The sequence below is a fragment of the Cellulomonas hominis genome (assembly GCF_014201095.1).
Classification (GTDB): domain Bacteria; phylum Actinomycetota; class Actinomycetes; order Actinomycetales; family Cellulomonadaceae; genus Cellulomonas; species Cellulomonas hominis.
The window spans coordinates 852,648-910,318 of sequence record NZ_JACHDN010000001.1 but is presented as its reverse complement, the minus strand read 5'-3'; the positions used below and the strand labels follow the sequence as shown (position 1 = coordinate 910,318).

The 57,671-nt window shown below is 73.9% G+C and carries 46 protein-coding genes (2 of these 46 cut by a window edge); 31 read left to right on the top strand and 15 right to left on the bottom strand.

Annotated elements, in window-relative coordinates; all coding sequences use genetic code 11:
- Nucleotides 1-1,340 carry the 3' end of a DEAD/DEAH box helicase gene (locus HNR08_RS04225; RefSeq protein ID WP_146838661.1) on the top strand. It extends 3,964 nt beyond the left edge of the window, so 1,340 of the gene's 5,304 nt are visible here — the last part of the coding sequence; its start codon lies off the left edge, out of view; the stop codon is at nucleotides 1,338-1,340.
- A 157-nt stretch (nucleotides 1,341-1,497) separates the two neighbouring features.
- Here HNR08_RS04225 and HNR08_RS04220 read toward each other — a convergent pair whose 3' ends face one another.
- On the bottom strand, nucleotides 1,498-1,962 hold the full coding sequence (locus HNR08_RS04220) for a very short patch repair endonuclease (protein WP_276509371.1): 465 nt from the start codon (nucleotides 1,960-1,962) through the stop codon (nucleotides 1,498-1,500).
- Between the two features lie 45 nt (nucleotides 1,963-2,007).
- Nucleotides 2,008-3,537 carry a DNA cytosine methyltransferase gene (locus HNR08_RS04215; RefSeq protein ID WP_146838665.1) on the bottom strand — a complete coding sequence of 510 codons (1,530 nt, stop codon included), beginning with the start codon at nucleotides 3,535-3,537 and terminating at the stop codon, nucleotides 2,008-2,010.
- Nucleotides 3,538-3,787: 250 nt separating this feature from the next.
- Between HNR08_RS04215 and HNR08_RS04210 the strand changes: the two genes are divergently transcribed.
- The 14 genes from HNR08_RS04210 (at nucleotide 3,788) to HNR08_RS04145 (ending at nucleotide 18,216) form a co-directional block, all read left to right on the top strand.
- A complete protein-coding gene (locus HNR08_RS04210) occupies nucleotides 3,788-6,025 on the top strand; it encodes a DUF262 domain-containing protein (RefSeq protein WP_146838667.1) in 2,238 nt (745 codons plus the stop codon).
- Complete coding sequence (locus HNR08_RS04205) at nucleotides 6,022-8,763, top strand: Z1 domain-containing protein (protein ID WP_146838669.1); 2,742 nt, start codon at nucleotides 6,022-6,024, stop codon at nucleotides 8,761-8,763. The genes HNR08_RS04210 and HNR08_RS04205 overlap by 4 nt, the downstream gene beginning before the upstream one ends.
- Nucleotides 8,756-9,820 (top strand): PD-(D/E)XK motif protein, encoded by a 1,065-nt coding sequence (locus HNR08_RS04200; protein WP_146838671.1) that lies wholly within the window; start codon nucleotides 8,756-8,758, stop codon nucleotides 9,818-9,820. Before HNR08_RS04205 ends, HNR08_RS04200 begins: the two co-directional genes overlap by 8 nt.
- Nucleotides 9,821-10,272: 452 nt before the next feature.
- On the top strand, nucleotides 10,273-11,097 hold the full coding sequence (locus HNR08_RS04195; RefSeq protein ID WP_146838673.1) for a hypothetical protein: 825 nt from the start codon (nucleotides 10,273-10,275) through the stop codon (nucleotides 11,095-11,097).
- A gap of 71 nt (nucleotides 11,098-11,168) precedes the next feature.
- On the top strand, nucleotides 11,169-11,885 hold the full coding sequence (locus HNR08_RS04190; protein ID WP_146838675.1) for a GTPase family protein: 717 nt from the start codon (nucleotides 11,169-11,171) through the stop codon (nucleotides 11,883-11,885).
- Nucleotides 11,886-11,949: 64 nt separating this feature from the next.
- Entirely contained in the window at nucleotides 11,950-12,945 is a 996-nt protein-coding gene (locus HNR08_RS04185; RefSeq protein WP_183834795.1) for an IS481 family transposase, read from the top strand.
- 74 nt (nucleotides 12,946-13,019) lie between these two features.
- Nucleotides 13,020-13,364 carry a hypothetical protein gene (locus HNR08_RS04180; protein ID WP_146835380.1) on the top strand — a complete coding sequence of 115 codons (345 nt, stop codon included), beginning with the start codon at nucleotides 13,020-13,022 and terminating at the stop codon, nucleotides 13,362-13,364.
- 485 nt (nucleotides 13,365-13,849) lie between these two features.
- On the top strand, nucleotides 13,850-14,125 hold the full coding sequence (locus tag HNR08_RS21240; RefSeq protein WP_146835383.1) for a hypothetical protein: 276 nt from the start codon (nucleotides 13,850-13,852) through the stop codon (nucleotides 14,123-14,125).
- Nucleotides 14,126-14,219: 94 nt separating this feature from the next.
- The gene (locus HNR08_RS04170; protein WP_146835386.1) at nucleotides 14,220-14,597 is read left to right on the top strand and encodes a hypothetical protein; all 378 of its coding nucleotides are present in this window, start codon (nucleotides 14,220-14,222) and stop codon (nucleotides 14,595-14,597) included.
- Nucleotides 14,594-16,027: a WXG100 family type VII secretion target gene (locus tag HNR08_RS04165; RefSeq protein WP_146835388.1), complete on the top strand. Its 1,434-nt coding sequence runs from the start codon at nucleotides 14,594-14,596 to the stop codon at nucleotides 16,025-16,027. The genes HNR08_RS04170 and HNR08_RS04165 overlap by 4 nt, the downstream gene beginning before the upstream one ends.
- Complete coding sequence (locus HNR08_RS04160; protein ID WP_146835391.1) at nucleotides 16,024-16,599, top strand: hypothetical protein; 576 nt, start codon at nucleotides 16,024-16,026, stop codon at nucleotides 16,597-16,599. Before HNR08_RS04165 ends, HNR08_RS04160 begins: the two co-directional genes overlap by 4 nt.
- Nucleotides 16,596-16,994, top strand: a complete 399-nt coding sequence (locus HNR08_RS04155) for an SseB family protein (RefSeq protein WP_146835394.1) — start codon at nucleotides 16,596-16,598, stop codon at nucleotides 16,992-16,994. Before HNR08_RS04160 ends, HNR08_RS04155 begins: the two co-directional genes overlap by 4 nt.
- Nucleotides 16,991-17,392, top strand: a complete 402-nt coding sequence (locus tag HNR08_RS04150; protein ID WP_146835397.1) for a hypothetical protein — start codon at nucleotides 16,991-16,993, stop codon at nucleotides 17,390-17,392. Before HNR08_RS04155 ends, HNR08_RS04150 begins: the two co-directional genes overlap by 4 nt.
- A 98-nt stretch (nucleotides 17,393-17,490) precedes the next feature.
- Entirely contained in the window at nucleotides 17,491-18,216 is a 726-nt protein-coding gene (locus HNR08_RS04145; protein WP_146835399.1) for a hypothetical protein, read from the top strand.
- A gap of 7 nt (nucleotides 18,217-18,223) precedes the next feature.
- Here HNR08_RS04145 and HNR08_RS04140 read toward each other — a convergent pair whose 3' ends face one another.
- The 3 genes from HNR08_RS04140 to HNR08_RS04130 are packed head-to-tail and all read right to left on the bottom strand — an operon-like array spanning nucleotide 18,224 to nucleotide 22,695.
- Nucleotides 18,224-20,245 (bottom strand): alpha-glucuronidase, encoded by a 2,022-nt coding sequence (locus tag HNR08_RS04140; protein ID WP_146835402.1) that lies wholly within the window; start codon nucleotides 20,243-20,245, stop codon nucleotides 18,224-18,226.
- A 13-nt stretch (nucleotides 20,246-20,258) separates the two neighbouring features.
- Complete coding sequence (locus tag HNR08_RS04135; RefSeq protein WP_146835405.1) at nucleotides 20,259-21,671, bottom strand: serine hydrolase domain-containing protein; 1,413 nt, start codon at nucleotides 21,669-21,671, stop codon at nucleotides 20,259-20,261.
- Nucleotides 21,672-21,675: 4 nt separating this feature from the next.
- A complete protein-coding gene (locus HNR08_RS04130) occupies nucleotides 21,676-22,695 on the bottom strand; it encodes a LacI family DNA-binding transcriptional regulator (RefSeq protein WP_146835408.1) in 1,020 nt (339 codons plus the stop codon).
- A 196-nt stretch (nucleotides 22,696-22,891) separates the two neighbouring features.
- On the opposite strand from HNR08_RS04130, the gene HNR08_RS04125 reads away from it, so the two are divergent.
- The 7 genes from HNR08_RS04125 (at nucleotide 22,892) to HNR08_RS04095 (ending at nucleotide 33,195) form a co-directional block, all read left to right on the top strand.
- Nucleotides 22,892-25,243 (top strand): beta-xylosidase/alpha-l-arabinosidase, encoded by a 2,352-nt coding sequence (locus HNR08_RS04125; protein WP_146835411.1) that lies wholly within the window; start codon nucleotides 22,892-22,894, stop codon nucleotides 25,241-25,243.
- Complete coding sequence (locus tag HNR08_RS04120) at nucleotides 25,240-26,253, top strand: ABC transporter permease (protein WP_146835414.1); 1,014 nt, start codon at nucleotides 25,240-25,242, stop codon at nucleotides 26,251-26,253. Before HNR08_RS04125 ends, HNR08_RS04120 begins: the two co-directional genes overlap by 4 nt.
- The gene (locus HNR08_RS04115) at nucleotides 26,247-27,158 is read left to right on the top strand and encodes a carbohydrate ABC transporter permease (RefSeq protein ID WP_246802990.1); all 912 of its coding nucleotides are present in this window, start codon (nucleotides 26,247-26,249) and stop codon (nucleotides 27,156-27,158) included. The genes HNR08_RS04120 and HNR08_RS04115 overlap by 7 nt, the downstream gene beginning before the upstream one ends.
- A 61-nt stretch (nucleotides 27,159-27,219) precedes the next feature.
- Entirely contained in the window at nucleotides 27,220-28,869 is a 1,650-nt protein-coding gene (locus HNR08_RS04110; RefSeq protein ID WP_246802991.1) for an ABC transporter substrate-binding protein, read from the top strand.
- 89 nt (nucleotides 28,870-28,958) lie between these two features.
- Nucleotides 28,959-30,476 carry a GH39 family glycosyl hydrolase gene (locus HNR08_RS04105; protein WP_146835417.1) on the top strand — a complete coding sequence of 506 codons (1,518 nt, stop codon included), beginning with the start codon at nucleotides 28,959-28,961 and terminating at the stop codon, nucleotides 30,474-30,476.
- On the top strand, nucleotides 30,473-31,150 hold the full coding sequence (locus HNR08_RS04100) for a hypothetical protein (RefSeq protein WP_146835420.1): 678 nt from the start codon (nucleotides 30,473-30,475) through the stop codon (nucleotides 31,148-31,150). Before HNR08_RS04105 ends, HNR08_RS04100 begins: the two co-directional genes overlap by 4 nt.
- Nucleotides 31,147-33,195: a beta-galactosidase gene (locus tag HNR08_RS04095; RefSeq protein WP_146835423.1), complete on the top strand. Its 2,049-nt coding sequence runs from the start codon at nucleotides 31,147-31,149 to the stop codon at nucleotides 33,193-33,195. The genes HNR08_RS04100 and HNR08_RS04095 overlap by 4 nt, the downstream gene beginning before the upstream one ends.
- Before the next feature lie 36 nt (nucleotides 33,196-33,231).
- On the opposite strand, the gene HNR08_RS04090 is transcribed toward HNR08_RS04095, so the two are convergent.
- From HNR08_RS04090 to HNR08_RS04065, 6 genes are all read right to left on the bottom strand, one after another.
- Nucleotides 33,232-34,653 (bottom strand): mannitol dehydrogenase family protein, encoded by a 1,422-nt coding sequence (locus HNR08_RS04090; RefSeq protein WP_222596005.1) that lies wholly within the window; start codon nucleotides 34,651-34,653, stop codon nucleotides 33,232-33,234.
- Complete coding sequence (gene uxaC / locus HNR08_RS04085; RefSeq protein ID WP_146835426.1) at nucleotides 34,650-36,098, bottom strand: glucuronate isomerase; 1,449 nt, start codon at nucleotides 36,096-36,098, stop codon at nucleotides 34,650-34,652. The genes HNR08_RS04090 and uxaC overlap by 4 nt, the downstream gene beginning before the upstream one ends.
- A gap of 106 nt (nucleotides 36,099-36,204) precedes the next feature.
- Nucleotides 36,205-37,245: a LacI family DNA-binding transcriptional regulator gene (locus HNR08_RS04080; RefSeq protein ID WP_146835429.1), complete on the bottom strand. Its 1,041-nt coding sequence runs from the start codon at nucleotides 37,243-37,245 to the stop codon at nucleotides 36,205-36,207.
- Nucleotides 37,246-37,267: 22 nt separating this feature from the next.
- A complete protein-coding gene (gene uxuA, locus HNR08_RS04075) occupies nucleotides 37,268-38,449 on the bottom strand; it encodes a mannonate dehydratase (protein ID WP_146835432.1) in 1,182 nt (393 codons plus the stop codon).
- Between the two features lie 123 nt (nucleotides 38,450-38,572).
- A complete protein-coding gene (locus HNR08_RS04070) occupies nucleotides 38,573-38,887 on the bottom strand; it encodes a hypothetical protein (protein WP_146835436.1) in 315 nt (104 codons plus the stop codon).
- A 64-nt stretch (nucleotides 38,888-38,951) separates the two neighbouring features.
- A complete protein-coding gene (locus HNR08_RS04065) occupies nucleotides 38,952-41,183 on the bottom strand; it encodes a DEAD/DEAH box helicase (protein WP_146835439.1) in 2,232 nt (743 codons plus the stop codon).
- A gap of 116 nt (nucleotides 41,184-41,299) precedes the next feature.
- Between HNR08_RS04065 and HNR08_RS04060 the strand changes: the two genes are divergently transcribed.
- Both HNR08_RS04060 and HNR08_RS04055 read left to right on the top strand, forming a co-directional pair.
- Nucleotides 41,300-41,782 (top strand): acetyltransferase, encoded by a 483-nt coding sequence (locus tag HNR08_RS04060; protein ID WP_246802992.1) that lies wholly within the window; start codon nucleotides 41,300-41,302, stop codon nucleotides 41,780-41,782.
- A 116-nt stretch (nucleotides 41,783-41,898) separates the two neighbouring features.
- Nucleotides 41,899-42,495, top strand: coding sequence for a CueP family metal-binding protein (locus HNR08_RS04055; RefSeq protein WP_146835445.1), 597 nt, complete (start codon nucleotides 41,899-41,901; stop codon nucleotides 42,493-42,495).
- Nucleotides 42,496-42,512: 17 nt separating this feature from the next.
- Here HNR08_RS04055 and HNR08_RS04050 read toward each other — a convergent pair whose 3' ends face one another.
- Nucleotides 42,513-42,839 (bottom strand): hypothetical protein, encoded by a 327-nt coding sequence (locus tag HNR08_RS04050; protein ID WP_146835449.1) that lies wholly within the window; start codon nucleotides 42,837-42,839, stop codon nucleotides 42,513-42,515.
- The gene (locus HNR08_RS04045; protein WP_146835452.1) at nucleotides 42,836-43,852 is read right to left on the bottom strand and encodes a LacI family DNA-binding transcriptional regulator; all 1,017 of its coding nucleotides are present in this window, start codon (nucleotides 43,850-43,852) and stop codon (nucleotides 42,836-42,838) included. The genes HNR08_RS04050 and HNR08_RS04045 overlap by 4 nt, the downstream gene beginning before the upstream one ends.
- A gap of 124 nt (nucleotides 43,853-43,976) precedes the next feature.
- Between HNR08_RS04045 and HNR08_RS04040 the strand changes: the two genes are divergently transcribed.
- From HNR08_RS04040 to HNR08_RS04020, 5 genes are all read left to right on the top strand, one after another.
- The gene (locus HNR08_RS04040) at nucleotides 43,977-45,389 is read left to right on the top strand and encodes an ABC transporter substrate-binding protein (protein WP_146835455.1); all 1,413 of its coding nucleotides are present in this window, start codon (nucleotides 43,977-43,979) and stop codon (nucleotides 45,387-45,389) included.
- The gene (locus tag HNR08_RS21485; RefSeq protein WP_221286307.1) at nucleotides 45,386-46,294 is read left to right on the top strand and encodes a carbohydrate ABC transporter permease; all 909 of its coding nucleotides are present in this window, start codon (nucleotides 45,386-45,388) and stop codon (nucleotides 46,292-46,294) included. The genes HNR08_RS04040 and HNR08_RS21485 overlap by 4 nt, the downstream gene beginning before the upstream one ends.
- Nucleotide 46,295: 1 nt before the next feature.
- Complete coding sequence (locus HNR08_RS04030) at nucleotides 46,296-47,219, top strand: carbohydrate ABC transporter permease (protein ID WP_146835458.1); 924 nt, start codon at nucleotides 46,296-46,298, stop codon at nucleotides 47,217-47,219.
- Nucleotides 47,220-47,247: 28 nt separating this feature from the next.
- Nucleotides 47,248-49,296, top strand: a complete 2,049-nt coding sequence (locus HNR08_RS04025; protein ID WP_146835461.1) for a glycoside hydrolase family 2 protein — start codon at nucleotides 47,248-47,250, stop codon at nucleotides 49,294-49,296.
- 144 nt (nucleotides 49,297-49,440) lie between these two features.
- Complete coding sequence (locus tag HNR08_RS04020; RefSeq protein ID WP_183834793.1) at nucleotides 49,441-50,412, top strand: pirin family protein; 972 nt, start codon at nucleotides 49,441-49,443, stop codon at nucleotides 50,410-50,412.
- A gap of 21 nt (nucleotides 50,413-50,433) precedes the next feature.
- Here the strand turns inward: HNR08_RS04020 and HNR08_RS04015 are convergent, their stop codons facing one another.
- Nucleotides 50,434-51,033 carry an NADPH-dependent FMN reductase gene (locus HNR08_RS04015; RefSeq protein ID WP_146835467.1) on the bottom strand — a complete coding sequence of 200 codons (600 nt, stop codon included), beginning with the start codon at nucleotides 51,031-51,033 and terminating at the stop codon, nucleotides 50,434-50,436.
- A gap of 235 nt (nucleotides 51,034-51,268) precedes the next feature.
- Here HNR08_RS04015 and HNR08_RS22595 point away from each other — a divergent pair, with 235 nt between their 5' ends.
- Complete coding sequence (locus tag HNR08_RS22595; protein ID WP_146835470.1) at nucleotides 51,269-53,782, top strand: helix-turn-helix transcriptional regulator; 2,514 nt, start codon at nucleotides 51,269-51,271, stop codon at nucleotides 53,780-53,782.
- On the opposite strand, the gene HNR08_RS04005 is transcribed toward HNR08_RS22595, so the two are convergent.
- Entirely contained in the window at nucleotides 53,745-54,182 is a 438-nt protein-coding gene (locus HNR08_RS04005; RefSeq protein WP_146835473.1) for an OsmC family protein, read from the bottom strand. The two genes, HNR08_RS22595 and HNR08_RS04005, sit on opposite strands and share 38 nt — an antisense overlap.
- A gap of 673 nt (nucleotides 54,183-54,855) precedes the next feature.
- Here HNR08_RS04005 and HNR08_RS04000 point away from each other — a divergent pair.
- Nucleotides 54,856-57,671 carry the 5' portion of a hypothetical protein gene (locus tag HNR08_RS04000; protein WP_146835476.1) on the top strand. The gene runs 1,912 nt beyond the window's last position, so the window shows 2,816 of its 4,728 coding nt (coding positions 1-2,816); the start codon lies at nucleotides 54,856-54,858; the stop codon falls past the right edge of the window.

Below are 57,671 nucleotides of genomic sequence, written 5' to 3'. Positions count from 1 at the left end.
AGGCGGTCTCGTTGTTCGCGCCTGGAGCCGAGGTGGTCAGCGACGGGTGGGTGTACACCGTCAACGGGTTCGCGTCCGTGTACCGCGATGGGCGCGGAAACGTCCGCACGACGGATCCGATCCGTAGCTCTTTCGCGCTCGAACGCTGCGCGGTCTGCGGTTCCTCCACGATCAAGGCCGGAAGCGCGGCCGAGGGGCTTCCGGCCGGCGGCCCGCTCACGTGCCCTGTGTGTGCTGGCGACATCGAGCCGATGACGGTGTACCAGCCCGCAGGGTTCCGGACCCACCCCAAGGCCAAGGACGGCGAGCTCAGCGACACGCAGGTCGCGACCGCGTCCCGCCCGGTGCTGGAGTGGACCGATCTCGGGGGCCTGCAGCCAAATCGCTCCGGCGCCATGGACATCTGGCGACTGGAGGACGCGAACCTGGTCACGGTCAACGACAACCGGCGGGCGCAGTTCGACCTGTACCGGCACAGTGACCACTCGGTGATCGTGCCCGCCGTCGAGACCGACAACATCTCGATGCCCAAAGTGGGGAAGGGCGGAATCGGCGACGTGCGCACGACCGACGCCGCGCTGCTGCTGATCCGGTCCGAGAGCCTCCCGGGTGAGGTGATCGCGACCGACGTCGCCATCTGCCCGTCGGGGCCTGCGGCGATGCTGTCCTTCGCCGAGGCGCTACGTCGCGGCGCTCAGGCCGAGCTCGACATCGACCCCGACGAGCTCACCGTGGGGCTGCAATCGCGCCGTCACGTGGATGGGACACGGACCTCCGCGGTCTATGTCGCAGACACCCTCGAGAACGGCGCTGGGTACGCTCTCGAGCTCGCGGGCCCGCGGATGGATGACGTGGTCCGGCAGATCGCGGACGGAGAGACCGGGCAGGGCTGGAACGCACCGGGCCACAGCGAGTGTGATTCCTCCTGCCCCGACTGCCTCCGCTCCTGGGACAACCGGCACCTGCACCCCGCGCTGGACTGGCGTCTCGCGCTCGACGTCGCCGACCTCGCGATGGGCCGGGATCTCCGGCTCGCCCGCTGGTTCGATCTCGTCCCCGGTGCCGTCAGTGCCTTCGACGCCGGCTTCCGGAGCATGTTCGAGCAGCCGTACGCGGTCGAGATCGTGGACGACCTCCACGTGCTCGTCCACGGGAACCGCGCGGTCGTCATCGGACACCCGCTCTGGAGTCGGAATGTCGAGCATGAGACGGAACTGCAACGTTCGGTTGCCGATGGGCTGAAGGGGCGCGGCATGACCGTGACGTGGTCGGACGTGCGCACGCTGCGCAATCGGGGGGTCTTCGTCGCGAAGGCTTTGACGATCGGGTACATCGACTGATCACCACACAGCGGTACAGGTTGTCTCTCCTGCGGATCTCACCCGCTGGGGACCCGTTCGGCGTGGTTCGGGCTGGAATGCTCAAGATCTGGCAGTGCTGACACTGAGCAGAGCGCGGGGATCGAGGCTGTGGCAGCCGTCGACTGGGTTCACGGACTCAGCCCGACGTGCCTGCACCTCGGCCGCGTGATCCGGTCTCGTGCAGCGCATCCCGAACCCGTGCGGAGGCGCTCGAGATGTCCTCGTGCTCCCAGACGCGGACCACGCGCCACCCCAGAGCGCCGAGATGACGGTCGGTGTCGGCGTCCCTCGCGCGGTTCGCCGCGATCTTCTGCGCCCACCAGGCGCTGTTGCTCCGAGGATCGGTTCCGTGCAAGGGGCAGCCGTGCCAGAAGCAGCCGTCGAGGAACACCGCGACCCGTCGACGCGTGAACGCGATGTCGATCGTGCGTCTCCGCAGACCCGGTACCGGATACGTCACGCGGTACCGCAACCCCTCGGCGTGCAGCGCGCGACGAAGGCTGAGCTCGCGCTCGTTGTCCCGTCGGCGCAGCCGGCTCATGCGCCGGGAGACCTCGGCGCCGCTCGAGCCCGGGTGCGCCGGGACGTTGAAGGTCGGCACGACGTCGATCCTCCGCCAGCTCGGCGCCCGGGCGCGAGCTCGCGGTCAGACCGCGGTCGGATCCAGCTCGCGCGGGCGGCCCAAGACGTCGAGAGGGTTGAGCGGCGCGGCGGCGACAGCCTTGATCAGGCGGGCGGCGCGTTCACGCTGCTGGTCGTCGTCGAGATGTGATCGGCCAGCGTCTTCGAGCAGGAGCCGGTCGCGCTCGATGTGCTGACGGAAGACGTGAGCGACAGCTCCGACGGCGACCCCGTTCCCGAGCTGCTTGTACGTGGTCGCGTCGCTCTGCCCGGGGAACACGAAGCTGTCGGGCAGACCCTGCAGGCGGGCGGTCTCCCGCGGCGTGATCCGCCGGGCCAACCGGCCGATGATCGACGTCTGGGTGATCGCCACGAGCGCGGGGAGGTACGTCTCCTTCTTCGCGCGAATACCCGACGGGCGGAGCTGCATCACGGTGCTCCACAGGCTCGGCGCGTCCTGCGCCTGCCACTCGAGCTTGCGCCGCGACGCCGGGAAAACGTCGTCCCGGAAGACCCCCCAGCGGTACGCCCACTCCAGGAGCGGCGCGTGGTGGCGCGCGAACAGGGCGTGGTTGTTGCGGAGGTGGCTCTGCTTCCAATCCGGCAGCGTGCGGTCGACGTGCGGCATCGTCACGGTCGCGGGGACGAAGCCGTCCCTCACCGACTCGAGCGGCTTGAGCGTGTCGGCGTGCGCGAGCGACGGGAAGTGCAGCGTCGCGACCTCGCGGAAGTCTCGCCACGACTCGGCCCACACCGGGAAGCCGGGCAGCGTCTCGTCGCGCGATCGCAGGATCTGCACGAACTCGTCCCAGGCGTCGATCCAGTGGGTCTCGAAGCTCGTCAGGCCGTAGCCCACCGGCGGGTCGTCCTCGAGCACGTCGCGCAGATGCCACCCGTCGGTTCCCGACTTGGGGTCGAAGCGAGGGCTGTCCTCACCGTCATCAAGGGGGAAGCGGTCCTTCATCGAGGCGACCGGCTCCGGGCCGGGTGCGTCCGACGGGATCCGGGACAGCACGTCGGACCGGGTGGCGGTGATGAAGACTCGCTCCCGCACCTGCGGGGTCCCGCCGAGACGCGCCGGGAGGAGGTGGGGGGAGAAGATCGCCGGCGTCCGGCTCACGTGGTATCCGAGCTGCCGGAGCGTCGTGATGATGACGTCCCACTCGTGCGCGTGGCGCGGTCCGATGAGGTTCCGCACGTTCTCCAGCAGGACGACGAGCGGCCGCTTCGCCTCGATGATCGTCGCGATGTTGTAGAAGAGTGTGCCGCGCGCCTCGTCCATGCCGCGCTGCGCGCCCGACTTGCTGAAGGGCTGGCACGGGAAACCTGCGCAGAGCACCTCGTGGTCGGGGATCTCGGCCGGGTCGTCCAGCGTGATGTCGCCGGCGACGTTGAACCCCGAGGCTGGGTGGTCCCAGTTCGCCTCGTACACGCGACGGGCGCGGGGGTCCATCTCGACCGCGTAGACGCACGTCCCACCGAAGGTCTTCATCGCTGCGTGGAAGCCGCCGATGCCCGCGAACAGGTCGACGAAGCGGAACTCAGGCTCTCCCATGGCGAGAAGGGTACGAGCTCGCACCGACATGCGGGTCCACGACGCGTCGACGGGTGGTCGACGTCCACGTGGGACGAGACCGGCCACCCGACGTACGAGGGCAGGGTGCTGACCTCTGCTGCAATCGGGGTAATTCGGGCCGCATCAGGAAGTCGCCGCCGCACGGGCTGCTCGGCGAGCCATCATGTACTCGTCATCCACCGACCCACGCGCGTCGTCGAGCGCGCGCCGTGCGAGCAAGGACACCGACGTGGCTCAGTACCAGAGCGCGACCTCGAAGGCCGAGGCCACTGCGCGCGCCTACCTCCTCGCCGGCCAGGAGGTCGAGCCGCTCGGACCGGGCAGCAAGGAGAAGAAGTCAGCGCTCGTCGCCCTGGGCTCCGCGGTGCATCTGGACCTGGCCGACGTCCCGGGGAAGGTGGAGTGCGGGCGGCTCGTCGCGGAGGCGGTCGGCGTGCTCTGGGACGAGACCTGCTTCTCGCGCGGCGACACCGTGACGCTCACCGGGCTGAACCGGCTGATCGACGCCGTGGCGCGCCGCCTGCTCGACACCCCCGGTGGACTCGACGCGCGCGCCTTCCACGAGCTGACTGTCGCGGCGACCGCAGCCGCCGACTCCATGCGGACCAAGGAGAAGCCAGTCATGTCGGAGAGTCTCAGCGAGGTCGAGCAGAACATCGCGGAGCGCCTCGTCGAGCTCAGCCTCCCCGGGCCTGCCGTGCCTGAGGGCGTCGACGTGCCCGCCGCGCGTGCTCACGTCGAGGAGATCGGGTTCGCCGACGGCAGCTGGCGGGTCCACGTCGCCAACGTGCAGGGATGGCTGCACCTCCCCGACCAGCTGGAGAGCAGCCACGGCGGCGCGTTCGATGCGTCGCTGGCCGAGGGTCTCGGGATCGACTACGGGAACCTCGGACGGCACGACACCACGCTGCTGGAGCGTCTCTCCGAGCGGCTCGAGCGAGCCATCACGCTCCGCGAGCAGTTCTACGAGCAGATGGAGGGTGCCCAGGAAGGCTCCGCGACGCTCACGAGCGCGACCCAGGCCTGGGTCGCTGCCTGGGAAGAGGTGGACGAGGAGGAGGAGGCCGAGGTCGGCGGCCCGATCGACGCGGCGGCGGACACATGGCCCATCGCCCAGTTCGTCCAGCGCGCCGTGACAGGCAAGCTCGACCTCAGCCCGTCGTACCAGCGCGCGGACGTCTGGCCGACGAGCGATGCCCAGCTGCTCATCGAGTCGGTGGTGCGCGGAATCCCCCTGCCGTCGGTAATCGTGCTGCAGCTGCAGGACGAGGAGCGCCGGATCAGCTACGAGGTGGTCGACGGGAAGCAGCGGCTGACGTCGATCCTCCGGTTCATCGGTCAGCACCCGCGGGCGCTCGAGATCGTCAGGGCGAAGGCCGTCGAGTGGGAGGTTCCGGATCTCCTCGAGACGTTCCGGACCGACTACCCAGCCTTCAAGAGGCTCTGGAAGAAGCACGAGCAGACCAGCCTCAACGCGGCGCTCGAGCGGCAGAGCTACTTCCCGTTCCCGCTGCGCGCCGGCGAGAACGTCAAGTCGCTGAGCGGCGACCTCGCGAAGCTGCGCGGCAAGTACTACTGCCAGATCCGGGAGGAGTACATCGACATCGTCGGCGAGCGGTGGGACCTCGCTTACGTGTTCGAGCAGCAGGCCGACTACCGCATCCCGGTGATCGTCTACAAGAAGGTCACGACGGAGCAGGTGCACGAGGTCTTCAGCCTGTACAACAAGCAGGGCAAGCACCTCAACGCCGAGGAGATCCGGAACGCCCTGTTCCACAACGTCGCGCTCATGAAGGCCCTGCTCGTCACCGCCGGTGACGCCGACGACGTCGAGGCCGTGGCTCCCTTCCTGCTGGAAGACTGGGACGACCTGTCGTCGACGAAGGGAGCCCTCGAGGGCTACGACTTCGGTCGAGCCGGCTACAAGCGGACGAAGCTCCTGTCGTGGGTGGCCGCGGTTCTTTTCGGCGCGAAGGGGACGGTCGGCACGAGGTCGACCGCCAGCACGATCAACGCCCTGCTCAAGCGCGTCCACGACACCAAGAGCGACCGGCTGCGCGACGTCGACGTTGTGCGGTCGGCGATGCTGCTGCTGGACCACGGCATCGACGCGCACGCCAGCACCGCCCCGGAGGCCTGGGCCGACAAGTTCCGGAACAGCACCGGCAAGGACGCATGGCAGGAGCTCCAGCTCGTCGCGAGCCTCATCGCGCTGAGCGCAGCACGAGCCGTTCTGGGCGACGAGCTCGAGGACAAGCTCGACGAGGTCGTCACCGAGCTGCAGAACGCCTCGGCGACCTGGATCCGGCCGTCGAAGACGCAGACCAGCGAGCAGTGGAAGTACATGGCGAAGGTGGTCGACGAGTTCCTCGGCGTGCTGGACGTGGACGTGGCCGAGGCTGACGACCGGCTGCGGGACGAGTTCGGGCACTCGGGTCTGGCCGAGCTCGTGAGCCGTCGCGCATGACGGAGCCGTTCGGCGGCGAGCGCCTGGTCCTGGCCGACGACGACACCAGTCCGGCGACGTGGTGGAGCGTCTACGTCGACGCCCTCGCCTCGTCGGGCATCGGGGCGGTCAGCCGCGCCGTGATCGAGGCGGACGCCGAGCACATCCTGCGGCACGGCATCCTGGGCGCGGGTGAGGCGGGCTCCGCCGCCTGGCCCGCCAGCAGGGTGCGTACGGGCGTCGTGATGGGCGCCGTGCAGTCCGGCAAGACGGCGTCGATGATGGCTGTCGTCGCCAGGGCGCTCGACGCGGGCGTCGACGCCATCGTGATCCTGGGCGGGACCCGGACGGCGCTCTGGGCCCAGACCTTCGAGCGGGTCGTCGAGCAGTTCGGCGCTATGCCGGAGCCGCACCTCCGGCGGCTGCTCGTCCCGCGGGAAGGCGCTCTTGGTGACGGCGACGCAGGAGTGGACGCGCGCTCGGCGTACCGCGTGACGAAGCAGCTCGCCCAGCGCGCGATCACGCGGCGCCGACCGATGGTCGCGGTCGTGATGAAGAACGTCGCGCACATCGCCGCGATGGCGGAGACCTTGCAGGAGGCCGTGTACCCCGCGGTCGAGGCGGAAGGCCGGCCGTTCCACCTGCTCGTCCTCGACGACGAGGCCGACGACTCGTCCGTGGTCGGGGGCCTGGACCCGGACGTGGTCCGGCAGGTGCCTCGGCGGATCCTCGACCTGTGGGAGTCCCGGCGTCGTCCGGGCGAGACCACGAATGCCCAGGTCTACGCGTCGTACGTGGCCTACACCGCGACACCGCAGGCCAACTTCCTCCAGGACCCCGGCAACCCGCTCTCGCCCCGGGACTTCGTGGCGAGCCTGCGAGCGCCGGGCGCGGAGGGAGATCCGGACATCCGGTCGTCGTCGTACCGCGTCCCCGAGGGCGCACCTGGCTGGTACACCGGCGGCGACGTGTACTACCGGCTCCTGGACGAGGTGCCGCTCTGCGTGCCGACTGACACCAGCACCGATGACTCATTGATCGACACGGTGCGCGGGTATCTCGTCGCGTCGGCGCTGCGTCTTCTCCGCGCTCCGGGCAGGCTGGGGCCGTCCGCGGCCCGTGCGGTCCGGCATGCGACTCGAGCGGAGGCGGCGGAAGCGGCGGTGAAGCCGATGTCGATGCTCGTGCACCCCTCGTCGGCGAAGGACCGGCACTTCGACGTCGCCGAACGCATCCTCGCGTGGTCGGACGGCTCCGAGGTCGAGCGCCAGCGTGCTGACGGCGCCCGCGCGCTGGGGCGCTCCGGCGTGGCGGAGGATCTGGAGACCAACAGGCCGGCCTGGATCCGTTGGCTCGAGGACTACCAGCGGTCCGCCGAGATCGCCCGCGAGGCTCTCGAGCTGCCTGCGGCTCCGACGGTGCCTCCCACCGACCAGTGGCCCGAGGTCGAGCGGCTGGTGCTGGACGAGATCGTGCCCGGGACCTCGGTCGCGGTGATCAACAGCGACGAGAACGCCGACGACCGCCCGCGGTTCGGGCCCGTGCTGGATGCGGACGGCATGTGGCGCTCCGCCCCCAATCTCTCGACCATCTTCGTCTCGGGCAACGTGATGTCTCGCGGGCTGACGCTCGAGGGGCTGACGACCACCTACTTCAGCCGGCGCAGCGACGAGCCCCTGGCCGACACCCAGATGCAGATGCAGCGCTGGTTCGGCTACCGCGGGAGCTACATCGACCTGTGCCGCGTGCTGCTCGGGGCCGACCAGCTCGACCTGTTCCGGCAGTACCACGAGAACGACGAGGCCCTCCGGCGCGACGTGCTCGCTGCGATGGGCGCCGGAGGCGGGCTGCCTTCCGTCACCGTCCTCCAGGGCAAGGCGTTCAAAGCCACCGGGAAGATCAGCAACCTCCGGTCCGTCCCCGTCTGGCCCGGGCCGAAGCCGTTCGTCCGACACGTGAACCCTGCTGGCGAGGACAAGCAGAACCAGGAGCTGATCGCAGGCCTCTTCTCGGAGGCGGTGCTGAAGGTGCCCAGCGCGACGGGTGATCGTGGGCTTCTGCTGGAGCGGCGGCTCGACCTCTACGAGACGGCCGACCTCCTCGACAGCCTCGTCTACGCGCACCACGGACCGGGGCAGACGGGCGCCGAGGCCGACCGGTGGCGATCGGTCGAGAACCACGCACGGCTCGACGAGCACGATCCGGCGTTCCCGCTCTTCAGAGCTCCCGCGGTCAAGGACGGTGTCGATCTCGGGCTCTCCTCTCCGTACGCGATCGCCGCGTACCTCCGGTTGTGGGCAGCGGCTCTCGACCGCGCCGTGCCCGGCATGGTGACCACCGACGAGTCGCCGCTCCTGTGGCGGCTGCTCGACCTCGACGTGAAGCGGGAGCAGCAGCCCACGTTCTCCGTCGGTGTGCGGTTCGGCGGCGGAGACCCGGTCGAGGGCGGGCCGCTGGCGGGGCTCCCGGCGGTGGTGCGGCCGATGCGCCGGGACGTAGACGGGACGACGCTCGCCAGCACCTGGGGCTCCCGCAACGTGACCGCCGACGGCATCCGCGGCGACGAGCACTTCGACTTCGTCGCTCGCGGTGAGGCGGTCCGCACCTCGCTCGACGGCTCGCGGCCGGCGGGCAGCGACGGCCTCGTCCTCTTCCACGTCGTCGAGATGGGGTCGACCGCGTCGGTCGCGGTCGGCGTCGTGCTGCCTCTCGGCGGCCCCGACCACGTCGAAGCGCAGCGGGGAGGCCTCGGTGTCTGACAGCACGTCTCCGTCCTACGAATGGCTGCGCGAGAAGATCGCCGGTATGCCCGCCGCGACGACGGGCGAGGCCAGGGACCTGGTCTGGGCGGACGGTGCGAGGACGCTCGGCGTCTCACGCGACGAGCACGGCCGGGTCGAGATCTTCCTCGTCGGCGACCCGCTGGTCCCGCGCGACAAGCTGGTGGCCGAGAACCTGGTCCACAACGTCTGGTCGACACGGAGCCGGAGCCAGCTTGCCGCCAGTCGTCTCGTGCTGCCGTCGACGCAGCACCTGGACGGGTTCGCGGCCTTCGTGTGCGCGGAGCTCGTCGAGAACGGGCTGGAGCGCGACCGCGACCGTGCGTTCGCCGCGTCGGAGCCCGTCATCGCGATGGCGCTGCGGCGCGCGGGCATCAGCGACCAGGCGCTCGTCGGCCTCGCGGGCGAGCTGTCGGTGCTCGCAGCGCTGACTGCCACCGCGGCGGATCCCGCCGCGATCGTGAAGTGCTGGGCCGGCAGCGTGCCCTCGTCGCGAGACTTCCAGCTGGGACCGGTGGGTGTCGAGGTCAAGACCACCACCGGGAGCCAGTCCGAGCATCACATCCAGGGCTTCCACCAGCTCGAGCTCGGCGCGTCTGTGGGCGGCGTACCCGAGACGCACCTCTTCCTGCTGAGCGTCGGCATCCGCTGGCAGGCAGTCGGGTCCCCGGGGCGCTCCATCCCCGACCTCGTGGATGCCGTCCTCGCCCGGCTGCCCGACTCCGACGCTGCCACGGCGTTCGTGGCCAAGGTGAAGCAGTACGGGGGAGACGCCTCGGTCGGCTACGACCACGCGGAGCACGCGCAGAGCGCCCGTTTCCGGCGGCCCTTCCAGGTGGTGTTCGAGCGCCTCTACGACCTCGCGGACGACCGGATCAAGCTGCTGCGATCTGAGCAGCTCGACGAGGCGAGGCACGTGGAGGCGGACTCGGTCTCGTTCCGGGTCCGCCTGCCGGCACGTGTGCAGGGCGACATCAATCCGACCGTGGGCATGCAGAAGATCGCGGCTCGACTCGTCGCCCTCGCCGACGTGTGACTTAGCAGCATCCGGGGCCCGGAGCGGCAGCGAACGCGCCGTCGTCCGGTCCGCGGCTGCGGTGGGCCGATCGAGTGAATGTCACGACGTGGTGCTCTCGGGCGGTCCATGGGACGTTCAGATCCCGGGGTGAATCGCCGATCCATCGGTCGACCATGTCGTGTTCGCGGGGGTGCGCACTTACGAGTCGCGCCCGTCGTAGCAGCGCACGGCGGCTCTCGACGATGAAGACGGCGTGCTCTGATGACGACGGTTCTGGTTCACCCCTCTCGCGGCCACAAGGACGGGCGCGAGAACCTCAAGCGCACTCTCGACGTGAAGATCCCGTTCAGGGAAGAGCCGTACGCCAGCGCGCTGACCACCCGGCACGCGCTGAGCTCGAAGCGCGCCACCCGGACGGGCTGGCCCACTTCTGGGGCACTTACCAGCACAACACGGCGAAGATCAACCGCGTGCACGAAGGTGACGTCGTCCTCTTCACCGGCCAGAACGAGGTCTGGGCCATCGGCGTCGTCGGCTACCGCTTCGAGAACGCGAGCCTTGCCGCCGCGATGTGGACGACGCACCCGGACAAGGGCACCTACCGGCACATCTACGCCGTGACCCAGTTCGAGCGGCTCAGCGTCCCGTACGCGGTCGTCAACCGGGCGCTCGGGTTGAAGGAGACGAACCACTTCCAGTCGATGGCGGTGTACGACGCGGAGCGTGCTCAGGCGGTGATCGACGTGCTGCACCTAGATCTGCCGGCACCGCACGGCAAGGACTACGCCGCGAAGGATCTGGCGCTCGCGCTCGCCCTCGAGGGCGACAAGAAGTCCACGAGCCCTTTCTTGGCGATCGAGCAGGTATACACAACGTCGACGAGCTACCAGGTGTCCCCCGGCGAGCGGGTGGTCCTCCGGGGGGAGGGGACATTGGTGCAGGCCTACGCCGCGACACTTCCCGGCAACGTCGCCGTCGGTCGACAGCCCACCCCCGCGGGGATGCCTGATCTGTGTCTCGACTTCGGCAGCCACACGGAGCTCATCGAGGCCAAGAGCTCCGCGGATCGAACTTATGTCCGCCAGGCGCTCGCGCAGCTCCTTCACTACGGCCCCGAGTTGGAACCGACGCCGGCTATTGCGGGCGCGCTCTTCCCGGAGCGGCCGACGCAGCCCGACATCGCGTACCTGCACCGGTACGGCATCGACTGCATCTACCGTGCCGGCACCGATCGGTACGTGCGACTCCCCGCTTCCAAGAAGGCACGAGCTCGACTTGTAGATCTGTGGAGCTAGGTCGGGCGTTTTCGCGCGTCGCTGTCCGACTCGGCCTCTAGTGTGCGTCACATCGGCAACAGGAGGTCTAGATGGTTGACGTCGCGGGCGATCACGACGACGCCGAGGTCGCAGAGGGATTCGCAGATCCCGCGGCGGACCTCGGGCAGGTGAACATCGCGGTGTTCGGGCCGACGGGTGCCGGGAAGTCGTCGCTCGTCAACGCGGTGTTCGGAGACGAGACAGCTCCGACCGGCGTCGGTGAGCCCGTCACCCAGTCCTTCACGGGATACGTGAACCCGACCGGGACGCTCTGCATCTGGGACGGGCGGGGGTACGAGACCGGCGAACGCAAGCCCCTTCGAGACCTTCGCAAGGAGCTCTCGCGCAAGGGCCGCGCGCGGATGGACGTCGCCTGGTTCGTGATCCGTGACCACCGGTTGGACGATGGGCGCAAGGAACTCATCCGCGAGCTGGCGGCGCTCGGGCTCCCGGTCATCGTGGTCGTCACCGGCCAGGACCGACGGCCCGGGGACGAGGTCGACCCGCGCGCCCTCCAGTTCGTCGAAGCAGTTCGGGCGATGGATCTTCCGATCGTCGACGGCGTTCCCGTCCTCACCTCAGCCGCGCCGCCCCCGTGGGGAGAGCAGCACGGACTGCTCGAGCTGTTGGAGCGCACTCGGCGGGTCGTCCCGGTCGCTCGTCGCGAAGCTCTCGAGGCAGCGCAGCGCATCGATCAGTCGACGAAGCGTCGGCTAGCTGTGATGTCCAGGGAGGTTGTCCCGCTTGGCGGCGGTGAGTCGGCCTGACAGGTGAAGGCCCCCAGTTGTGAAGTGGAGCTGTCGAGAACCGCTTCACACCCTGGAGGCCTTCGTGTCCCACGCTAACGCGACGCTGACTCCCAAGACCCGGCTCCGCTTGGCGCGCCTGGTCGTCGAGCAGGGCTGGACCTGCTCGAGCGCGGCGAAGATGTTCATGGTCAGTCCTCGAACCGCAGCGAAGTGGGCCGCTCGCTACCGGGCCGAGGGGCCAGCGGGGATGAGTGACCGCAGCTGCCGCCCGCACCGCAGCCCGAGCAGGACGCCCGAGCGCGTCAAGCGTCAGATCGTGGCGCTGCGCTGGCGTCACCGGCTCGGCCCGGTCCAGATCGCCGGTCGCCTGGGCATGCCGGCGTCCACGGTCCACGCGGTCCTGGTCCGCTGCCGGATCAACCGGCTGTCTCGGATCGACCGGGTCACCGGCGAGCCGCTGCGCCGCTACGAGCACGACCACCCCGGCGCGTTGATCCACGTCGATGTGACCAAGTTCGGCAACATCCCCGACGGCGGCGGCTGGCGCTATGTCGGCAAGCAGCAAGGTGACAAGAACAAGGCCGCCACCGCGGTGCGCACCGGCCGCACCAGCAAGGGCCACCCGAACATCGGCACCGCGTTCCTGCACACCGTGATCGATGACCACTCCCGCGTCGCCTACATCGAGATCCACGCCGACGAGAAGGCAACGACCGCGATCGGGGTCCTGCAACGCGCCACGGCCTGGTTCGCCGACCACGGCGTGATCGTCGAGCGCGTCCTGTCCGACAATGGCTCGGCCTACATGTCCCACGCCTGGCGCGAGGGCTGCGCAGACCTCGGGATCACCGCCAAGCGCACCCGCCCCTACCGGCCCCAGACCAACGGCAAGATCGAACGCTTCCACCGCACCCTGGCCGACGGGTGGGCCTACGCCCGGTTCTACGGCTCAGAAGACCAGCGCCGCGCGGCCCTTCCCGGCTGGCTGCACTTCTACAATCACCACCGCGCCCACTCCGCCATCGGCGGCCGGCCACCGATCACCCGACTGACCAACCTCCCTGGACATCACAGCTAGCCCGGACGTGGATCGCCGGAGCAGCGGTTTTATCCGGTGGCGTCGGGGCGGTTCCGCTGCCTGGCTCCGACGCCGTGGTCCTGGTCCCCGCCCAGCTCGCGCTGATGGCGAAGATCGCGACGCTCTACGGCATCCCGAAGGGTGAGGCGACGTCGGCCGCAGCGCTGATCACCGCGGGCGCCAAGCAGGGCGGTGTCCGGCTCGCGGCGTCGCTCGTCGGGCTAGTGCCCGGTCCGGGTCAGGTCATCAACGCGGCGGTCGCCTCGACGATCACGGCTGTCGCGGGCGAGAGCTGGCGATACGCGTGCGAGCAGGTCTTCGTCGGCAAGGTGGATCTGAGCCAGATGGACGCCGTGCGCTCGTTCGTCGCCACGTTCACCGACGGGTTGAGGAACCGCCGCGGAGAGGACCTCGCCTAGTCGGATGAGGCCGACCCTCGGGACAGGCTGCACCGCCGTCGCTTGACGGTGATCGCGCCCGTGCGCGATACGTGCGTGGGTCTGCCGCTCACGCCGCCGCCACGTCACTTCGACTACAGCACACTCACGTCAGAAGGATCTGGGTCCGCGGGGCGTCGCCGCTCCCGCACTCGTCTCTCGCCCGCGACTTCCGCCAGAAGTAGCCCCGCACCTCATCTCGCCACCGCGACTGCTCGCTGCTGCGGCCGGCGCGGGGGACCGTCTCGGCCGGGGAGGCGCGCGGGAGGAGGTCGCGGCCGTCGAGCACGAGGGCGACGCCTGGCGGGCGCACGTCGTCGAGTCGCTGGCCCGCGCGCTGACCTCGTGGTTCGACAGGGAGGACCTGTTCACGTACTCGCGGGCGGTCGACGACGTACCCGACAACCTGCGGGACTCGTGCGGGAGGTCGACCTGTACGGGTGCGGCCGGCGCCCGGGTGGGTGTCGGTGCTCGAGGGGATCCGGGTCGGGGTGCCGGCGCTGCGGGCAGCGACCGAGTGCCTGCGGCCGGACGTGGGGCGGGTGTCGGTGTCGGTGCTCGCGGCCGAGAAGGCCCCGGTGCGGACGCAGTACCAGCAGGCGATGGCGCGGCTGCTGGCGGAGCCGCTGACGTCGGGGGTGCTGCGGCGGCGGGAGGTGCTGCGGTGGCTGGACATCGTGGGGCTGCGGTTGTCGGAGGCTGCCGATCACCTCGCTACCGCGGCGATCAAGCGGGGGACGTGACGGCGTAGGTGCTTCGGCTGGGTGGGCGAGAGCGCCGGACCGTGGCTCGTGCGGCCCATAGGATGCCCGCGGTGAACCATCGGGAGGGGCGGCGGTGAGCAGCAGCATGGCGCACGACGGCGAGGGTGCCGTCGCCGCGGGGTCGGGGGGCATCCTCGCCGCGGGTGGGTACACCGTCGACATCGACGCGTTGCGGGCGACGGCCAACATGGTGCTAGGTCTGGCGGACCGCGTGGTCTCCGTCGGTGAGCGCCGCGCGATGCAGGCCGCCCAGGAGTACGGGTACTCGCTGCCGACCGCCGCGACCGGCTGGGCGCAGCGGTTCTCCTACCTCATCGACGGCCTCGCCAGCGAGATCGAGCACGCCGGCTTCGAGCTGCGCGGGACGGCCGACGCCTACACCGAGGTCGATATCGCGGTCGAGGCCCGGGCGCGCCAGCTCGGCTCGGCTCTCACCGGGTCCGTCGGATGACGGCGACCTCGCTCGGTGCGACGCTCGCCACCTGCTCCGACCCGACGGTCCTGGTCCCGGGCTCCGCCGCGGCGCTGCGGGGGGACGCGGATCTGCTCGAGCAGCAGTCCCGGGCTCTCGCCCAGCAGGCGGAGGACCTACGGGGCGCGCACCCGACGACGTGGACGGGCGACGCCGCGGATGGCTGGGCCGGTCGCCGCGAGCAGTTCGCGCAGACGCTCGACGCCGTGTCGCAGATCCACGCCGCGGCGGGGTCGACGCTCCTGCTGCACGCCCAGACGCTCGAGTGGGCTCAGGGCGTTGCCGGCACAGCCGTCCGGCTCTACCAGCGGGGCCGCGCGCTTCGTGAGGCCGAGGTCGGACCATCCGGCGCGATGCTCACGGGCCGCGGCGGCGTCGCGGCCGACTCCGGCTCCGGGTTGCGAGACCTTGCCGAGCGCACTCTCGATTCCGCGCAGGACGAGGTCGCCGCATCGGCTCGTGCGGCAGCGGCCGTGCTCGACGAGCTGTCCGCCGGGCTTCGCGACGGCCGGTGGCATCTCGGGGAGTTCGCTCAGGGGATGTGGTCCTGGGTCACGGGCATCACCGACATGCTGGTGAAGTTCAACAGCCTCCGGCTGTTGATCGACCCCGAGGGGCTGATGCGGGACGGCGCCGCGATGTGGCAGGGCGGCCTCGACACGTACGCGTCGTTGACCGAGGACCCGATCGGGACGTCGGAGCAGCTAGCGCAGCTCGACCTCCTCCGGGACCGGCCGGCGCAGTGGTGGGGTCAGCTCGCGCCAGACCTCGCGCTCACCGCTGCCGGAGGTGCCGGCGCCGCCTCACGTGCCCTGCGTGGGCTCTCTGCGGCCGAGGAGATCGCTGCGGGCGGTCGCGCGGCAGCGGCGACGGGCGGGCTGGCGGAGCGCCTGCACTGGACCATCCCGGATCCTGCGTATCGGGCGATAGAACCGGACTGGGGCGTCTCGTTCTTCAGCCGAGACATCGTGGAGTTCTACACCGGCAGCGAGTCCCGCCTGGGAAGCGGTCGTGGTGCGTTCTTCCACATGACCGCCGAGGACGCGATGCAGCTGCAGACGCCGCACGACGTCCTCCGCGGCACGGGCTTCGCCCCGAGCATCGAGGACGCCGTGATCGTCCGGCCCGCGCCCGACGGTCCGGAGGTGTTCGGGATCGCGTTCCCTCGCGAGGGCCTCGCGCCGCGAGTTCCTGAGCTCGTCGACGCGGCCGGGCACCCGCACTACCTCGAGGGCGGGCACACCGCACTCAAGATCGAGGATGCTCCGGGGCACCCGGGCACCGGTGGCTACCTGGTCAACCCGACTCGCGAGTTCGTGCTCGACGGTGCGCCACCGGTGCCCGACGGGAGCCTGCTCTTCCAGCTCGGACCCGACGGGACCTGGCTGCCGCTGAGGAGGTTCCCGTGACAGCGGGACCCCCGTGCAAGGTGTGCACGGCGCTGGCGCAGGCGGGGCGGCACGAGCCATTCCTCGTCGACGATCTCCAGAAGTGGCTGCGGATGTGGCGCTGTTCGAGGTGCGGGACGTTGTGGGTGGAAGGCAACGTGATCGCATCTCCGATCGGAGAGGACGAGGCCGACGCCGAGGCTCCCGGGTGGCGGGCGGAGGAACGCCGGCTCACCGGGACATCCGCGCCCACGCTTCTCCGGGAGTACGCGGACGGGCTCCTCGACGACCGGTCGTTCGCCATCGCGCTCCTGCACCACGATGTGCTCGGAGTCGACACCGACCCGGAAGATCGGTCCGACCTGGTGCTCTACAGCGACGCCGAGGCGGCACTCGCGGACCGGCGCGATGTCTCCGAACTGACCTGGGGTTCGGTCGCACGGCGTCTGCGGTGGGCGAGCGGTCGGCGGCGTGTCGTGATCGACCCCGCGTCGCCGTGGCGCTGTGATCCGGACGAGTACGTCGTGGAGTACCTCGACGCCAACGGGCGTCGTACCGAGACCGAGTCGGACAGACGCAGGGGGGACGCATGACGCGCGATGCCGCGATGACCGGGCCCGAGCTGGAGTCGCTGATCAGGCGCGGGATGCAGGGCGAGGCGGTCGACGTCTTCGGTGCCCTGCTGCGCTCCGAGCTCGTCGTGCCGAGCGGCGGCGCGGTGGGACCGAACTTCGAGGGCTTCGTCCCCGTGCTGTTCGACCGCGGGGAGATCCCGATGCTGGCGGTGTTCACCTCGCTCGAGCTCACGGCGAAGGTGTCGCACCAGGCGCGGTTCGCGCTGACGATGACCGGACGCGACCTGGTGCTGCGCATGCCCGGCGGCCACGGGCTCGTGGTCAACCCAGGTCACGAGGTCGGGTTCGAGCTGTTCCCCGACGCCGTGCAGGCGGTGGCCCTCCGCGCTCGGGAGGCCACGCCCGACCGATGAGTCCCGCGCCCCTGACCCCCGAGCAGTCCCGGAGGATCCGTCAGGCCCTCGCGCTGGCGACGCCGCCGGGCTGGGCGGCGATGGATCTGAAGGTCGTCTGCGTGGGGCCGGAGACTCGCAGCCGGCTCGCGGCCCGGATGCCCGACGGCAACGTCGTCGGCCTGGTCGTGGAAGGCGTCGTCGGCGGCGCAGTGGGCATCTTCACCTCCGGAGTCGTCGACGGCTTGCTGGAGAGCAGCTGGGACGTCGGCGCCGCGCTGGCGAACGGCGCGCGTGACGTCCTCGACAGCGGCAAGGCTGTCCTCGATCTCGCGGAGCAGGGGGCCGCCGCCGCGCGGAACGCCGCCGAGGCCGTCGGTGACGGCCTGTCCGACGCTTGGGAGTCGATCTTCGGATGATCAATCGCCCGTCTCACCACTCCGGTGCGGAGTCCAGCGCCCCGGACGCGGACACGGACCCGTGGCTCCGCGCTGCTCGACGGCGCGAGCTTCCCGTGATGATCGGGATCTGCGCCTTCGGTGCCCTGCTCGTCGTGCTCGGACGAACCGCGGTACCGCTGATCGTGCTGGGCCTGTGGATCGTCGGCGTCGGAGCGATCCTCCGGGCGGGTCGTGCTGTCCGGGACCGCCAGGAGCGGGGGGAGGGGCCGCGCGGGAGCATCGGCCTCGGCCGACTCGGCGACGAGAGTGCGACCGTCCTGCGCGAGCACCCCGCACATGGGCTGCTCACGGCCGGGATGACGGCGTGGCCCGGGGCCTTGTTCCTGGCCGCGGCCGGACTCGGTGCGGGCGGCGCGATGTCCTCGGGGTTGGCGGTCGTCGTCGGTCTCGTCGGACTCGGGTTCGTGGTCGCCGGGGCGCGTCAGGCCGTCCGCGTGCGGCGAGCCGGCGTCTGGCTGACTCCGACCCGCCTCACCGTGCGCGAGCGGGATCAGAGCTACCGGGTGGGGTGGGCGGACCTGGCCGCGGTGAGTGTGCCGTCGCGGCCGACCGACCTGGTGGTGGTCCTGGCGAGCGGGTCCGCGGCAGTGACCGTCTCGGGTCGCGAGCGCCGGCGGTTCCCGCGAGGGCCGCGGGGGGAGATCCCCATCCGCACCGAGGCGTCCGCCGTCGACGCCGCGGGCGTGGCCAGGGTGCTGCGCCACTTCGGCGACGGAGGGGAGACGACGACGCTGGGACAGGCGGGGAGCGACGAGCTGGTCGCCCGCCTCGCCCGGACGTGAGCGACCGTCAGTAGATCCCCCGCCCCGACGCGTCCGGCACCCCCGACTTCCGCCAGAAGTAGCTCCGCACCTGGTCCCGCCACTCCACGGCCGACTCCCGCTGCACGGCCAGCCGCTCCCGCACCCGCGCGTCGAACGCGGCCGGCACGGCCGACCCCACCAGGTCCACCAGCGACTCCCACGCCGCCTCGACCCCGTCCAGCGACTCCACCGCGTCCGCCCGCGAGTCGTACACGTGCTGGATCACCGTCTTCCCCGACGCCAGCACGTGCGAGTACGGCACGTGGTGGAAGAACAGCAGCAGCTCGTCGGGGCACGTCTCGACCGACTCGTACGTCTCGCGCCACGGCGACGGGTACTGCCCCGCGTACCCGGTCCCGGTGGCCGTCGACCGGTCGACCCCGATGCCGTCCCGGTCCGCGAAGTGGTACGTCCCCCACGGCGAGTACTCGTACCCGTCGACGGACGGCCCGCCGTGCGTCCCGGGCGTGACCATGAACCCGACGCCCAGGGGGGCGGTGTACCCCTCGTACCGCAGCCAGGAGTCGTCCATCATCGCGTGCAGCACGGCCCGGATCCGTGTCAGCGCCACCGGGGACGCGGCGGCGAACGTCAGCGCGATCCACTCGTCCAGGATGTCCTCGGGGCGCAGCGTGGAGTCCCAGGCGAGCCGGCCGAAGGCGTAGAGGTTGGCCTGCGCGAGCGGGTGGCCGGTCCAGAACGGGTCGTCGCCGACGTTGGACACGGCCGTGACCCCGCCACCCGCGGCGACGAGCGACCCGACCGTCCTCGACCCGTCCAGCCGGAACCCCAGCACCGCCCCCCACGCCGGCGCCAGGTAGCAGACGTGCCGCTGCTGGCCGGTGTACTCCTGCGTGACCTGCAGCTCGAGCGCCAGCCGGGTCCGCGGCATCGCGGCGAGCACCGGCGACACCGGCTCCCGCACCTGGAAGTCCATCGGCCCGTGCTTGACCTGGAGCACCACGTTGTCGGCGAACGTCCCGTCCAGGGGCGCGAAGTGGTCGTACGCGGCGCGCGCCCGGTCGGTCCGACGGTCCCGCCAGTCCTGCCGGTGGTCGTACACGAACGCCCGCCACAGGACGGTGCCGCCGTGCGGGCGCAGCGCGTCGGCCAGCATGTTCGCTCCGTCGGCGTGGCTGCGGCCGTAGGCGAACGGGCCGGGCTGGCCCTCGGAGTCGGCCTTGACGAGGAACCCGCCGAAGTCGGGCACCGCGGCGTAGACCCGGTCCGCCGCGGACGCCCACCAGGCGACGACGCCGGCGTCGAGCGGGTCGGCCGTGTCGAGCCCGCCCAGCAGCCGCGGCGACGCGAACGACACCGACAGGAAGCAACGGATCCCGTACGCCCGGAAGACGTCCGCGATCCGGGCGACGTCGCCCAGGCCGTCGGTGAGCAGCCGCGCCTCGCGCGCGTGCACGTTGACGTTGTTGATCCCCACGGCCTCGACGCCGGTCGCGGCGAGCAGCCGGGCGTAGGCGCGGACCCGGCCCAGGTCGGCCCGGACCTCGCCGTCGGCGTAGAAGATCGACCCGCCGGCGTAGCCGCGCTCGACCTGGCCCATGACGGGGTGCACCGCGACGTTGTCCCAGTGGTCGAGCATCCGGAGCGGCTGCTCGGGGGCGCTGACGGTGACGGCGGCCGGCGCCGGGGCGCCCAGTCGCGCCAGGGCGACGGACCGGGCCAGCGCGTACAGGCCGCGCAGCGCGGCGGGGCCGTCGGCGCCGAGCACGACCGTGCGGCCAGGGGCGCGGACGATGGCGTGCCCGCCGGCGGGGACGTCGGGCAGCGTCGCGAGGCCCACGTCGGACGGGGTTGCGACGGCGCCCACGTCGGCGACGACCAGGGCGGCCTCGGGGACCGGGACGGCGCGGCCGAGTTCGGAGCGCACGGTCTCCAGGCACGGTCCGGCGCCCAGCACCGCGGACGGGAGATCCCGCAGCGGGGCGGTGGCGGCGTCGGGCAGCCAGGCGGGGTGGACGGTGACGGCGGTGTCGGTGTCGGGGGTCATGGCTCCGGGTGGGTCAGGTCGGGCCGGGCGCGGTGCCGGCGACGAGCGGCGGGACGAGCAGGGTCGCGAGGTCGGGCCGCCAGAGCGGCGCGGTGTGCCAGCGAGCACCGAGGGCGGCGTCGGCGGCGTCGGGGGAGCGGGTCAGCAGCACCCGGTGCGGCGAGGACGTGACGACCAGCTGGGCGCGCACGGACCCGTCGGGCCGGCGTTCGGCGCGCGCGGCGACCGGCAGCAGCCGCGCGCCGCGCGTGGGTGCGAGCGTGCCGGGCGTCCACCGGTCGGGGGTGAGGTCCAGCGAGCCGCCGGGTCGCCGCGTGGTCGGCGGCACGGTCAGCCGCCACGACGCCGGCCCCGCGTCGGCGAGGGTCCATCCCGTCGCGTCCGGCCCCGGGTCGGGGTGCGGCGTCAGCGCGGCGGGCCAGGAGTCGAGCGCCGCGACCCGGTCGGCCAGGCGGGCCGTGGTCGCCGGGTCGGCCGGGGGCAGCGGGCCGTCCCGGAAGGACTCGACCAGGAGCCACAGGACGTCGAGCAGGCGCTGGGTGTCGGTGGTCGCGCCCTGGTAGGCGACGACGACCCCGGTCTCCGGCACGACCAGCGTGAGCTGGCCGTACGCCCCGTCCATCCGGATGCCGTGCCGGCCGTGCCAGACGCCGTAGCCGTAGCCGCGCGACCAGTCGGGCGCGGCGGGGTCCGGCTCGTCGCCGGGCCGGTCGCCCCCACCGCCCCCGCCGCCCCCGCCGCCCCCCGTCGGCACCCGCAGCCCCGCGACCTGCGCCACCAGCCCGCCCGGAAGCACGGAGCCCCACCGCCCACCCGCCAGCGCGCCCCCGATCCGCGCCTGGTCGTCCACGGTGAGGTGCAGCCCGGAGAACCCCTCCTCGACGCCGTCGAGATGCCGCCACCACCGGTCCCCGATCCCGAGCGGCTCGAGCAGCCGCGGCCGCAGGTAGGCGGTGGGCTGCTCGCCGGCGACGGCGGCGACCACCCGCCCGAGGGTCGCCGTGGCGGGCGAGCTGTACGCGAACCGCGAGCCGACCGGGTGCGCGGGCGCCGTCGCCAGCAGGACGCGCGCGGACGGCGGCATCGCGAGCGTCTGCGCGCGGCTGTGCCCGGTCGACATGGTGAGCAGGTGCCGCAGGGTGAGCCCGTGCGGGTTCGGCAGGTCGAGGTGCCGGTCCACGGGGTCGTCCAGCGCGAGCCGGCCCTCGTCGGCCAGCAGGCCGACGGCCAGGGCCGTGACGGACTTCGAGACGGAGTAGACCAGCGCGGCGCGGCGGTGGTCGTAGGGGGCCCACGCGGCGCGCAGCAGCGTGGCGCCGTCCCGGGCGACGACCAGGGCGTGCGGGTCGAGGCCCGCGCCCTCCAGGGCGTCGAGCAGGGCGAGCAGGGCGCCGGTCGGCAGCCCGTGCGCCTCCGGGACCGCCACGCGCCTAGCCCGCCGCCGGGGGCGCGGTCGAGGAGCGGATGACCAGCTCGGTGACGAGCTCCACCTGCATCGACGGCGGCAGCCCGTCGGCCGCCAGGGTGAGCAGCATCCGGGTGGCCATCGACGCCATCTCCCGCAGCGGCTGGTGCACGGTGGTGAGCCCGGGGTCGAGCCACTGGCTGATCGGCAGGTCGTCGTACCCGACGACGGACAGCTCCTCGGGCACCCGCAGGCCGAGCTCGCGGGCCGCGCGCAGCACGCCGAGCGCCTGGTAGTCCGAGCCGGCGAAGACGGCGGTGGGCCGGTCCGGCCCGCGCAGCAGGTCGAGCCCGTGCCGGTACCCGCTCTCGGCGTCGAAGCCGCCCCAGCGGATCAGCGCCGGGTCCCACGGCACGCCGAGCTCGTCGTGGGCGCTGCGGAAGCCGTCGACCCGCGCCCGGGAGCACAGCATGTCGTCGGGGCCGGAGATCGCGGCGATCCGCCGATGGCCGAGCGCGAGCAGGTGCCGGGTGCCGGACAGGCCGCCGTTCCAGTTGTTGGAGCCGACGGTCGGCACCCCGGCCGGCGGCTCGCCCTGGGTGTCGACGACCGCGAACGGGATGTTCCGCGAGCTGAGCTGGTGCCGCTGCTTGGCGTCGAGCCCGGACAGGACGAGCAGCACCCCGAGGGGGCGGCGCGCCATGACGTCGTCGATCCACTCCTGGGGCGGGCGGTGCGAGCCGCCGAGCTCGGAGAGCACCACGCCGACGCGCTCGGGCCCGCAGACCTGCTCGACGCCCTTGATGATCTCCTGCGACCAGAGGTTGTCGGCCTCGTGGAAGACGAGGTCGAGCAGGCGGACGCCGGATCCACCCGTCCGGGTGGCGACCGGCTTGCGGTACTCGTGCCGCTCGAGGGCCGCCTCCACCCGGGCGCGCGTCGCCTCGGCGACGTCGGTCCGGCCGTTCAGCACCTTCGACACGGTCGGGATGGAGACGCCCACCTCGCTGGCGATGTCGGCGATCGTCGTGCGCCCTCTCGGCATGGTTCCCCTTCGAAACTGTCGGTGTCGCGCACCGGGTACCGACTGTAGCGCATCGGTCGCAGAACGAGGGCCCAGTCAGCGCGTGCTTGACGGATGTCGCGGGCCGCCCCTACGGTTCCCGGGAAACAGTATCGGTCGCGATATCGCAACTTTCGACGCGAGTCGCCTCCCGGCCCCACGACGAAGTGGACTCCAGATGAGCGACGCAGCACCCCCGGTCTGGCGCGACGTGCGCCGGCCGGTCCCCGAGCGGGTCGAGGCCCTCGTGACGGCGATGACCCTGCGCGAGAAGGTCGGGCAGCTCGTCGGGCTCTGGGTCGGCGCGGACGCCTCCGGCGGCGACGTCGCCCCGCACCAGGGCGACATGACCCGGCACGCGCGGCCGTTCGACGAGGTGGTCACCGACGGGCTCGGGCAGCTGACCCGCCCCTTCGGGACGGCGCCGGTCGACCCGGTGCAGGGCGCGCGGTCCCTCGCCCGGGCGCAGCGCGCCGTCGTGGCCGCCAGCCGGTTCGGCATCCCGGCGCAGGTGCACGAGGAGTGCCTGGCGGGATTCGCCACCTGGGGCGCGACCGCGTACCCGGTGCCGCTGTCCTGGGGCGCGACGTTCGACCCGTCGCTGGTGCAGGAGATGGCCGCGCAGATCGGCGCCGCGATGCGGTCGGTCGGCGTCCACCAGGGCCTGGCGCCGGTGCTCGACGTCGTCCGGGACTACCGGTGGGGGCGCGTCGAGGAGACCATCGGCGAGGACCCGTGCCTGGTCGGGACGGTCGGCGCCGCGTACGTGCGCGGGCTGGAGGGGGCCGGCGTCGTCGCGACGCTCAAGCACTTCGCCGGGTACTCCGGCTCGCGGGCCGGGCGCAACCACGCGCCGGTGTCGGCGGGGCCGCGCGAGATGGCCGACGTCTTCTACCCGCCGTTCGAGACCGCGCTGCGCGAGGGCGGGGCGCGCTCGGTGATGAACTCCTACGCCGAGGTGGACGGCGTGCCCGCCGCCGCGGACGAACGGCTGCTGACCGGCCTGCTCCGGGATGCGTGGGGCTTCGACGGGGTCGTCGTCGCCGACTACTTCGCGGTCGCGTTCCTGCGCACCCTCCAGCGCGTCGCGGGCAGCGACGGCGAGGCCGCGGGCCGGGCGCTCGCGGCCGGCGTCGACGTCGAGCTGCCCTCGGTGCACACGTACGGCGAGCCGCTGATCGAGGCGGTGCGCGCGGGGCAGGTCCCCGAGGCGCTCGTCGACCGCGCCCTGCGCCGCGTGCTCACCCAGAAGGTGGAGCTCGGCCTGCTCGACCCGGCCTGGTCCCCGGACGTCGCCGGCGAGCCGGAGCTCGACGGGCCGGAGCAGCGGGCGACCGCGCTGCGGCTCGCGCAGGAGGCCGTCGTGCTGCTGGAGAACGCCGGCGGCACGCTGCCGCTGCGCCCCGACGCTCGGCTCGCGGTGCTCGGGCCGCTCGCGGACGACCCGTACGCGATGCTCGGCTGCTACTCCTTCCCGGCGCACGTCGGGGTGCACCACCCCGAGCACCCGATGGGCATCGAGATCCCCACGGTGCTGGCGGCGCTGCGCGCGGCCCACGCGGGCGACGTGACGCACGCCCCCGGCTGCGCCGTGCAGGAACCCGGGCGCGACGGGTTCGCCGAGGCCGTCGCGCTCGCGGCCGCCGCGGACGTCGCCGTCGTCGCGGTGGGCGACCAGGCCGGGCTGTTCGGCCGCGGCACCTCCGGGGAGGGCAACGACGTCGCGGACCTGCGGCTGCCCGGCGAGCAGCACGCGCTGGTCGAGGCCGTCCTCGCGACGGGGACCCCGGTCGTCGTGCTGGTGCTCTCGGGCCGGCCGTACGCGCTCGGGGCGTTCGCCGGCCGCGCGGGCGCGCTGGTGCAGACCTTCTTCCCCGGCCAGCAGGGCGGTCCCGCGATCGCGGGCGTGCTGACCGGGGCGGTGGACCCGTCCGGGCACCTGCCGGTCGGCATCCCGCGCGATCCCGGCTCGCAGCCGTCCACCTACCTCGCGCCCCCGCTCGGCCGCCGGACCGAGGTGTCGCACCTCGACCCCACGCCGCTGTTCGCCTTCGGGCACGGGACGTCGTACGCCGAGCCGGACTGGGGCGAGGTGACCTGCGACGCGGAGCGCTGGCCGGTCGACGGCGAGGTGCGCGTCGAGGTGGTGCTCCGCAACCCGCACGACCGCCCGGTCGCCGACGTGGTGCAGGTGTACCTGCACGACCCGGTCGCCGAGGTGACCCGGCCGGAGTCCCGCCTGGTGGCGTACCGCCGGGTGGAGCTCGCGCCCGGGGCCGAGGCCGCGGTGACGTTCGCGGTGCACGCGGACCTGACGGCCTTCGCGGGGCTGGACGCCGGGCCGGGAGCCGGGCCGGGCGCGGGGCTCGTCGTCGAGCCCGGCGACGTCGAGCTCCGCGTCGCGCGGTCCAGCGCGGACGTGCACCGCGCCGTGCCGCTGGTGCTCGTCGGCGGCCGGCGCCGCGTGGGCCCCGACCGGGTGCTCGTCGCGACCTCCGCGGTGCGCGTCGCCGAGGCGGTGCGGTCGTGACGGTCCAGGCGTCGCCCCCGGCGGCCCCGCCCCGCGCCGACGCACCCCCCGCGTCCCGGCGCCGCCGCGCCGCCCGACCGCCGCGCCCGCGCGGCCGCGCCGCGGGCAAGGTCCCCTGGCGGACGGCCCTGCGCCGCGACTGGCAGCTCTACTCCCTCGCCGTCCTGCCGCTGCTGTTCTTCGCGATCTTCCGGTACCTGCCGATGGCCGGCAACGCCATCGCGTTCCGGCGGTTCCGGGCGGGCGGCTCGATGTTCGGCGACGAGTTCGTCGGCCTGCGGTACTTCGAGATGTTCATCAACGACCCGCAGTTCTGGCAGGTCTTCCGGAACACCTTCATCCTCGGCGGCCTGACGTTCCTCGTCTGCTTCCCGCTGCCGATCGTGCTGGCGCTGATGCTGAACGAGGTCCGGCTCCGCGCGTTCAAGCGGGTGCTGCAGTCGATCTCCTACCTGCCGCACTTCATGTCGATCGTCATCGTCGCCGGCATGGTGCTGCAGCTCGTGTCGCTGAACGGCACGGTGAACCACATCGTCACGGCGCTGGGCGGCGACCCGATCGCGTTCATCCAGGAGCCCGGGTGGTTCCGCACCATCTACGTGAGCTCCGAGGTCTGGCAGACGGTGGGCTGGGGCACGATCCTCTACCTCGCCGCGCTGTCCGGCATCGACGGGAACCTCTACGAGGCGGCCCGGATCGACGGGGCGAACCGGTGGCGGCAGACCTGGCACGTCACGCTGCCGGGCATCCGCCCGACGATGGTCACGCTGCTGATCCTCAACATCGGCACGTTCATGGCGGTCGGGTTCGAGAAGGTCCTGCTGCTGTACAACCCGCTGACGTACCCGACGGCCGACGTGATCTCCACGTACCTGTACCGCCTCGGCATCCTCTCGGGGAACTTCTCCTACGCCGCCGCGATCGGGCTGTTCGAGTCCGTCATCGGCCTGACGTTGATCCTGTCCGCGAACGCGATCTCGCGCCGAGCAGTGGGGACGAGCCTGTGGTGACGTCGACGACGCGGGCGCTGCGCCCCACGGTGGTGAAGGACAGCCGCGGCTACCGGGTGTTCCGGGTCGCGAACGCGACCGTGCTGGTGCTGGTGTGCCTGGTGATGCTGTACCCGTTCGCGAACGTCATCGCGCAGTCGTTCAGCTCCGAGGCGTACATCTCCCGCGGGGAGGTGTCGTTCTGGCCCCGCGGGTTCAACACCGACACGTACGGCCGGGTCATGGCGGACCGGCTGTTCTGGCTGAACTACCGGAACACCGTCGTCTACACGGTCGTGGCGACGAGCATCGCGATCGTCCTGACGACGACCTACGCGTACGTGCTGTCGAAGCGCGGGCTGCGCGGGCGGACGTTCTTCATCGGCGCCGCGATGCTGACCATGTTCTTCAACGGCGGCCTGATCCCGAACTACATCCTCATCAACCAGCTCGGCTTCAAGAACACCCTGTGGGCGATCGTCCTGCCCAACGCGATCAGCGTGTTCAACCTGCTGGTGATGAAGTCGTTCTTCGAGAACCAGCCGGAGGAGCTCGAGGAGGCCGCGGCCATCGACGGCCTCGACACCTACGGCCGGCTGTGGCGGATCGTGCTCCCGCTGAGCAAGGCGGTGGTCGCCACGATGCTGCTGTTCTACGCGGTGACGTTCTGGAACTCCTGGTTCGCCGCGTTCCTCTACATGGACGACAAGGAGCTCTACCCGGTCACCGTGTACCTGCGGAACCTGCTCGCGTCCGCGAGCACCGCGGCGTCCGTCGGCGGGGGCTCGACCGACAACATCACGCAGGTCGCCTCCAACATCAAGGCCGTCACGATGACCCTGACCGTGCTGCCCATCCTCGCGGTCTACCCGTTCGTGCAGAGGTACTTCGTCTCGGGCGTGATGCTCGGGGCCGTCAAGGGGTGAGTCCACGCCGCGCGGGGACCCCCGGGCGGTGCGCAGATCGACGACGATCCAAGGAGGACGTGTGCTGACACGACGAGGACGGGCCACCGCGGTGCTGGTCGCCGGGGCCCTGGCGCTCGGGATGAGCGCGTGCGGCTCGGGCGGGGACGACGGGGACGCCGAGGTGACCGACGACCAGCGGGTCGGCGCGATGGACGACTTCGCGGTGGGCGACCAGTTCACCGCGACCGAGCCCATCGAGCTGTCCATGCTGTACCGCGACCACCCGGACTACCCGTACCAGGAGGACTGGCTGCTGGTCACCGAGCTCGCGGAGCGCACGAACGTCACGCTGGACATGACGTTCGCCCCGCTGGACGGGTTCGAGCAGCGGCGCAGCCTGCTGATCTCCGGCGGCGACGCCCCGGACATCATGCCGGTGGCGTACGGCGGCCAGGAGACCCCGTTCGTCGCGTCCGGCGCGCTGCTGCCGGTGAGCGACTACTTCGACCTGATGCCGAACTTCTCCGCGAAGGTCGCGGAGTACGGGCTGGAGGAGTGGCTCGACACGCAGCGGCAGGAGGACGGCAAGATCTACCTGCTGCCCGGGCTGATGGAGTTCGTCCGGCCCGACTACACCGTCGCGCTGCGCACCGACATCCTCGACGAGCTCGGCCTCGAGATGCCGACGTCCTGGGACGAGCTGCGCGACGTGCTCGCCGCGATGAAGGCGGCCTACCCGGCCGTCACCCCGATGACGGACCGCTTCGAGGGCAAGCTGCTGCTGAACAACACGGCCGCGGCGACCTTCGGGTTCCCCGGCGCCCCGAGCGGCTACTCCGGCAACGCCGCCACCTGGGACGAGGAGGCCGGCGAGTACGTCTACACGGCCGCCCGCCCGGAGTTCAAGGAGATGCTCGAGTACTTCCACGGGCTCGTCGCGGACGGCCTGCTCGACCCGGAGACGTTCACCCAGGACGACGACCAGGCGGTGAACAAGTTCGTCTCCGGCCAGGCGTTCGCCATCACGGGCAACTCGCAGTTCATGACGCAGTACCGCACGTCCATGGACGAGACCCTGGGCGCCGGCACGTACTCGATCGCGAAGATGCCGATCCCGACCGGCCCGGCCGGCGACGTCATGGGCGGCCGGCCGATCGAGAGCGGCATGATGCTCTCCGCCGACGCCGCCGACAACGACACCTTCGTCGCGATGATGCAGTTCATCGACTGGCTGTACTACTCCGACGAGGGCCTGGAGTTCACCACCTGGGGCGTCGAGGGCACCACGTTCGAGAAGGACGCCGACGGCGTGCGCTCGTTCACCGAGGACGTCGACTTCCTCAGCCTGAACCCGGGCGCGTCCACGAACCTGCGCACCGACTACGGCTTCTTCAACGGGGTGTTCATGCTGACGCAGGGCACCACCGAGGACCTGATGAACTCGATGCTCCCGGACGACGAGCGGGCGTGGCGCGAGCAGATGGTGCAGACCAAGGAGGTCCTGCCGCCCCCGCCGCCCGCGCCGATGAACGAGCTGGACCTGGAGCAGGTGGCCCTGTGGCAGTCCGCCCTCGGGGACTACGCCGACCAGAACACGCTGCAGTTCATCCTGGGCACCCGGGACCTCGCGGAGTTCGACGACTTCGTCGCCGAGCTCGACGGCAAGGGCATGACGCAGTACATCGACAAGGTCAACGAGGCGCAGCGCGCCTTCGCCGAGTCGAGCTGACCCCGCGGCCCGCCGGCCGGCGCGCGCGTGCGTGCGTGCCGGCCGGCGGACCGTCCCGGCCACCCGGACCCCACCGCGAAGGACCCCCCGTGCGCACCGTCGTGCCCCCCACCCCGATCGGCACCCTCCCGGACGCCTGGCGCGCCTGCGTCGGCACCGGCCGCCTCAACCTCGCCCTGCGGTCCGACTACCGCGACTCGCTGGCCCGGGTCCAGGAGGACATCGGGTTCCGGTACATCCGCGGGCACGGGCTGTTCAGCGACGACCTCGGCATCCACCGGGCCTACCGGACCGGGAGCCGCCGCGAGGTGCTGCACGCCTTCCGCTACCTGGACCAGGTCGTCGACGGCTGGCTCGCCGCCTGCGTCCGCCCGTTCCTGGAGACCGGGTTCATGCCGTCCGGCCTGGCGTCGGGGGACCGGACCGTGTTCTGGTGGCGCGGGAACGTCACCCCGCCCGCCGACCCCGCCGAGTGGGCGGACCTGGTGCGCGCCACGCTGCGGCACCTGGTCGACCGGTACGGCCTGGACGAGGTGCGGACCTGGCCCGTCGAGGTGTGGAACGAGCCGAACCTGCCGCACTTCTGGAGCGGCGACCAGCGGGACTACCTCGACCTGTACCGCGTGACGGCGGACGCCGTGAAGTCGGTCGACGCGGACATCGCCGTCGGCGGGCCCGCGATCTCCCCGGGGTCCGACGACTGGTGGGAGCCGTTCGCCGAGTTCGTGACGAGCCACGACGTGCCGGTGGACTTCGTCAGCCGGCACGCCTACACCTCCGGGCCCGCCCAGCACGTGCCGTTCGGGGTGTACCAGACGCTCGCACCCCCGCAGGGGCTGCTCGACCAGTTCGGCGCCCCGCGCGCGCACCTGGCCGGCACCCCGCTCGCGGACCTCCCGGTGCACATCACCGAGTTCAACACCTCGTACCGGCCGGACAACCCGATCCACGACACCGCCTACAACGCCGCGTACCTGGCCCCGGTGCTCGCGGGCGGCGGCGAGCACGCGGACTCCTTCTCCTACTGGACGTTCTGCGACGTGTTCGAGGAGGAGGGCGTGCCGGCCGCGCTGTTCCACGGCGGCTTCGGCATGCTGACGCACGGCCAGGTCCCGAAGCCGACGTACCACCTCTACGCGTTCCTGGCCCGGATGGGCCCGCAGGTGCTGGCACGCGGCGAGGACCACCTCGTGACCCGGACCCCGGAGGGACGGGTGACGGTGCTGGCGTGGCAGCCCGTGCGCGGCACGGGGGACGACTTCACCGCCGACCCGCGGCACACCGTGCGGCTGTCGGTGCCGGTCGCCGGGTCCCGCGTGGTCGCGCTGCGGTCGACGGTCAGCGAGGACGAGGGCAACGCGTGGGCCGCCTGGCGCGACCTGGGCCGGCCGCGCTCCCCGCACCCCCGCGTGCTGGACCGGATCCGCGAGGCCGCCGAGCCGGTGCGCGGCCGCGCCGTGCTGCCCGTCGAGGCGGGGCGCGCGGACCTCGACCTGGTGCTCGGCCGGCACGAGGTCTGCCTCGTGGAGCTCGAGCCCGTCGCGGACGAGACGCCGGCCTGGCTCGACGACGCCCGGCTGCTCGGCGACCCGGTGGCGGAGCCGTGACCGCGCAGGTCGGCGAGATCGGGGCCGGCCCGCTGGCCCGGGCCGCCTCGGTGGTGCACTGGTACCTGGTCGTCGACGTGCTCATGGTGCTCGTGGCCGCACCCGGCCTCGTCGTCACCGCGCTGCTCGCGCCCGCGGCGTCGAACGCGCCGCTCGTCGTGCTGGCCGCGCTGCCCGTCGGCCCGGCGCTCGCCGCGGGGCTGTACGCCTGGCAGGTCGCGGACACCGACCGGGACCTGTCGCCCGCGCGGCACGTCGCGCGCGGCCTGCGCCGGAACACCGTCGACGCGCTGCGGCTGTGGGTGCCGGCCCTCGCGGTCCTCGCGGTGGTGGCGGCCAACGTGGCGCTGAACCGGTCCGCCGGCCTGCCGCGCGCGCTGGTCGGGGTGTCGCTGCTGCTCGCGCTCGTCGTGGGCCTCTGGCTGGCGAACGCCACCGTGATCGTCGCCCGGTTCTCGTTCCGGACCCGCGACACCGCGCGGCTCGCCGCGTACTCGCTGTTCCGCCACCCCGGGACCGCGCTCGCGACCGCGTCGCTGCTCGTGGTCGCGACCGGCCTGCTCGTGCTGCTCGGCGAGTGGGCGCTGCTGCCGACCGCCGGGGCGTTCGCCTGGTGGCTGCACCGGCACTCCCGCGCGCTGCGCGCGGACATCGAGGAGAGGTTCACCGCATGACCGACGCCCGGCTGCCGCGCACGTCCGCGATCGCGTTCGGGGGCGACTACAACCCCGAGCAGTGGGACCCCGCCGTCTGGGCCGCCGACTACGCCGCCTTCGACGCCGCCCGGATCACCACCGTCACGCTCGGGGTGTTCGCGTGGTCGCTCACCCAGCCCGCCGAGGACCGGTTCGACTTCACGGTCCTGGACGCGATCGTGCGGCGCGCGGCCGACGAGGGCCGACGGATCTGCCTCGCCACCGGGACCGGCGCGCTCTCCCCGTGGATCGCCCGGGCGTACCCCGAGGTGACCCGGGTGGACTTCGAGGGCCGCCGGCACCGGTACGGCCAGCGGCACAACGCCTGCTGGAGCTCGCCGGTGTTCCGGCGCCTGGCGGCGGGAGTCGCCGGCCGGATCGCGGAGCGCTACGCCGACGAGCCCGCCGTGGTCGCGTGGCACATCGGCAACGAGTACGGCGGCGACGGCGGGGCCTGCTACTGCGACCTGTGCGCGGCGGAGTTCCGGACCTGGCTGCGCGCCCGGTACGGGACGCTCGACGCCCTGAACGAGGCGTGGAACACCACGTTCTGGTCGCACCGGTTCGGGGACTGGGACGAGATCGAGCCGCCCAGCGCCCTCACCGAGCACTGGCGGGGCCGCACCCACACGGCCTTCCAGGGCATCACGCTCGACTACTACCGGTTCAGCACGGACAACGCGATCCGGCAGTTCCGTGAGGAGAAGGCGGCGGTCGGCGCCCACTCCGACCTGCCGGTCACCACGAACCTCATGGGCTTCTTCCAGCCGCTGGACTACCACCGCTGGGCGCCGCACCTGGACTTCGCCTCGTGGGACAACTACCCGCCGCGGAGCGACGAGCCGTGGCGCACCGCGCTGACGCACGACCTGGTGCGCGGGCTCAAGGGCGGGGCGCCGTTCTGGCTGATGGAGCAGACCCCGACCGTCACCGCGTCCCGGGACGTGAACCCGGTCCGCCGGCCCGGGATCATGCGGCTGTGGTCCTGGCAGGCCGTGGCGCACGGCGCCGACGCGGTGCTGTTCTTCCAGATGCGCGCCTCCCGCGGGGCCTGCGAGATGACGCACGGCGCGGTGCTCGACCACTCCGGCCGGCTGGACACGCGCGCCTTCCGGGAGGTCGCGGGGCTGGGCGACGAGCTCGAGCGGGTCGGGGACGTCCTGCTGGGCGCACGGACGCCGGCGCGGGCCGCGCTGCTGGTCGACTGGGACTCGTGGTGGGCGGTCGAGATGGCGGACGGGCCGAACCGGCTGGTCCGCTACCTGCCGACGGTGCTCGCGTGGGGCCGGGCGTTCTGGGACGCCGGCGCGCAGGTGGACGTCGTGCCCGTGACCGCGGACCTGTCCGGCTACGACGTGGTGGCCGCGCCGCTGCTGCACCTGGTGAAGGGGGACCTGCCGGAGCGGCTCGCCGCGGTGGCGGCCCGGGGCGGGACCGTGCTGACCGGCTACCTGTCCGGGCGGGTCGACGAGGACGACCGGCGGTTCCTCGCCGACGTCCCGGGCCCGCTGGCCGGGCTCGCGGGGCTGCGGGTGGCGGAGACCGACGCCGCCGAGCCGGAGGTCGTGAACCCGGTGGCGTTCCCGGGCGGCCCGATCGTCGACGCGCGGATGGTCTTCGAGGTGCTGGTGCCCGAGGGCGCCGAGGTGATGGCCCGGTACGGCGCCGACTTCTACGCGGGGGAGCCCGCGGTGACCCGGAACCGGGTTCCCGCCGACGGGGGCGACGAGGGGCACGTCTGGTACCTCGGGACCGAGCTCGCGCAGGACGGCCTGGCGCACGTGGTGCGCGCGGCCCTCGACCGGCACGGCCTGCTCGGCCCCTACGCCGACGTGCCGGGGCTCGAGCTGGCGACCCGGGTCACGCCCGCGGGCGACCGCGTCGACCTGGTGCTGCACCACGGCACCGAGCCGGTCACGGTGCCCGCGCACGCCGACGGGACCGACCTGCTCACGGGCGCGCGGTGGCGGCGCGGGGAGCCCGTCGCGCTCGCGCCGGCCGACGTGGTGGTGCTGCGGCGTTGAGGGGCGCGGGCTGCGGCCCGCGGGCCGCGCCCGGCGTCAGGCCTCCGCCAGCGCTTCGAGCGCCCGGGCCCCGTCGAGCACGGTCGCCACGAGCGGCTCGTGCCCGCCGAGCCCGGGCCCCAGCCGGTCGAGGACGGCGCGCACCGTGTCGGCAAGGTCGCCGTCCGCGAGCCCGGCGACGCGGTCCGGGCGGGCCTCGGACAGGGGCGCGCCGCGGCCCCGCAGGTGCAGCGCCCACCCCGCGACGACCGTGCTCGCGCCGAGCGGCAGCCGGCCCGCCGCGCATTCGGCGGCGAGCACCGGCCCCACCCGCACGGGCAGCTTCTCGGAGCCGTCGGCGGCGATCTGCGCCAGCAGGTGCTCGATGCGCGGGTTGCCGAACCGCTCCACCAGGGCGCGCCGGTACGCGAGGAGGTCGTCGTCCGGCAGATCCAGGTGCCGGCTCGCCTCGTCCCACCACGCCTCGACCCAGCCGCGCACCCACGGGTCGGCGACCGCCTCGGCGACCGTGCGGTGCCCGAGGACGCCGCCCGCGTAGGCCAGCAGGGAGTGCGCGCCGTTGAGCAGCCAGAGCTTGCGCTGCTCGAAGGGCAGCACGTCCTCCACGATCTGCGCGCCCGCCTCCTCCCAGGCCGGGCGGCCCGCCGGGAAGGTGCCGGCGATGACCCACTCGGAGTACGGCTCGGTGCGGACCGGCGCGGTGTCGGCCAGGCCCGTCGCCGCGCGGACCGCGTCCCGCTCCTCCGCCGTCGTGGCGGGGGTGATCCGGTCGACCATCGTGGTGGCGAACGCGACGTGCTCGGCGATCCACGCCGCGAGCCCCGGGTCCACCAGGTCCGCGAGGTCCAGCACCACCCGCCGCAGCGCCGCGCCGTTCTCCGGCAGGTTGTCGCACGGCAGCAGCGTCATCGGGCCGGCGCCGGTCGAGCGGCGCAGGCGCAGGCCGGCGACCACCCGCGCGGGGACGGTCGTCACCGGGGCGTGCGGGTCGGCGCGCAGCGCGGCGACGTCGGCGCGCACGTCCGCGCGGCTCGTGTCCAGGCCGCCGTCGGGGCCGCGGACGTAGCCGGCCTCGGTCACGGTGAACGTCGCCACGGCGACCGCGCGGTCCGCCCAGTACCCCAGCCAGGCGTCGTGCTCGTCCCCGCCGTGCACGGCCGACACCGACGACACCACCCGCAGCCGCTCCCCGTCCGGCGCCCGCGTGACCAGCGTGTACAGGCCGTCCTGCGGGGCGAGCGCGTCCGCGAGGTCGCGCGAGAGGCCGGTGAACGCGGCGATGCCCCAGTCCGCGGCGTCCGGCGCGTTGTCCGTGTACCAGGCCTGGTGCGCGCGGAAGAAGTTGCCGAGGCCCAGGTGCACGATCCGCACCGGTGCGGTCGGGCGGCCGTGCCCGGCCGCGCGGGAGAGCCGCAACCCGGTCGGCGCGGCCTGGCGGTGCTCCAGGTGGGTGATCACAGCCGGAACGCCTTTCGGGGGAGGGTGGTGACGAGGTCGCGGGCGGTCTCCAGCGCCTCCTCGAGGGTGAGCCGGTGGGCGGTCACGAGCCGCGCCAGGTAGGCGGCGTCGGCCCGCCGGGCCACGTCGTGGCGGGCGGGGATCGACAGGTAGGCGCGGGTGTCGTCGACGAAGCCCGAGGTCTTGGCGAACCCCGCGGTCTCCGTGACGGCGGCCCGGTACCGATCCATGGCGTCCGGGGCGTCGAGGAACCACCACGGCGCCCCGACGTACAGCGACGGGTAGAAGCCGGCCAGCGGCGCGAGCTCCCGGGAGAACGTGGTCTCGTCGATCGTGAACACCACCAGCCGGAACCGCGGGTTCGTGCCGAATGCGTGCAGCACCGGCCGCAGGGCCTCGGTGAACTCGACCGGCACCGGGATGTCCGCGCCGATGTCGGTGCCGAGGCGCTCACGGGACGGCGCGTGGTGGTCGCGGCGCACGCCGGGGTGCAGCGTCATGACCAGCCCGTCCTCGCTGGACATCCGGGCCATCTCGAACAGCAGCCCCTGCCGCAGCGCCTCCGCCTCGGCGGCGGTCGCCCGGCCGGCACGCGCGCGGGCGTACAGCCGCTCGCCGTCGGCCGGGTCGAGCGGCGCCATCCGCGCGTCGCGGTGCCCGTGGTCCGCGGACACCGCGCCGTGCTCGGCGAAGGACGCCCGCCGCCGCTGCATGGCGTCCACCCACCCGGCGAGGGTCCCGGTGTCGGCGCCGGAGGCCTCCGCGAGCGCGTCGAGCCGGTCCGGCCAGCCCGGTTCGCCCGCCTCCAGGTACCGGTCCGGGCGGAACGTCGGCACCACGCGACCGCGCCACGCCGGGTCGTCCCGCAGCGCCGCGTGGTGCCGCAGGTCGTCGCACGGGTCGTCCGTGGTGGCGAGCACGTCGATCCGGAACCGCTCGTACAGGGCCCGCGGCCGGAACCCGGGCTCGGCCACGCGCGCCGCGACCGCGTCGTAGAGGTCGTCCGCGGTGGCCTCGGACGGCACCAGGTCGACCCCGAGCACCTCGACCAGCACCTGCTCCAGCCACAGCTTGACCGGCGTGCCGCGGAACGCCGGCCAGTGCCGGCACAGCAGCCGGAAGGCCGCGCGGGAGCGGGCGGGGTCGGGGGGCGCCGGGTGCCCCTCGTCGCCGCCGACGCCGAGGTCGGTCAGCGGGACGCCCCGGGCGTGCAGCAGGCGGGTCAGGTAGTGGTCGGGGGTGATGAGCAGCGCCGTCGGGTCGGGGAACGGGACGTCGTCGGCCAGCCACCGCGCGGGCACGTGGCCGTGCGGCGACACGATCGGCAGGTCGCGGACGGCGGCGTAGAGCTCGCGCGCCACGGACCGGGTCGCGGGGTCGGGCGGCAGCAGCCGGTCCGGGTGCAGGGCGATCCGGGGCGGTGCGGCGGCCGGCGACGTGGTCATGCGGCCATGGTTCGACCCGACGGGGGACGGCCGCCAACGGTTGCCACCTGTTGCCTGGACGACGAGGAGGCAGCAGTCGGGGGTCGCGTGGGCCCCCGACCCCCGGCTACTGCACTCTCGTGACCGAGCGGGCGACGGGCGCGGGCCCCGAGGAGTCGCGCGGCATGAGCCGGGCCGGGACGACGACCGGCCGCCCGTGCGACCGCGCGCCGTTCACGAGCGCGAGCAGGTTCCGCAGCGCCGTCGCCCCCATCGCCTGCAGCGGGGTGGACACCGTGGTCAGCGCTGGCGAGACCACCTGACCGATCAGCACGTCGTCGAAGCCGACCACGCTCACGTCCTCCGGCACGCGCAGCCCCGCCTGCTGCAGCCCTCGGATGACGCCGACCGCCATGAGCGCGTTGAACACGACCACGCCCGTCGCCCGCGCCCCGGACAGCGCCAGGGCGGCCTCGAACCCGCCGGCGAACGTGGGATCGAACGGCCCGATGCGCCGGCCCGTCAGGCTGAGCTCGTGGCACGCGTCGCTGAACGCGCGCCAGCGGGCGCCGTTCGGCCAGGACGCGTCGGGGCCGGCGACGTACGCGAGGTCCCGGTGCCCGGCCTCCCCGAGGTGCTCGACGGCCCGGCGGGTGCCCCGCTCCTCGTCCGCCACGACGCAGGCCACGTCGGTCAGCCCGCGGTTCAGCACCACCACCGGTCGCTGCTTGGCGATGCCGCGGATCGCCGCGTCGGACATCCGGGACGAGCTGAGCAGCACGCCCTCCACCAGGGGGACGATCCGCTCGGCGATCCCCCGCTCGGTGACGGCGTCCTCCCGGGTGTCCTCGACCAGCACGCCGTAGCCCGCCGCCGACGCCGCGACCTGGGCGCCGCGCAGCAGCTCGGCGTGGATCGGGTTGGCCAGGTCCGAGACCAGCACCGCGATCATCCCGGTGCGGGACGTCGCCGGTGCCTGCGCGACCGGGGTGGTGCGGTAGCCGAGCTCCGTCGCGGCCGCGCGGATCCGCTCGGCCGTCCGCGAGTTGACCCGGCCGGGCCGGGCGAAGGTCCGCGACACCGTGGAGGGGGCGACGCCGGCGGCTTCGGCGACGTCGTAGATCGTGGGCGCGCGGGTCGGCTGCGGTCCGCTGCCCTCGGAGTCCATCCCGCGATCGTAGGGGGCGTGCTCAGCCCACCGGGAGCAGCCGGCGGACCGCCTGCTCCACCCCCCGGAGCTCGGCGAGGCCCTTCAGCCGCCCGATCAGCGAGTAGCCCGGGTAGGTCTCGCGGAACTGGTCGTCGAGCATCCGCTGGCCGTGGTCCGGACGCATCGGGATCCGGGGCCCGCCGTCGCGCTCGCGGCGGCGTTCCTCGGCGACCAGCGCCCCGATGACCGCCACCATGTCCGCGTCCCCGGCGATGTGCGGGGCCTCGTAGAAGCTCCGGCCCCCGTCCTGCAGCCGGACCGAGCGCAGGTGCACGAAGAAGATCTGCTCGGCGAACCGCCGCGTCAGCGCGACCACGTCGTTGTCCGGCCGGGAGCCGTACGAGCCGACGCACAGGGTGAGGCCGTTCGCGGGGGACGGGGCGGCGTCCAGCAGGTGCTGCGCGTCCTGCGCGGTGGACACCACGCGTGGCAGCCCGAACAGCGGGCGCGGCGGGTCGTCGGGGTGGATGGCCATCCGGACCCCCGCCTCCTGAGCGACGGGCACCACGTCGCGCAGGAACGACGCGAGGTTCGCCCGGAGCGCGTCGGCGTCCACCTCCGCGTACGTCGCGAGGGCGGCGCGGAACTCGCCCAGCGAGTAGCGCTCCTCCGACCCGGGCAGGCCGAGCAGGATCGTGTCGACCAGCCGGGCGCGGCCGGCGTCGTCGAGCGCGTCGAGCACCGCCCGGGCGCGCGCCGTCTGCTCCGGCCCGTACTCGGCGGCCGCCCCGGGCCGGCGGAGCAGGAACAGGTCGAACGCGGCCAGCTGGTCGGCGTCGAACCGCAGCGCCCAGGTGCCGTCCTCCAGCGGGTACGCGAGGTCCGTGCGCGACCAGTCCAGGACGGGCATGAAATTGTAGCAGACGACGTCGATGCCGCAGGCGCCGAGGTTGCGCAGGGTCTGCTGGTAGGCGGCGACCGCGCGGTCGCGCAGCGGGCCGCCGCGCTTGACGTCCTCGTGCACCGGCACGCTCTCCACCACCGACCAGACCAGGCCCGCGGCCGCGACCTGCGCCTGCCGTGCCCGGATGGCCTCGACCGGCCACACCTCGCCGTTCGGGATGTCGTGCAGGGCGGTCACCACCCCGGTCGCGCCGGTCTGGCGCACCTGCGCCAGGGTGATCGGGTCGCGGTCGCCGAACCAGCGCCAGGTGTGCTCCATCGCCGTCCCTCTGCCGGCGGGCGGCCTCGTGCCGCCCGGTCCCGAGCAGCGTGGGCGGCCGGCGGCGGGCGGGACCACCGGTTGCCGGAAGTTGCCCCGGCGTGCGGCTGGTGCCGGGACGCGTCAGCGCCGCCCCGCCTTGCTCGCCCCGAACGGCCCCCCGAACACGATCGTGATCCCCAGCACGAACCCGAAGTCGTACCAGTTCCCCGAGTTGAACACCTCGTACGGCGAGACGGTGTCGGTGAACAGCGACACGATCCACGTCACCGGCAGGATGATCCCGTGCCACAGCCCGAGCCAGAACCCGGCGGGCTCGGCGGCCCCGGGCGGCGGTGTGCCGACGTCGGGGTTCACCCCGGCCGCGCACGCGGCGAGCAGCAGCAGCGTCGCGGCCGCGAGGCCCACGACGGCGAGGGACCTCCGGCGCCGTTCCATGCGCGTCATCGTGGCACCGGCCGCAGGCGCACGACCAGGACCGTGACCCCCGGCGGGTGACCGCTCAGCCGGCCGCCGCAGCCGCGCCGTCGGAGTCCGGCCCGCCCAGCGACTCCCACACCGGCCCGTACCCGAGCCGCGCCTGCTCCATCGCCACGACCTCCCGCGCGAGCCCCGCCTCGGTCACGTCCACGGCGGCGACGGCCGACGCCGCGACCGCCGACTCCCGCACGTACGCGTCGAACACCCGCCGCTTCCCGGCGAGCAGCTCGACGATCCGCTCGTCCACCCCGTCCTCGGCGAGCAGCCGGTGCGCCACGACGGTGCGGACCTGCCCCATGCGGTGCAGCCGTGCGACGGCCTGGGACTCGGCGGCGGGGGTGAGCTGCGGCTCGCAGAGCACGGCGACCGACGCGGCCTGCAGGTTGAGCCCGACGCCGCCGACGGTGATCTGCGCGACGAGCACGCCGTCCCGGGGGCCGGCGGAGAAGGCCTCGATGACGGCCTGGCGCTCGTCGGCGGGGACGTCGCCGGTGATCGGCCCGTACGCCCGCGGGCCGAGCGCGCGCGCCACGACGTCGAGCACCGACCGGAAGTACGAGAACACGACGGTCCGGTGCCCGGAGGCGCCCGCCTCGGCGACGATCTCCACCAGCCGGGCGAGCTTGGTCGAGTCGGCGGGATCGTCGGTCAGGTAGGCGGCGCGGCGCATCGCCATGAAGTTCCCGGACGCGACGGCCTCCCGGTACACCTCCTCGCCGGCGGGGGACAGGTCCTCCCACTCGTCGACCTGCACCAGCTCCGGCAGCTCGACGAGCACGTCGGCCTGGTTGCGGCGCAGGTACACGGGCGCGACGGCCCGCCGGAACGCGTCCGCGCCGACCAGCCCCAGGTGCCGCGGCAGGCCGGCGGCGAGGTCCGCGTCGAGCAGCCGGACCAGGGCGACGAAGTCCTCGATCCGGTTGTCCATCGGCGTGCCCGTCAGGAGCAGCACCCGCCAGGTGGCGGCGGCCCACGCGGCGACGGCCTTCGACCGCTGCGCCGACGGGTTCTTCACGTAGTGCGCCTCGTCGACGACGAGCAGCCCGAGCGGCGGACCGTCGAGCGGCAGGTGCGGCAGCGCCTCGAACGTGGTGACGCCGACGCCGCCCTCCGCGTGCCAGCGCGCCACCGCCTCGGCGCGCGACGGGCCGTGCAGGCGGTGCGCGGACAGGGCGGTGCGCGCGGTCGTCTCGCGCAGCCAGTTGACCAGGACCCCGGCGGGGCAGACGACGAGGAAGTGCCGGTCGCCGCCCGCGGCCCGGTCGGCGATCACGGCGAGCGCCTGGATGGTCTTGCCGAGCCCCATCTCGTCCCCGAGCAGCGCCCGTCCCTGGTTGAGCGCGAACCGGGCGCCGAACTCCTGGTACCCGCGCAGCGGCACCCGCAGCAGGGACTGGTCGAGCGGGTGGGCGGCGACGCGCTCCGCGAGCTCGGCGGTCAGCATGCCGCGCGCCGCCAGCACGTCCTGCGCGAGCGGCACGATGCTGCCGAGCACCGTGTACAGCTCGGCGCTGCGCCGCTCGAAGACGTCCCACAGCGCGGGGCCGGTCGTGTCGGGGGCGGCGCACGCGGCCGCGAGACGCTCGACCTGCGCGCCGAGCCCGCGGTCGACGACGCCGGACCAGTCGTCCAGCGCCCCGAGCGCCCGCCGCGCGCGGTCCTTGGCCGGCCGCCGGGTCAGGGCGAACCGCAGCCGGTTCGTGGCGGGCGCGGCGCTCGCGACGTGCGCGGCGACGGCGTCGGCGTAGCCGGCCAGCGCCTCGCGGTGCGGCTCGACGACGGGGCGCAGCCGCAGCAGGCGCTCCAGCAGGCGCAGCACCTCGGCGGTGGTGGCGCTGTCGGGGCGCCCGGAGCGGTCGACCTCGAGCCGGACCGGGACGCCCTCGCGGACCGCGGCGGCCAGCTGCTCGACGGCGGCGACCACGCCGCGGGCGGTCTGCGTGCCGACGCCGGGCACCCGGTCGAGCGTCGCGGCCGGGACGCCGAGCAGGTCGGCGGCGGTCGCGTACCCCGCGTCGGTCAGCGCGCGCAGCCGCAGGTTCCGGTCCGTGAGCGCGCCGAGCTGCTCGATCCCGACGGAGGCGAGCTCCGCCCGGACCCGGGCCTCGCGGTCCTGCTCGACCAGGGCCGCGACGCGCACGGTGGCGCCGTCCAGGTGGTCGAGGACCCGGCGGGCCGTCCCCGCCAGGGAGCGGTGCCGCTCCACGAGCGCGCGTGCGGGGGCACCGGGCGCGGTCGGGTCGGGGGTGGCCATCGCCCGCGATGCTACGGCGGCGCGGCCGGCAGTTCAGGAGCGCCCGCCGGCGGGCCGGGCCTACGCGAGCGGTCGGCCCGCGGGACGTCGCTCCGCCCGCCTGGGAGGATGCGGAGGTGCCCACCCGGAAGGAGATCGCGGTGCCCGCCGTGCACATCCGCCCCTCGGCCGGGGCCGCGGAGTACCCCGCGCTGGTCGAGGTCTGGCGCAGCGCCGTCGACGCGACCCACCGCTTCCTCGCCCCTGCGGACCGGGACGCGATCGAGGCCGCGCTGGCGTCCCACTACTTCCCGGGGGTGCTGCTCTCGGTGGCGGAGGTCGACGGTCGACCGGCCGGGTTCTCGGGCGTCCTCGACGGGACGCTGGAGATGCTGTTCGTGGACGCGGCGCGACGGGGGAGCGGGATCGGCACGGCGCTCGTCGCGCACGCGATCGAGGAGCACGGCGTCACCGCCGTCGACGTCAACGAGCAGAACATCGAGGCCGCAGCCTTCTACGCCCACTACGGGTTCGAGGTCGTGGGCCGCAGCGAGACTGACGACGCCGGTCGCCCGTACCCGGTGCTCCACCTGAAGCTCGGCGGGTTCGACGCGTCCTAGCCCCTGAGCAGCCCCCGCACCACCCGGCTCACGGGGATGGCCCCGGGTCGCTCCATCCCGCCCCGCGGGACCTCCGGCCCGCGCCGGCGTCCGCCGAGCCTGCCTACGGTGGCGCGATGACGACGACCCGGCGCCCCGCCCTGCCCGCCCTCGCCGCCGCGCTGCTGCTCGCGCTGACCGCCGCGTGCTCCCCGTCCCCCGCCGAGCCCACCCCGACGGCGGTCGCGACGGCCGACGCCTCTGCGGACGCGCTCGACACCTACGCCGCGATGGGCGCGGAGGACCTGATCGCCGCCCTGGAGGCCACCCCGCTCGACGAGCGCCCCGCCGACCTGCTCGCGTCGGTCCGCCCGCACGAGGTGCTGCTGTCCCGTGACGGCCGCGAGGTCGCGGTCCCGGCACCCGAGGGGAAGCACTACCTGTCGATCGCCCCGTACGTCTCCGGGACGCACGACTGCTTCTTCCACTCGCTGACCACGTGCACCGGGGAGCTCGGCGGCGAGCAGGTCGCGGTGACGATCGTCGACGACGCGTCCGGCGAGGTCTACGTCGACGAGACGACCACCCTGCACGACAACGGGTTCGCCGGCTTCTGGCTGCCGGACGGCCGGACGGCGACGGTCACGGTCGAGGCGGACGGACGCGCGGGCACGGCCACGGTGTCGACGGGGGACGAGGACCTGACCTGCCTCACGAGCCTGCGGCTCGCCTGAGGGCCGACCCGGGACGATCAGCCCGTGACGTGCACCGCCCGCAGGTCGCACTGCGGCGGGAACGACTCGGCGCACCCGTCCCCGATCCACACCGAGACGAGGTCCCCGTCCCGTAGGTCGCCGGCCTCGATCTCGCCGCCGGCGGCGTCCCGGTACTCGACGCCGGGCGCGGCGAGGGGGATCTGGTGGTAGTACGCGTCGGACGGCTCGGCGAGCTGCGGCGACCCGCTGCCGTCGGCCCCGTCCACCCCGGCGACGACGCCCGTCACGGTCGGCTCGCCGCGCGCCGCCCCGCACCCGGCGAGCAGGAGCACCGCCGCGGCGACGACGGCCGCCCGCCTCACCGCGCGCCGCCGGTGCTCTCCCGCGCCCGCACCGTGTGCGGCGCCGTGACCTCGACCGCCGGGGTGTCCGGCTCGCCGATCCGCGCCGCGATGCGCGCGACCGCCTCGCGGGCGATGTACGGCGTGTCCAGCGACACCGTGCTGAGCGTGGGCCGGGAGTAGCGGCCCTCCTCGATGTCGTCGATCCCGATCACCGCGACGTCCTCGGGCACCCGCAGCCCGGCGTCGAACACGGCGCGGATGGCACCCATGGCCAGCAGGTCGGAGTAGCAGAAGATCGCGTCCGGCGGGTCGGCCAGCGCGAGCAGCTCGGTGGTGGCGCGGTAGCCGTCGGCGCGTCGGTAGTGCGCCGCCGGCCGCAGCAGGGCGGGCTCGACGGCTAGGCCGGCGACCCGTAGCGCGCGTTCGTAGCCGGTGGTCCGCTGCTGCGGGGTGGCGTAGGACTCGTCGGGCTGGGCGCCGATGGCCGCGACCCGGGTCCGCCCGCGGGCGAGCAGGTGCGCGACGGCGTCGGCGGCGGCCTGCACGTTGTCGATGGCGACGTGGTCGTACCGGCCGTCGAACTCGTGCTCGCCGAGCAGCACCAGCGGCATCGTCGTGCTGGGCTGCATCTCCAGCAGCTCGGCGCGGGTGACGAGCGGGCTGAACAGGACGCCGTCGAACAGCATGGTCCGGTCGGCACCGGTGAGGAGCTCGCGCTCGCGCTCGTGGTCGTGCCCGGTCTGGTCGACCATGACGCGGTAGCCGTGCTCGGCGGCGGCGTTGATGATCTCGCGGGCGAGCTCGGCGAAGTACGGCAGGTCGATCTCGGGGACGACGAGGGCGAGGACGCCGGTGCGGCCGGTCCGCAGGGTGCGCGCGACGGGGTTGGGCCGGTAGTCGAGCTCCTCGATGGCGGTGAGCACCCGGTGGCGCATCCTGTCGCTCACGTGCGCGTACCCGCTGACCACGTTGGACACCGTGCGGACCGAGACCTGCGCGTGCTCGGCGACGTCCCGCAGTGTCGCGGCCATGGGCACCCCCTCGTCGTGGAGCCCCAGCATAGGGGCTTGCCATCGTGTGCAAAGGCAGGCTAGTTTGCACACGTTGGCAAAGAGGTGCGGAGCCGCCGCACCCTGCTCGCACGAGGGAGTGCCGATGCACCCGACCCACCGCCGCCCGCGGACCGCCCCGCCGGCCCGGCTGCGCCACCGACCGCTCGCGCTCGTCGCGGGCCTGCTCGCCGCCACCACCGCGCTCGCCGCCTGCGGGCCGTCCATCTCGGGCGGCTCCGACGGCGACGGCGGGTCCACCGCCGCGGCCGACGCCGACCGGCTCCAGGCCCCGGCCGGCGACAGCCCGAGCGGGGAGATCACCATCTGGGACCGCTCCGGGGACCTGTTCTCCGTCTTCGAGGCGGTGATCGACGACTTCAACGAGGTGTACCCGGACATCGTGGTGCACCACGAGGCGGTCGACATCGACGCGAAGCTGCAGAACACGCTCATCACCGAGACCGACGTCCCCGACGGGGTGTTCCTGGACGACGCCAAGGTCGCCGGCTACGCCGACTACCTCTGGGACCTCACCGACGTCCTCGACCCTTACGTCGCCGACATCGCGCCGCAGAAGGTCGACGTGAACTCGCTCGGCGGCGGCATCTACGGGGTGCCGTTCGACCTCGACCCCGGCCTGCTGTTCTACAACGCCACCGCGCTGGAGTCCGCGGGCGTCGACGTCGCGCAGATCGAGACGTACGACGACCTGCTGGAGGCGGCCCGCCAGTACCAGGCGGCCGTGCCGGGGTCGAAGCCGATCCACCTGGAGCAGAGCGCCTTCCTCGGCCAGCTGCAGCTCGAGATGTACGCGAGCCAGCTCGGCACGAGCATCGCGGACGAGAACGGCGAGCTCCGGATCGACTCCGACGCCTACCGGCAGATCCTCGGCTGGCTGGACACGGTGCAGTCCGAGGGACTCGGCACGCGGGCGGAGTACCTGTCGCCCAGCGACGTCGGCCCGCTGGAGAGCGGCCAGCAGGTGTTCTACCCGTGGGCCATCTGGTTCTCGTTCGCCCCGGAGCAGCAGCTCACCCAGACCTCCGGCGACTGGCGGGCCATGCCCCTGCCGGCGTGGGAGGAGGGCGGTGCCCGGTCCGGCGCGATGGGCGGCTCCTCGTTCGTGCTCCCGAAGGCGGGGGAGAACGCCGACCTCGCGTGGCTGTTCTACGAGTTCCTCATGTACGACGAGGCCGGCTACACCGCGGTGTGGGGCCCGAACGACACCTACCCGAACGGCTTGGCGACGTCGATCCCGGCGTACCTGCCCGCCGCGGACCCGGCGACCCCGCTGTTCGGCCCCGTGGCGGGGTTGGGCGACCAGGACCTGTGGACCACCGCCGTCGAGGCGGGCGCGCAGATCCCCGGCGGCGCGCCGACGCCGGCCTGGTGGGCGGGCGCGGTCGACTACCTCGGCACCGACGTGCAGCGGATGCTGGACGGCGAGCTCACGCCCGACCAGGTGATCGAGCAGGCGACGGCCGACATCCAGGCCAACCTCGTGGACCGGCAGTGACCGCTGCCGCCACGGCACCCGTCGCGACCCGGGGCAGGCGCCGCCCGCACCTGCCCCGGGCCGTGGCCCCGTACGTCTTCGTCGCCCCGTTCGTCGCGATCTTCGTCGCGTTCAGCGTGTACCCGATGGTCTTCACGCTGCGGCTGTCCTTCACGAGCTGGCGGGGGTCCGGCGCGGCGCAGTGGGTGGGGCTCGACAACTACGCCTACCTGCTCGGCAACGAGGCGTTCTGGTCCTCGCTCGCGAACTCCGGGGTGCTGTGGCTGCTGATCGTCCCGGTGCAGATGGTGCTGGCGCTGGTCGTCGCGGTGCTGCTGGACAACGCGAAGACGCGGATGCGCGGGTTCTACCGGATCGCGTTCCTGGTGCCGTTCGTGACGCCGCTGGTCGCCGTCGCGCAGATCTGGGTCGTCGTGTTCGACCGGGACTACGGCGCGGTGAACGGGCTGCTGAACCTGGTCGGGCTGCCGGACGTCGGGTGGCTGACCACCACCCAGTGGGCCAAGCCGACCCTCGCCCTGCTGTTCCTGTGGAAGACCACCGGGTTCATCGTCGTCATCCTGCTGTCCGGGCTCCAGTCCGTCGACGGCTCCGTGTACGAGGCCGCGTCGATCGACGGCGCCGGGCCCGCGCGGCGGTTCTGGAGCATCACGGTCCCGCTGGTCCGCCGCACGCTCATGTTCTCGGTGGTGCTGCAGACGCTCGCGGTGTTCCAGATGTTCGCGGAGCCGTTCGTCGTCACCGACGGAGGGCCGTACGGCTCGACGACGACCGCCGGGCTGCACCTGTACGACCACATCAACCGCGCGGACCTCGGCACCGGTGCCGCGAACTCGTTCCTGCTCGTGATCGTCGTCATGGCGCTGTCGCTGCTGTTCGTGCGGCTGCTGCGGACGGAGGACTGACATGGTGATCGCCCACGCGACCCGGCCCACGGCCGCCCCGCCGCGCACTCCCGCCGGCGCACCGCGCGGCCCGCGCCGCCGCTGGGCCGCCGGACCGCTCGGGACCCAGGTGTTCCTGCTGCTGCTCGCCGCCGCCTTCCTCGCGCCCGTCGTCTGGGCGCTGGTCTCGGCGTTCAAGCCGGCGACGCAGATCGTCAGCGACCCGCTCGGGTTCGACCCGTCCACGTTCACGGTGGAGAACTTCCGCCGGATGTTCGCCGACGTGCCGATCGGGCAGGGCTTCCTCAACACCGCCGTGGTGCTGGTGGCCAAGGGCTCGCTGACCCTGTTCTGCGCCCCGCTCGCCGCCTACGCGTTCGCCAAGTACACGTTCCCCGGCCGCGACCTGCTCTTCGGCACCGTCCTCATCACGCTGATGCTGCCGACGATCGTGCTGATCATCCCGCTGCTGCTGGAGATGAAGGAGCTGGGCTGGGTCAACACGTACCAGGCGCTGATCCTGCCCGGCGCGGTCGACGCGTTCGCGATCTTCTGGATGCGCCAGGTGATCGCGGCCGTGCCGGACGAGCTCCTGGACGCCGCCCGCGTCGACGGGTGCACGGAGTTCGGCATCTTCTGGCGGATCGTGCTCCCGGTCATCCGGCCGGCGCTCGCGGGCCTGGCGGTGCTGACCGTCATGAACATCTACAACGACTTCGTCTGGCCGGTCGTCGCGGCGTCGTCCTCGCGGATGGCGACGCTCCAGGTCGTGCTGTCCACGCTGGCGCAGAACATCACCGGCAACCGGATCGGCGCCGACTACGCGACCGTCACCGGTGAGCTGCTGGCCGCCGCCTCGATCGCGCTCGTCCCGCTCCTGATCGTCTTCATCGCCCTCCAGAAGCACTTCATCAACGGCATCCTCGCCGGAAGCGTCAAGGGCTGACCCCGCTCCTCCCGAAAGGCCTCGCATCATGACCTCAGCCCTGCCGCACGACGGCTTCCCGCGCCCCGACCGCGACCGCTCGGACCGCTGGGTCCCGCTCGACGGCACCTGGGAGCTCGACCTGCCCGAGGGCACCGTGCCCGTCGTGGTGCCCTTCGCGTGGGAGACCGCCGCGTCCGGCGTCGCCCGCACCTGGCTGGAGCACGCCACGTACCGGCGCACGCTCGTCGCCCCGCCCGAGTGGGCCGGGTCCCGCGTCGCCCTCTGCTTCGGCGCGGTGCACCACCGGGCGCGGGTCCGGGTGGACGGGGTGCCGGTCGCCGAGCACGTCGGCGGGACGACGCCGTTCGAGGTCGACGTGACCGACGCGCTCGCCCCCGGGGTGCCCGCGGTCCTGGAGGTCGAGGTCGACGCGCCCGCCGACAAGCGGTCCATCCCGCACGGCAAGCAGCGCTCGATCCCGCGCGACGACTACGACGGGGTGTCCTTCACGCCGACGTCGGGCATCTGGCAGAGCGTGTGGCTGGAGGCCCGCGGCCGGACGTACGCGGCGGCCGTGGCCGTGCGCGGCGACTCGCTGACCGGCTTCGACGTCACCGTGCGGGTCGCCGGGGACGCGCCGCCCGGGGCCGCGGTGCGGGTGGCGGTGGCCGGGTCGGACGAGTCCGTCGAGCTCGTCGCCGACGGTGCGGGGGTCGCCGCCGGACGGCTCGACCTGCGCGCCCCGCGGCTCTGGTCGCCGGCCGACCCGCACCTGTACCGGCTCGTCGTGCGCACCGCCGACGACACCGTGACGGTCACCGGGGGCCTGCGCCGCATCGAGACCCGCGGGGAGCACCTGCACCTCAACGGCGAGCGGCTGTACCTGCGCGGCGTCCTCGACCAGGGCTACTGGCCGTCGTCCGGGCTCACCGCGCCGTCCACGGAGGCGCTGCTCGCGGACCTCGCCCTCGCCCGGGACCTCGGGTACACGCTGGTCCGCAAGCACCTCAAGCTCGAGGACCCCCGCTGGCTGCACGCCGCCGACCGGATGGGCATGCTCGTCTGGGCGGAGCCGCCGGCGCCGAGCCGGTTCTCCCCGGAGGCCGCCGCGGCGTTCGAGGCGCAGCTCGCGCCGATGGTCGAGCGGGACGGCAACCACCCGTCGGTCGTCGTGTGGGGCCTGTACAACGAGGAGTGGGGGCTGGACTGGGACATCCCCGGCTCGGCGTCCCGGGCGGCCGCGGCGGCGTCCGCGTACGACGCGATGCGCGCGCTGGACGACACCCGGCCCGTGGTCGAGAACTCCGGCTGGTCGCACGTGCGCACCGACCTCGTCGACTGGCACTACTACGACGAGGACCCCGCGGCCTGGGCGGCGAACGTCGCGGCGCTCGCCGACGGCACCCGCGAGGACTTCCCGGTGAAGCTCGGGCCGGACTTCGTGGTCGACAAGTCGTTCTACGGCGCGGCGTCCTTCCCGCGGCGCGGCGTGCCCGTGCTGAACAGCGAGTACGGCGCCGGGTTCACGTCGCTCGAGCGCGCGTGGCACCTGCGCTGGCAGACCCAGGAGCTCCGCCGGCACGACCGGTTCGCGGGGTACGTGTACACCGAGCTCACCGACGTCGAGCACGAGATGGCCGGTCTGCGGGACGCCGACCGCCGCCCCAAGGACCTCGGCGGCCTCGACCCCCGCGACGCCAACGCGGACACCGTCCTCGTCCTGGACCTGGTCCCGCGGCACGCCGGGGCGGACGTGCCCGTCCCCGACGGGCCGCTCGCCCTGGACGTGCACGTGTCGCACCACGGGCCCGCGCCGGTGCTCGGCCGGGTCCGGGCCGCGTGGGTCGCCGCCGGCACGCCGCCGCGTGTCGGGGAGGTGGCGGTGCTCGGCGCGCCGCAGGCGGAGTCCGAGCCGCTGAAGGCCGACCCGTTCGCGCTCAGCCCCGCGGTCCGCCTGGACGTCCCGCCCCCCGGCCCGGTCCCGTCCGCGCGCCTCCTGCTGTGGCTGGTCGACGAGGACGACCGCGTGCGCGCCCGCACGTTCGTCGACGCGGCCCCGCAGGAGCCCCCGAACCGCCGCGGCGCCCGCCGCTGACCCGCGACCGCGTCGAGGTTGCAGCAGATGCGGGGTCCACGGGCCCGAGGGCAGCATCTGCTGCAACGTCGGCGACCGCCCCCGCGGCGGGGCAGGGCGGGGCGGCGGGCCGGCAGCGCGGGCCCGCGTCGTAGCCTGGGCGGCGTGAGCAACCTCGAGGCCGTCGCCAGCGAGCGGGTGTGCGCGCCCGCCGACGCCGCGGGGGTGCAGCTGCTCGAGCCGCGCGACGTCCCGCTCGGCGGGATCCGGGCGATGACCGTCCGCCGCACGCTCCCGCAGCGGGCGCGGTCGTTCGTCGGCGCGTGGTGCTTCCTCGACCACTACGGCCCGGACGACGTCGCCGCGACCGGCGGCATGCGCGTCCCGCCGCACCCGCACACCGGCCTGCAGACGGTGTCCTGGCTGTTCTCCGGGGAGATCGAGCACCGGGACAGCCTCGGCACGCACTGCCTGGTGCGCCCCGGCGAGCTCAACCTCATGACCGCGGGCCACGGCATCAGCCACTCCGAGGACTCGACCGCCGCGACGACGGTGCTGCACGGCGTCCAGCTCTGGACGGTGCTGCCCGAGGCCGACCGGGACGCCGACCCGGCCTTCGACCACTACGTGCCGCCCGTCGTGGACCTGCCCGGCGGGACCGTCCAGGTGTTCCTGGGCGCGCTGGCCGGGTCGACGTCGCCCGTCCCCACGTTCTCGCCGCTGGTGGGGGCCGAGGTGCGGCTGCGCGCGGGGGAGTCGCACACCTTCGACGTCGACGCGGCGTTCGAGCACGGGGTGCTGGTCGACGCCGGGGAGGTCGAGGTCGACGGCACGCCGGCGCCGGTGCACCACCTGCTCTACCGGGCGCCGGGCGCGCGGACGCTGACCGTCCGGGCGGGCGCCGCCGGCGCGCGGGTGCTGCTCATCGGCGGCCTGCCGCTCGGGGAGCGGATCGTCATGTGGTGGAACTTCATCGGCCGCGACCACGAGGAGGTGCTCGCCGCCCGGACGCAGTGGCAGGCCGAGATCGCCTCCCCGGAGGGCGGCGGGCCCCGGTTCGGCCGGGTCGCCGGGCACCCGCACCCGCCGCTGCCCGCGCCGGTGATCCCGGACGCCCGGCTGCAGCCGCGCGGCTGACCGGGCCCGCCCGCCCCCGCCTCAGGACGTCGGCGCCGCGTCCGGGTCGCCGATGTGCCCCGGGGCGTTCGCCGCCAGCACCCGCTGCACGAACGCGCAGTACTCGTCCATGTAGTGCCCGAGGAACTTCGCCGTCTCCTCGTCGTGCACCGCCCCGCCCGGCCCGAACACCGCCGGGTCGAACCGGATGTACACCTCGGGGGAGTTGAGCTGCGGCGCGTCGAGGAAGCTGAGCACGCCGCGCATCGAGGACTGCATGACGGCGGTGCCGATGTTGCCGATGGACGCCCCGACGATGCCGGTGGGCTTGCGGGCGAACGAGTTGGCACCCCACGGCCGCGAACCCCAGTCGATCGCGTTCTTCAGCGCCCCGGGGATCGACCGGTTGTACTCGGGGGAGACGAACAGGATGCCGTCCGACGCCTCGACCGCCTGCTTCAGCGCGCGCGCCTCCGGTGGGTAGTCGGCGTCGTGGTCGGGGCTGTACAGCGGCAGGTCGCGGATCGGGATCTCCCGGAACTCCAGGGCGTCGGGCGCGAGCGCGATCAGCGCCTCCGCCAGCGTCCGGTTGATCGAGGTGCTGGACAGGCTGCCCACGAAGTAGCCGATGGTGTAGGTCATCGCGTTCCCCTCCGAGCGGTGGCGGGGGCGCTCGGCCGGCCGCCCGCCGGGCTCTTCCAGCGTCGCACCCGGGGGCCGTGCGCGCGCGCCGGGGGCGCTGCGTAGGAGGGCTCGGCGCCCGATCCACGGCGTCGCCCTCTGTCGCGTCCGATGCGTAGGTGGTGCGATGGAGTCGCTGAGTGCCGCGGCCGCGCGAGAGTGCGTGCCGCGACGGGTGCGAGGCGAGGGGGTTGCGGTGGAGGCCGAGGGCTTCGGGGTGACGGTCCAGGCCGTCCAGCGGTGGCTGCCGCTCGGGCGAGACGTCCTGGTGCGGGGCGACCGCGGTGCCGGCAAGACGACGGTGCTCGAGCTGCTGCTCGCCGACGCCTCCCGCCGGGGCGTCAACGGCACGCTGCTGCGCGCCGCGGGCCGCGGGGAGCTCTCGGCGCTGCTGGACCACGCCTCGGCGCCGGCGCGGGTGGCGGACGAGACCGCGCTCACCGACTGGCTGACCGACGAGCTGCGGCCCCGGCGCAGCGTCCTGCTCGTGGACGACGTCGACCGGATGGACGGGCGCAGCCTGTCCGTGGTCCGCCGCGTGCTGGGCCGCACCGGCTGCGTGCTCGTCGCGAGCACGACGGTCGACCCGCTGCACGCGCCGACCGAGGGGATGCGGGAGGTGCTGCAGGCCCGCTCACCCGCGGAGGTGCGGGTGCCGCCGTTCGGCTTCCGGGCGGTGTCCAGCCTGCTGGCGTCGGTGCTCGGGGCGCCGGCCGACGCCGGCCTGACCGCGTCCGTCATGGCGCAGACCGGCGGGAACCCGCGCGCCGTGGTCGCGCTGGTGGACGCCGCGCGGGCCGCGGGCGCGCTGCACCGCGTCGAGGGGCTGTGGGTCGAGAACGGCACGCTCGGCGAGGTGCCGGTGGACGCGGTGGCGTTCACCTTCCTGTCGGACGTGCCCCCGGACCTCGTCGCGGCGCTGGAGCTGCTCGCGAACATCGGCCCGGTGCCGACCGAGCTCGCGGTGCGGCTCGTCGACCCGGCCCTGCTCTCGGACCTCACGGACCTCGGGCGGGTGGTCAGCCACGAGGTCGGCGGGGCCGGGGAGATGCTCGGCGTCGCCCCGCCGGCGCTCGCCCGGGCGCTGCGCGAGCGGGTGGGGCCGTTCCGCCGCCGCCAGCTCGCGGAGCGGGTCGCGGACGCGGGGGCCGCGATCGCCCCGGCCGCGCCGCCGCAGGACGAGCTCAGCGCGGTGCTGCTCGCGGACCAGGCGACCGAGGGCCACGAGTACTGGCGGTGGACCGCGGAGCTCGCGGGCCTGGTGCACGAGCGGGCGACGGTGGAGGAGAGCGCCCGGCGGACGGCCTGGCTGAACGCCCCGACCGTCTCGACGGCCAACGCCTACCTCGCGCTGCTGATGCGCCGGCCGGCCACGGAGCAGCTCGCCGCGGTGTTCGCGGGGACCCGGCTGTCGGACCGGGACGGCGAGCACGACCGGCTCACCTACACGTACTACCGCGCCCGCTGGTCGGCCTGGGCGGGGGAGCCCGTGACGGACATGGACGCCGTCCTGAGCAGCTCGGACACGGACGTCACGCCGTTCGTCCTGCTGCGCGACCTGAAGCGACGCCTGGTCGCCGAGCTCGCCGCGGGCCGCCCGGCGCGGGAGGTGGCCGACGAGCCGCAGTCCGACGTCCCCGTGCGGTTCTTCCGGGGCTGGCCGGTCGTCATCCGGGCGGCGGCCCTGCTGGAGGGCGGGTGGCCGGGCGAGGCGCTGCGCGTGTGCGACGCGGGCGACGTCTCCGAGGCCGAGCCCGAGGTCCGGCACTACCTGGCCGCCGTCCGAGGCCTGGCCCTGATCGGCTGCGACCGCCTGGTCGAGGCGGAGCAGTGGCAGCGCCGGATGCTGGACAAGGCGTACGACGAGGTCGACGGCCTGGGCATCCGCGTGCACGCGTGCGTGCTCGCCGAGGCCCTGTACTTCGCCGGCCAGGACGCCGCGGCCTGGCGGGTGATCAGCACCTCGCTGCGGATGGGCGCGGCCGGGCCGATCGAGACGACGTTCTACCGCCGCGGCCTGATGGTCGGCGCGGTGCTGCAGTCGCACCTCGGCAACGTCACCCTCGCGCAGGTGCTGGTCCGCGAGCTCGACAAGACCCCGAGCTCCTACTACCCGCTCATCCGCTCGATGCGGGTGCTCGCGCACGTCGCGCTGGCGTCGGCGTCGGGGGACGCGGCGACGTCCGGGCAGACCGCGTGGCAGGCGGGCCAGCGGTACGCCGACGGGGGCCTGCTGCAGCCCGCGCTGGTCACGTGGGCCGGTGGCCCGGCGAGCATGACCCCGGCGCGGGCGAGCGTCGTGCGGGAGGCGCTGTCGCGCGTGCGGCTGCCGCTCCTCGAGCCGTACGTCCGGCTGCTGCTCGCTGTCGCGGACGACGACGCCGAGGCGGCCGCCGCGGTGCTGCCGGCGACCCGCGCGAGCGTCATGCCGAGCCTGGTGCGCGCGGGGGAGCGGCTGGTCGGCATCGTCGGCGACGGGCTGGACGGGCGGCCCGCGCACCCGGGCGGTCCGGCGGGCGTCGCGCGGCCGGAGCCGTTGTCGGCGCGCGAGCGCGAGGTCGCCACCCTCGCCCGGGAGGGCCTGAGCAACCGGCAGATCGCGGACCGGCTCTACCTGAGCGTGCGCACCGTCGAGAACCACATGAGCCGCGCGCTGCGCAAGCTCGGGTACGTCAGCCGCGGGGACCTGGCGGCCTGGCAGGAGCGCTGACCCGGCGGACGGCGGCGCCCTGCCGCACGGCCCGGGGGATCTCCGCGGCCTCGTCGACCCGCGCCAGCAGCCGCGCGGCGTCCTCCGGGGCCGGGCCGTCGAGCCGGACGGCGTAGGCGATCCCGGTGGAGGCCCACGTCCCCGGGTCGAACCCGCCTCGCGCGGTCACCTCCGCGCCGGCGAGCGGGACGCCGAGCGCCTCCGCCTCGCGGAACAGGTCGTTGAGCACGCAGCCGGCGACCGCGAGGTGCAGCAGGTGCGCGCCGGTGAAGCCGGCGGAGACGTGGACGCCGCCGGGGGTCCAGCGGTGCGGGCGGGCCCAGACGTCCGCGTCGTCGGCCGCCCCGGCGTCGTCGCGCAGCGTGCCGGCCGCGACCGTCACCGGGTAGTCCTCCGCCATGGCGACCCCCCCTCGCGCTCCTCGGCCACAGCCTCGCACCGCGGGCTCCCGGGCGGAAGGCTGCTACCCAGTCCGGCACCTAGGCCCGACGGCGGGACGACCCTCAATCCGACGCGAAACCCCCACGTGCGGGCGCCGACGGCACTCAGGCCGTCACCGGCCGGGCGCTGAGGGGTGCTGAGGGGCGGTTCCGAGGGCCTAGACATGACGGGTCGGTGGGGCCTGCAGCGGCTGACAGGCTCCACCGGCGTCCACGCTTCCGGTGCCCGGCACCGCCCCCCGCCGGGCACCGGAAACCCCCCGGCCGCACGGCCCGCACCGCGGCATCCCGACCGATCGATCGTGATCTGCGCCACTCCGGGGTGACGCGACCTGCGGTGACGCATCCAGCCTGGGAACGGGCTGTGTGAGCGTTCACCCGAGGGGACGCCAGGTTGTTGACCACTGCACCATCCCGGGGCCATAGTTCTCTTCCGACGGTGCGCATCGCCTGCCCCCTGCGCGGTGCGCACCGTCGACTACGTCCCGGCCCCGCGTGCGACGACGCCGCCCCGGCCGGACCCTTCCCCCCGACGCCGCCGGCCGCTCCCCGAGCGGGCGAGTTCCGCGTCATCACCCGGCACGGCGGCGCGTCACGCGCCCGCCGGGGCGCCCGGCCGTTAGCGTGCTGCGGGTGAAGGTTCCCGCGCGCCGCCCTGCCCTCGGACAGCCGGCCGCCTCCGGCGAGGCGGTCGTCCCCGCGCCGCGCGCGGACACCCCCGCGACCGGGACCGAGGGCGCCGCGCCCCGGCCGGAGCGCGCCCCCACGGTGGACAGCGAGACCCCGATGACCGATTCCTCCGAGCCCACCGACGCCGCGACGCCCGGGCCCGTCCTGGTCGAGCCGCCCTCGGCCGCCGAGCTGGTCGCCGGCGCGACGAGCACCTGGCGCGCCGCGCTCGTCGAGGCCGCGGGCGGGTCCACGCTCGCGGACGTCGAGCTGCTCGGCGACGCCGCGCTCGACCTGTCCGCCGCGCACCCGTCCGGCATCGCCCAGCTCTTCGCCGGCCGCGAGACCCGGCTGTCGAACCTCGTGCGCGAGGGCGCCGCGCTCGGCACCGCCCGCCGGCGGGCCCGGGCCGTCGCCGCCCGCGCGGGCACCTACGCCCAGCAGTACGGGATCGCGCCGACGTACCTCGCCATCGGGGTCGCGACCTGGACCGAGCACAGCACCCCCGACGTCGCCACCGACGACGTCGCCGCCATCGCGACCGCGACCCGGGAGTCCGCGGCCGGCCGCGGCGGTGCGGACGCCGACGGCGAGGCGCCCGCGCCGACCGCCCGCACCGTGCGCGCGCCCGTGCTGCTCCGGCCGGTCTCGCTCGCCGCCCGCGGCACCGCCGAGAGCGACTACGAGATCACGCTGGAGCCCTCGCTCGAGGTGAACCCGGTGCTCGCCCGCGCCCTGCGCACGCGCGGCGCGCTGCTCGACCCCGGCGCCGTGGCGCGCAGCGCGTTCACCGGCTCGGGCTTCGACCCGCGCGACGCCATCGCCCGGCTGACGTCGCTCGGCACGGCCGTGCTGGACGACTTCCGGCTCGTGGACCGCATCGTCGTCGGGACGTTCGTGCACCCCGGGCAGGTGCTCGTCGACGACCTCGACCGGCTCGCCCCGGCCCTGGAGCGGCACGAGGTGGTCGCGGCGCTCGCCGGGGTGGCCGAGGCCGCCGACGCGCTCGCGGTGACCCTGCCGGAGCCGCAGCGGGGCGACCGCGACCCCGCCACCGAGCGCGGCGTCGGCGACCTCGACCCCGCTCAGCAGCACGTCCTCGACGTGGTGGCCGGCGGCGCCCACGTGTTCGTCGACGCCCCGGCCGACAGCGACGTGACCGGCACGCTCGCCGCGCTCGTCGCGGACGCCGCAGCCGACGGCCGCACCGTCCTGTACGTGCCCGGGCACCGGCGGGCCGCCGTCGCCCTGCGCGGGCGCCTGGAGCGGCTCGGGGTCGGCGAGGTGCTGCTCGACGTCGCGCCCGACGCCGCGTGGCGGATCGCGTCCGCGCGTCGCCTCATGGGCGCGATGACCCTCGACGTCGACCCGGGCGACCCGGCCGCCGCCGCCGAGCTGCGCCGCGCCCTCGTCGAGCGCCGCGAGAAGCTGCGCGGGTACGTCGACGGCCTGCACCTCGTGCGCCAGCCGTGGGGCGCCTCCGCGTACGACGCGTTCCAGGCGCTGGCCCGGCTCACCGCGGCGCGGCCCGCTCCGCGCACCACCGTCCGCCTGGGCGCCGAGGTGGCGCGCGCCCTGGACGCCGACCGCCGCCGCGCCGTCGCCGCCGACCTCACCGAGGCCGCGCGCGCCGGGGCGTTCACGCTGCGCCCGGTCGACACCCCCTGGTACGGCGCCGGCCTGCTGTCCGACGCCGAGGCCGCCGACGCGCTGCGCCGGGTCGAGCGCCTCGCGGGCGACGCGGGCCTCGCCGCCCTGGAGCGACGGATCGCGGAGGTGGCCGAGGTCACCGGGTTCACGCCTGCGACGACGCTCGCCGCCTGGGCCGAGCAGCTCGAGGTGCTCGCGGGCGTCCGCGGCGCGCTCGACGTGTTCCAGCCGCTCGTGTTCGAGCGCAGCCCCGCCGACCTGGTCGCCGCCACCGGCACGAAGGCCTGGCGCACCGAGCACGGCACCCCGATGGGCTACTGGCTGCGCCGCCGGCTGCGCAAGCAGGCCAAGGACCTGCTGCGCCCGGGCCGGCCCGTGGCCGACCTGCACGCCGCGCTGCTCGACGTGCAGCGCCAGCGCGAGATCTGGCAGGCGCACTGCCCCGCCGGCGGGTGGCCGCGGCTGCCCGAGGGCCTGGCCGACATCGAGGCCGAGCACCGCGCGGTCCGGGCCGACGTCGACGCGCTGGCGCCGGTGCTCGCCGGGACGCCCGAGGGCGGGGACCTCACGACCCGGCCGATCGGGGAGGTGCTGGACCGCGTGCGCCGCCTCGCCGGGGCCGCCGACGCCCTGGCCGAGCTGCCCGGGCGCACCCGGCTGCTGCGGTCGCTGCAGGCCGACGGCCTCGGGGACCTGCTGGACGACCTGGCGGACCGCCGCGTGCCGGCCGACCTCGTCGCCGCCGAGCTCGACCTCGCCTGGTGGAGCACCGTCTTCGAGCAGATCCTCGCCGCCGACCCCGCGCTGGCCGGGTACGACGGCCGCACGCTCGGCCGGATCGCCGCCGAGTACCGCGAGCTCGACGTCGCGCACACCGCCGCCCTCGCCGGACCGGTGCGCGCCCGGGCTGCCGCGCACGTCCGGAACGCGATGGCCGCGCACACCGAGCAGACCGAGGCCCTGTTCGGCGAGCTGCTGGAGGACCGGCTGACCGGCGTCCGCGAGACGTTCGAGCGGTACCCGGACGTCGCCCGCCGGCTGCGGCCGGTGCTCGCCGCCGCGCCGATGCTGGTGCCGCAGGTGCTGCCCGCGACGCGCACCGTCGACCTGGTCGTGCTCGACGCCGCCGC

Coding starts and splice junctions, on each gene's coding strand:
- HNR08_RS04215 (WP_146838665.1), bottom strand. CDS start 3,537: ATGGGAGAGCCTGAGTTCCGCTTCGTCGACCTGTTCGCGGGCATCGGC.
- HNR08_RS04205 (WP_146838669.1), top strand. CDS start 6,022: ATGACGGAGCCGTTCGGCGGCGAGCGCCTGGTCCTGGCCGACGACGAC.
- HNR08_RS04190 (WP_146838675.1), top strand. CDS start 11,169: ATGGTTGACGTCGCGGGCGATCACGACGACGCCGAGGTCGCAGAGGGA.
- HNR08_RS04165 (WP_146835388.1), top strand. CDS start 14,594: ATGACGGCGACCTCGCTCGGTGCGACGCTCGCCACCTGCTCCGACCCG.
- HNR08_RS04155 (WP_146835394.1), top strand. CDS start 16,596: ATGACGCGCGATGCCGCGATGACCGGGCCCGAGCTGGAGTCGCTGATC.
- HNR08_RS04150 (WP_146835397.1), top strand. CDS start 16,991: ATGAGTCCCGCGCCCCTGACCCCCGAGCAGTCCCGGAGGATCCGTCAG.
- HNR08_RS04145 (WP_146835399.1), top strand. CDS start 17,491: ATGATCGGGATCTGCGCCTTCGGTGCCCTGCTCGTCGTGCTCGGACGA.
- HNR08_RS04140 (WP_146835402.1), bottom strand. CDS start 20,245: ATGACCCCCGACACCGACACCGCCGTCACCGTCCACCCCGCCTGGCTG.
- HNR08_RS04130 (WP_146835408.1), bottom strand. CDS start 22,695: ATGCCGAGAGGGCGCACGACGATCGCCGACATCGCCAGCGAGGTGGGC.
- HNR08_RS04125 (WP_146835411.1), top strand. CDS start 22,892: ATGAGCGACGCAGCACCCCCGGTCTGGCGCGACGTGCGCCGGCCGGTC.
- HNR08_RS04095 (WP_146835423.1), top strand. CDS start 31,147: ATGACCGACGCCCGGCTGCCGCGCACGTCCGCGATCGCGTTCGGGGGC.
- uxaC (WP_146835426.1), bottom strand. CDS start 36,098: ATGACCACGTCGCCGGCCGCCGCACCGCCCCGGATCGCCCTGCACCCG.
- HNR08_RS04080 (WP_146835429.1), bottom strand. CDS start 37,245: ATGGACTCCGAGGGCAGCGGACCGCAGCCGACCCGCGCGCCCACGATC.
- uxuA (WP_146835432.1), bottom strand. CDS start 38,449: ATGGAGCACACCTGGCGCTGGTTCGGCGACCGCGACCCGATCACCCTG.
- HNR08_RS04070 (WP_146835436.1), bottom strand. CDS start 38,887: ATGGAACGGCGCCGGAGGTCCCTCGCCGTCGTGGGCCTCGCGGCCGCG.
- HNR08_RS04065 (WP_146835439.1), bottom strand. CDS start 41,183: ATGGCCACCCCCGACCCGACCGCGCCCGGTGCCCCCGCACGCGCGCTC.
- HNR08_RS04055 (WP_146835445.1), top strand. CDS start 41,899: ATGACGACGACCCGGCGCCCCGCCCTGCCCGCCCTCGCCGCCGCGCTG.
- HNR08_RS04045 (WP_146835452.1), bottom strand. CDS start 43,852: ATGGCCGCGACACTGCGGGACGTCGCCGAGCACGCGCAGGTCTCGGTC.
- HNR08_RS04040 (WP_146835455.1), top strand. CDS start 43,977: ATGCACCCGACCCACCGCCGCCCGCGGACCGCCCCGCCGGCCCGGCTG.
- HNR08_RS04030 (WP_146835458.1), top strand. CDS start 46,296: ATGGTGATCGCCCACGCGACCCGGCCCACGGCCGCCCCGCCGCGCACT.
- HNR08_RS04025 (WP_146835461.1), top strand. CDS start 47,248: ATGACCTCAGCCCTGCCGCACGACGGCTTCCCGCGCCCCGACCGCGAC.
- HNR08_RS04015 (WP_146835467.1), bottom strand. CDS start 51,033: ATGACCTACACCATCGGCTACTTCGTGGGCAGCCTGTCCAGCACCTCG.
- HNR08_RS04005 (WP_146835473.1), bottom strand. CDS start 54,182: ATGGCGGAGGACTACCCGGTGACGGTCGCGGCCGGCACGCTGCGCGAC.